The following is a 57,671-nucleotide window of genomic DNA, read 5'->3' on the forward strand; positions in this document are numbered from 1 at the left end:
CTATAAATTACATATATAAGATATTACTACATGTAATTTTAAAAATACCCACACTAATTCTGTTCAATAAATAAAATTACTTAAAACGCTTTATATAGATAAAATATTGACTTTTTTAATATTTTTACGCCATTAATAACTATTTATTTAGCCGTAAGTCTAATTTTTATTAACAATTACAATTAAAAGATCAATTTTTTATGAAACAAAAATTACTCTGTCTTCTTTTTGTGTTTACATGCCTAATTGGGCAAACGTTTGCACAAAATCAAAATCTGAGTGGTACTGTGACCTCAGCGAATGACGGGCAGGCCTTGCCTGGTGTGTCGGTGCGTGTGTCTGGTTCAACGAATGCTACTCAAACAGATGCAAACGGAAAGTACACATTAACCAATGTGGCTTCTGGAAGTAGCATCACATTCTCATTTATCGGTTATTCGTCTCAAACGGTAACTTTTAACAACAATGCAGTTATCAATGTTCAATTAAGCTCAGCAGGTGAAGAACTTGATGAGGTGGTTGTCGTTGCCTATGGTACAGCTAAGAAATCTGAAGTAACAGGTTCCATGGCTACCATGAGTGCTGAAGATTTGGACAAACGTACCGTATCCAACGTTTCCAATGCATTAGCTGGTATGGCTCCAGGTATCTCTGTTTCTTCTGGAAACGGTCAGCCGGGGTCAGGTGCTAGCGTACGTTTGAGAGGTATCGGATCTATGAGTGCTTCAAGTTCTCCATTATATGTTGTAGACGGTGCTGTATTTGACGGTAACATCGGTGATATTAACGCTGATGATATCGAAAGCATCTCCATCTTAAAGGATGCGACTTCAGCTGCTCTTTATGGATCTAGAGCTGGTAACGGTGTGATCATGATCACAACGAAAAAAGGTCGCGGTCCGGCTAAATTAAATGTTGGCTTAACGCAAGGTATTACGGAAAGAGGTATCAAAGAATACGAAACAGTAGGAATCAATGATTATTATCCTGTTGCATTCCAGGCTATCAAAAACTCAAGAATGTTCCCTGCTAGCGGAGCTCAAGGTGCTTCAGAAGCAGATGCGAATAAATATGCATTCGATAATATCAAGAGATTCCTAGCTTACAACCCATTCAACGTTGCGGACAATGAAATCGTTTCAATGGACGGTACCATGAATCCAAATGCAGGTTTGAAATACGATGATTTCAACTGGTTTGATGCCATTCAACGTGTTGGAAAAAGAACTGATGCCAATATGAACATCGGCGGTAGCAACGAAAAAACTGACTACTACGTTTCATTAGGATATTTGAATGATGAAGGTTATATCTTAAACTCAGATTTCCAACGTTTCAATGGAAGGATCAATGTAAACTCTCAGATCAAAGATTGGTTAAAAGCAGGTGTTAACATTTCTGGTGCTATGTCTGAAGGTTCATTAGCTTCTGATGCTTCAACAGGTAATGGTAACTCCTACATCAACCCATTCTCATTCATCAGAGGTTTAGGTTCGATCTACCCAGTTCATGCATTTGATGCAACTACAGGAGCTCCAGTTGTTGACCCAGTTACTGGAGAACAATACTACGACTACGGAATGCATCCAGGCGCTGTAAACAGACCTTCAGGAGCAAGTCCGGGTAGACACGTTATTTACGAGACTATCTTGAATACTCGCCTGAACAAACGTACGATGTTAGGTGGTAGAGCTTTCTTGGATATTAAATTCTTGAAAGATTTCACATTCACACCTTCGGTTAGCATTGACCTTTCAAACAGAAACTTCGATTACTCTTGGAACAACCAAGTAGGTGATGGTGTTTCTTACAATGGTTTAGGTTCAGCTGAAAACTACATTACGAAATCATATACTTTCAACCAAGTATTGCAATATAGAAAATCATTTGATTTACATAACGTATCTGCAATAGCGGCTCACGAAAACTATGATTATCAATTCAGCAGCAGAAATGCGACCAAAACAGGACAGATTATTTCTGGAATCACTGAATTAGATAACTACGTAACTCCACTTTCTTCAGGAGGATACAAAAACGTGAACCGTCTTGAATCTTACTTCGCTAAGGCATCATATAACTACGATGAGAAGTATTATGCAGATGCATCATTCAGAACGGATGGTTCATCGATCTTCGATGATAGCAAAAGATGGGGTAATTTCTTCTCAGTAGGTGCTGCATGGGCTATCAACAAAGAAGACTTTATGTCAAGCGCTACTTGGATCAACGACTTGAGATTAAAAGCTTCATACGGTCAAGTTGGTGTCAACCACCTATTGGATGTAAACGGAAATACAATCTATTACGGATATCAAGCGCTTTACAACCTTGGATGGTCTAATGGTGGATTGCCAGGAACTGTTCTTAGTTCATTACCTAACCCTAACCTGACTTGGGAGTCTTCAAATACATTCAACCTAGGTGTGAACTTCGCTTTATTCAACAACAGATTAAGAGGTGAGGCTGAATACTACAAGAGAGGTTCAGACCAGTTATTACTATCCGTTCCACGTCCTCTTTCTTCTGCAGTTAGTACAGAATTCAGAAACGTTGGTTCGATGTACAATACAGGTTTTGAATTGTCATTATCAGGTGATATCGTAAGAAACGATAATTTCACTTGGACAATGACCAAAAACTTCACCACCTTCAAGAACGAAATCACGAAGATGCCGGTTGAATCTCCAGTTATTACTGCTGGAAACAAAAGAAGAGAAGTTGGAAGAGATTACTACTCTTTCTGGTTGAGACAATACGCTGGTGTTGACCAAGCTGATGGTGCTGCCCTTTACATCCCTGCAGAAGGTACTGCACAAGAGAACATCCGCGTAGTGGATGGTAAAGAATATGTAACCAACCAAAACTATGCGAAATTCGATTATTCAGGTACTTCAATTCCTGATGTAATGGGATCCATCATCAATACCTTCAACTATAAAGCATTCACATTGTCTTTCTTGTTGAACTACCAGATCGGTGGAAAAATCTATGATAGTAACTACGCTGGTTTGATGAGCACAAACTCATATGGTAAATCATACCATGTTGATGCGATGAAAGCATGGACTACATCAAATACTACAAGTGATATCCCTAGATTAGACCAAGCGAACAGCAACAACATCAATGCTGCTTCTACAAGATGGTTGACAAGCGCGTCTTACTTTAGCATTCAAAACGTAAACTTCCAATATAGATTACCAAGCAGCTTGTTGAACAAAATCGACTTGTCTACTGCACGCGTATTCTTAACTGGTGAGAACTTAGCCTTATTCTCAAAACGTAAAGGTATGAATCCTACAGAAAGCTTTGATGGATCTGTATCATCTACTTATTTGCCGACTCGTATTTTCAGCATCGGTGTAAATGTTGGATTTTAATTAGCAGCTGAATTATTATGAAAAAAAGAAATTTAACGATATATGCTTCCGTTTTACTTCTAGCTCTTAGCGGATGTAAAAAGGACTATTTGGAAACCGCTCCAACTGACAAAGTTTCTCAAGATGAAATCTTCAGTTCGATAGCCAATGCTAATACAGCATTGAACGGTATCTATAGATTTATGTTTGAGCGTACAACCGTAGTGGATTGGAATGTTCAAAACAAACCAGGTGTTGGTGGTATCATGCTAGGTCTTGACTTTATGGGCGAAGACTTAGGTATCAGTGATGCAAACTGGTTCGGTTCTACCGGTGAAGGTAACTGGCAAGGTGGTCGTAATGACAACCATAAATTGACTGAATACTATTATAGAACTTTCTACAAAATCATTGGTGACTCTAACTTTATCCTGGATAATGTAGATGGCCTTCCAGGAACTGATGAAGAGAAAAACAACCTGAAATCTCAAGCTTTGACGCTTAGAGCTTATGCTTACTCCAATCTGGTTCAGCTTTACGCTAAGAGATATGATGCAAGCACAGCTAACGATCAATTAGGTGTTCCTTTGGTATTGAAATCTTCAGATGGTGCGTTGCCAAGATCTACCGTGAAAGAAGTGTATGCTTCAATCATCAAGGATTTGGAAGAAGCGATCAGTTTGAATGTTGAATCAAGAGTTAACAAGTCTCATATCAACCTATATGTGACTTACGGTATACGTGCTAGAGTTGCTTTGACCATGCAGGACTACCCGAATGCAATCAAATATGCTCAATTGGTTATCGAGTCAGGAAGTTTCCCATTGATGAACCAAGATACGTACATGAAAGGATTCAATGATGCTCCTTCTATGTCTGAGTTTATGTGGGCTTCTATGCCAACACAGGATCAGATGGATGCATTCGGATCTTACTTTGCACAGATCGCTTACAATGCAAATACCTCTTTTATGCGTGCGAACCCTAAGAGAATCAACTCTGCATTGTATGACAAAATCTCTGAAACTGATATCAGAAAGAAACTATGGGAACCAAAACCAACTGCGGCTAACTTCCCATTGCCATTGGCATCTTTCGCTCGTCAAGAGTATATGACTAGGAAATTCTCTATCAAATCACCAGGTGGTGCTTTAGGAGATGTTCCTTTGATGAGATCGGCAGAAATGCACTTGATCTTGGCAGAAGCTTATGCAAGCTCAAACCAAACGGCTAATGCACAAGAAGCATTGTTCAACTTTGTAAAAGTTCGTGACCTTGAAGCGAAGAAATCAACCAACGGGGGTGCAGCTTTATTGGAAGAGATCTGGACCAACAGAAGAACAGAGCTTTGGGGTGAAGGTTTCAGGTTCTACGATTTGAAACGTTTGAACCAGCCTTTGGACAGAACTGTCGTTCCTAACTATGCTCCTGGAAGTGTAAATGGAATCGTAAAGGTTGCTGCCGGTGCTAAAGATTGGCAATTCTTGTTCCCATTGGCGGAATTGAATGCTAACGCGGAAATCAAACAAAACGATTAATTCGGTTTGTAAATAATAATCTGGAAGAGGTTGTCTGAAGAGACAACCTCTTCTTTTTTGAGGGAAAGGGAGAAGAAGGGGCATCGGCTCTGCTCTGCCAATGGGATGAAAGGTGGATTTGAACCAGGATGGAAGGGATAAGAGGATAGACCAAGATCATGGCATGAACCAGGATTGGGTTCCGCTCCGCTCACCCAACGAGGATGGGAGGATAGACCATGATTATGATCAACATTTCGCTGGAAAGTCCATCATACTGTAGGGACGTATCGAATACGCCCGCCCCCCAATGACTCTATTATCCTTATCCGAAGGTCACGGAAAGTACGCCAATTCTAATAATACTGTTTTTAATTAATCTATTTGATTTTTGATGTTGTTCTGAGATCCTTCTTGCGTACACAATATTGTCTTTTTTGCGACATACTGCCCTAGCAGGGCAGAATTATTTTAGAAAGGGTCTTGAACAAAAGAGGTGGTAACGAAAAACCGATGTTCGATTAATCGAACATCGGTTTTTCGCTAATTCCAGGCTATCATGCCGCGTCGGCTAAAATAATGAAACCCCTATAGGGTTCCATTTCTAAAATTTCAAAAACCAATGCTTTTTGCCAGCCTGCTGCTATCTTTATTTCTTCTGTACATTGTGGGCTGATGCTATTTAGAAATGCTTATAGATGGTCCATTAATAAAAACAATCCTTTTACCCTTTCACTAATGAAATTTCCTGGTAGGTATCAGAAATGGCAAAGATCCTATAGCCATGGTCATACAATAGCTTAAAGAATTTCTGTCCTTTTTCCTTACCATTGGGAAAGAACCTTTCGTGGGTTTCAACGAGGATTTGCTTGATGGGGATGCCAGAGTTTAATATCCCTTCCATGACAGCGTATTCAGAGCCCTCTATGTCCATCTTTAACACATCAATGGATTGGTGCCCCAAATCGTTGGCAATCTCTTTAAACTCCTTTAAAAGCACGTCTACAGAATCGTGTTCATCGACAAGGCTATGGTCGTAAACACTTCCGGAAACATGCTCCTTGTTTTTGGGAAGATGGAAGGTAACCATCTCCGTTTTTTCGCCCAAACCAAAAGGATGGAAATAAAACTGTTCTGGAGTTTCATTATTACGCACGTAATTGATAGACTTTGGGGTAGGATCGAAACCAAAAACCTTGGCTCCATGTTTGGCTATGATGGCTTTATCAAATGAAATATCCTCACCAATGCCAAATGAATATACGATCGCATTATCGGGAACCAAGCTTGGATCGACATAAAAGCCGCCATATCCATTGCCATACCATTCCTTTGCACGTTTTTCCTCTACGTCAATAAAAGCAATCTTTCCAATGCGCGCTTTAACCCAATATTCTAATCTTTTAAGTTTGTCGTTTCTTTCCATTCTTTGTGGTAGATTAATTTAAATATACCCAAAAAATGGAAAAATCCTAAACTTCTGAAATTGCGTTGATGATATCGTATTGGGTGATGATATTGATCCTTCCAAAATCATCTTCCACCAATACCGCTTGGGTATCTTTATTGATCAATCCAGAGATCTTATCAATGGAGGTGTTCAGGTCAACAAATGGAAAAGGTTTGGATGTAATCTCTTCCACTGCAGATGACTTTAACGATGGATTTTCGAGCAATGCCGAAAGAATATCCGATTCTGTGACCTTTCCGATTACCATACCCTGTTGGGTGACAGGTATTTGTGAAATGTTCAGCGATTTCATGATATTGAAGGTTTCCACAACAGTTTGGTTTGCATCTGCCGTGATGATGGCCTGTTCGCCACGTTTTTTGAGAATTGATTTTGCCGTTAGCTTCTCATCTTTTAAGAATCCTCTTTCGCGCAACCAATCCTCATTGTACATTTTTCCCATGTAACGAGATCCATGGTCATGGAAAATCACAACGACTACATCATCTTCTATCAGGTCTTTTCCTAATTGTAACAAACCTGCCAATGCAGCGCCGGCAGAATTTCCGGCAAAGATACCTTCCTTGCGTGCCAGGTCCCTGGTCATCAAGGCTGCATCTTTATCAGTGACCTTTTCAAACAGGTCTATCAGTGAAAAATCAACATTCTTCGGCAAGAAATCCTCACCTATACCTTCGGTGATATAGGGGTAGATTTCATTCTTGTCAAATATGCCAGTTTCCTTATATTTCTTGAATACGGAACCATAGGTGTCAATCCCCCAAACCTTGATGTTCGGGTTCTTCTCCCTCAAATATTTTGCGGTACCCGAGATAGTACCACCGGTTCCGACCCCTACGACCAAATGCGTAACCTTTCCTTCGGTCTGTTCCCAGATTTCCGGACCGGTCTGCTCATAATGGGCTTTAGTATTGGAAAGGTTGTCATATTGATTGGCCTTCCAGGCATTGGGAACCTCTTTCTCCAATCGGCTGGAAACCGAATAATAGGAGCGAGGATCCTCTGGATCTACGTTGGTAGGACAGACGATCACTTCAGCACCAAAGGCACGAAGGGCATCGATCTTCTCTTTCGACTGCTTATCCGTGGTGGTAAAAATACAGCGATAACCTTTTACTACGGCCGCCATTGCCAATCCCATTCCTGTATTTCCCGAAGTCCCTTCGATAATGGTGCCTCCAGGTTTCAGTAAACCGGCTTCTTCAGCATCCTCAATCATCTTCAAGGCCATACGGTCCTTGATGGAGTTTCCAGGATTGCTTGTTTCGATCTTGGCTAAAATAGTTCCCTTTAAATTCTCAGTTATCTTATTTAGTTTGACCAAAGGTGTATTTCCAATGGTTTCTAAAATGTTATTATACCACATAGGTGAAGTTTTGTGTCTGTTTGTTGTCTACCACAAAAGTAGATATTTTTTAGAACTTCAGGTGTTTTACCGTTAAGCCATTGTTGATTAATTGCTTTAAGGCATCAATTCCAATTTTTACATGGGTTTCCACATAAGATTTGGTAACCGTCACATCAGATTTGTCTGTTTTAACGCCTTCCGGTACCATTGGTTGGTCTGAAACCAATAATAGGGCACCAGTAGGGATCTTGTTGGCAAATCCTACCGAAAAGATCGTTGCAGTCTCCATATCTACGGCCATGGCACGGATGCTCTTTAGGTATTTCTTAAACTGCTTGTCATGCTCCCAAACGCGACGGTTGGTGGTATAGACAGTTCCGGTCCAGTAATCACGGGAGTGGTCCCTAATGGTGGTGGAAATGGCTTTCTGCAGAGCGAAGGCCGGTAGTGATGGTACTTCAGGTGGCAGATAATCATTGGAAGTCCCTTCTCCACGGATCGCAGCGATCGGAAGGATCAGTTCACCTACATCTATTTTCTTCTTTAATACCCCTGTTTTACCTAGGAATAGCACTGCTTTCGGGTGGATGGCTGTCAATAGGTCCATCACGGTTGCAGCAACGGGAGAACCCATACCAAAATTGATGATGGTAATGCCGTCTGCGGTACAGGTCTGCATCGGTTTGTCCTCGCCCATGATCGGCGCGTCGCCATGCATCTGCGAAAACAACTTCACATAATTGCTGAAATTTGTCAATAATATATATTCCCCAAATTCTTCCAAGGGTCTACCCGTATAACGAGGCAGCCAATTGTTCACGATATCTTCTTTTGTCTTTAATCCTGCTTTAATAGGGGAGTTTACCTCTTCGATATTTTCTTGTTTTTCGTCTTTTTTCTTAGTCATAATTTCATCCTTTCTTAATAATTTCCTAATACAAAAAACCCTCGCGTGATTGGCGAGGGTTTAGATTTTTATGCGACTTGCAGTTTCTTAAAGTCCGTCTTAGCAAACTTGTTCTTTGCATAATCCAGACTGATCTGCAAGGTCTTGTCTTCTGAATTTTCCTTATTGCTCGGTGTTTCGAACATGGCATCCAGCATGATTGCCTCACAAATGCTCCGTAACCCACGGGCCCCTAATTTGAATTCCCAAGCTTTGTCAACGATGAAGTCATAAACCTCTGGCTCGAATGACAGCTTGATCCCTTCGTACTCAAACAACTTGATGTACTGTTTTACCAAGGCGTTCTTAGGTCGGGTAAGGATATTCAACAAAGTTTCCTTATCCAATGGGTTCAGATGCGTAAGAACTGGCAAACGACCGATCAACTCAGGGATCAATCCGAAGTTCTTAAGATCTTGCGGAGTGATGTATTTATACAAGTTGTTCAGGTCAATTTCCTGATCCTCATCTTTCATTTTATATCCAACAGTTTGAGTTCTCAATCTGTTTGCGATTTTCTTTTGGATACCGTCAAATGCACCACCACAGATAAACAGGATGTTGCTGGTATTTACCGAGATCATTTTCTGATCAGGGTGCTTACGGCCACCTTGAGGAGGAACATTGACATTGGTTCCTTCCAAGATCTTCAATAATGCTTGTTGAACGCCTTCACCTGAAACATCACGGGTGATCGATGGGTTATCGCTTTTTCTAGCGATCTTGTCAATCTCATCGATATAGATGATTCCACGTTCTGCGGCAGCGACGTCATAGTCTGCAGCTTGCAGTAATCTGGTCAAGATGCTTTCCACATCTTCACCGACATATCCTGCTTCTGTCAAAACTGTAGCATCCACGATACAGAATGGCACGTTCAAGATCTTGGCAACGGTCTTTGCCAATAAGGTTTTACCTGTTCCGGTCTCTCCGACGATAATCAAGTTGGATTTTTCAATCTCGGTCTCATCCGACTCAACACGTTGGTTTAAACGTTTGTAATGGTTGTAAACCGCTACAGAGATGACTTTCTTCGCATCATCTTGTCCAATCACGTATTGATCCAAATGTTCCTTGATTTCCTTTGGACGGATTAATTTAAGAGCAGTTTGAATAGATTTATTCTTGCGTTGCTTAAGCTCTTCCGCCAAAATCTCCCCAGCTTGTTGCACACATCTGTCGCAGATATGCGCACCATCACCCGCAATAAGCATTTGCGCTTCATTTTTACTGATTCCGCAAAATGAGCAATGGATATCTCTATTGTTCGATTTACTCATTGTTATTATTTTGTTTCTTTCTTCTTCGGTAGCAATACCTCATCTATCATACCAAATTCTTTGGCTTCAGCGGCACGCATCCAATAATCACGGTCTGATGACTTCTCAACCCAGTCATAAGTCTGGCCAGAGTGATCAGCGATGATCGTGTATAATTCTTCTTTTAATTTCAACATTTCACGCAGGTTGATCTCCATATCTGCAGCTACACCTTGTGCACCTCCAGATGGTTGGTGGATCATCACACGGGAGTGACGCAATGCTGCACGTTTACCTTTAGCACCTGCCACTAATAATACAGCACCCATAGAGGCTGCCATTCCTGTACAGATCGTTGCTACATCAGGAGAGATGTACTGCATGGTATCATAGATGCCTAGCCCTGCATATACACTGCCACCTGGTGAATTGATATAGATCTGTATGTCACGTTGCGCATCGGTCGATTGCAAGAACAATAACTGTGCTTGAACGATATTTGCAACCTGATCATTGATGCCATCTCCTAAAAAGATGATACGGTCCATCATCAAACGTGAAAATACGTCCATCTGAGCTACATTCAGTTGTCTCTCTTCTATGATGTATGGCGTAAGATTGCTCGGAATTTGTTGTTGTAGTCTAGAAATGTAACCATCTACATGTTGGCTTCCAATTCTATGATGCTTGATAGCATACTTTCTAAATTCGTTTTTATCTATATTCATGTGATTCTTTCTGTCTTTATGCTACTAATATAATATTTATTTTAATATCCAAAATTTTCCTGCCCAAAAGATGGCAGTTCCGTTATAAATGTAAATTTCTCCTCCTCGAAATCTATCCTGCAATAATAATGCTCAATTCCATTACTGACCAAAAGAAGGGGGATTTTATAAATACTGTTGTAATTTGCGATCTGTTCGAATGTTTTTTCGGTAATTTTGACAGATGGAGCCTTGAATTCTGCCAAAAGTACGCGCGATCCTTCTCGGTCATAAATCACCAGATCACTCCTTTTCTGCAGGCTGTTCAGGGATAGGCCGCCCTCGATCTTCATTAAGGACATCGGGTACTGATAGTGCCTGTTCAGATGACTGACCCAATGTTGTCGTACCCACTCCTCCGGTGTCAACAAAAGATGCTTTTTCCGCAGCTCGTCGAAAATATAATACTGATCCTGTTTTTTGCTGATTTTTGCCGGAAAGGGCGGTAAGTTCAAAGGAACCGGTCTAAACATTTACAAAATTACGAAATTTTCCAACCTTTTCCAACAAGCAAAAGTCTATGTATTTTCGTACTTTCGTACAGCATGAATGTCCAATCCATTTTATCCGATATCAAGAAAAAAAAACTCGCCCCAGTTTACCTACTGCATGGTGAAGAACCTTACTTTATCGACCTGATTTCTGATGCCATAGAACATACCGTCCTCGACGATGCCCAAAAGGGTTTCGACCAGTCGGTCGTGTACGGTAAGGATGCGGACTTCTCCAGCATTATCAGCATGGCCAAACGCTATCCCATGATGAGTGACCATCAGGTCATTGTGGTCAAGGAAGCGCAGAACCTGAAATGGAAGGATGATGAACTCCTGCAAAAATACCTAGAACAGCCAACTCCTTCAACCGTATTGGTTTTTGCCCATAAATACAGCAAGTTTGATAAGCGGAAAAAATCCTTTAAATTATTGGAAAAGGCAGGAGTGGTGCTGGAATCCAATAAGCTCTATGAAGATAAGGTGGCAGCCTGGATCAATGAGCAGCTGAATGCTTCAGGGAGAAGGGTGCATCCGCAGGCAGCTGCCCTGATGGCCGAATACTTGGGCACCGATCTATCTAAGATTGCCAATGAAATCGAAAAACTGCAACTGAATATTCCTGCAGACAAAGAAATCAGCACTGTGGATGTGGAGCAGAACATCGGTATCAGCAAGGACTTCAATGTGTTTGAATTGAATACCGCACTTTCCAAGCGAAATGCGCTGAAAGCTTTCCAGATCGTGGATTATTTTGCTGCGAATCCAAAGAGTAACCCAATGCCGGTGGTGATCGGCTCGCTGGGTACCTATTTCACCAAGATCCTCAAATACCATTACCTACCCGATAAATCTTCCGCCGTGGCTGCAAAGCAGCTTGGGGTACATCCGTTTTTTGTCAAGGAATACGAATATGCCGCTAGGAACTTCAATAGAAGGAAAACCTTTGAAATCATCCATCTGATCAAGGAATTCGACCTGAAATCAAAAGGAATGAATGTAGGACACCTGACTGAATCCGGTGATCTGTTGACCGAACTGATCTATAAAATATTAAACTAAAAACATGCAAAAGCTATTTTCCCTTCTTATCCTGATGCTGATCAGTAGCTTGGGTTTTGCCCAAAGCTCCTATTATACCTTAATTCAAGGTGGTGGAAATCTTGGCCTCCGTAATCCCGGTTATGAAGGCACCTTCAATGGATATTCCCTGCATTTTATTTTTGGAAAGAACTTTGATGATAAAGCCTATTTAGGGCTAGGGATTGGTAATGAAACCCTGAAAGGAGATTACAGCAAATCTGGGGAAGTAGTAAATACCGATGGGAGGAAATCCAAATATGACCGTAATCTTTTTCCAATATTCATTGATGCAAGATTGCCAGTGAAGGATTTTGGTCAAGCATCCAGAATCGGTTTCTTGGCTAATGCTGGTTATTCTGCGAGTATCGGTCCGGTCTATGATAAAGGCTTTATGGGCAAAGCAGGTGTCTTTTACCTTTTTGACTCCCTGAGCAAAACCAAATTCACCGTTTCAGCAACCTATGCCTACCAACAACTGCATGGTAGTTTTTATACCAGCAATTTCGATCATCAACATCTGAACCTTTCCGTGGGGATTATGCTGAAGTAAGGTGTTTTCATGCTGAGGTCCATTCGAAGAAACTTGGGGAGAATGCACTCCTTTAATATCAATCAATATGGATAATATTGTGTATTTTCTTGTATCGTCAATTTCCCTTTTTTTGTCATGTTGAGGGTTAAAAATTTGAACTAAATTTATTGGAAGGTGATGACAGCATGTTGGCAATGAAAATCTATTAGCTCTTTTATTTTTAAATATAGACCCCCTTTTGGGGTTCCATTATTTTAGCTGGCATAGCACGTTAGCCTGAAAGTCGCGCAAAAACGATGTTCGATTAATCGAACATCGTTTTTGCATTAGCCCTATATTGTTTACCATCCATGCTAAAATAATTCATCCCCTCCAGGGATGTATGGCGGATAAAAAATATTCTCCTGGAAAATTAAGATAGGTCTAAATACCTAGGAACACAGTTCATTGGTAGGAACGAAACATCTCGGAACAGTACATACTTTTACCTGAACAGAAAAAAATGTATTGGCGTACATTTCCTGTACCGAAGGTAGAAGAAAACAGAGTCTTTGGGGCTGGGCGTATTCGATACGCCCCAACAGTATGATGGACTTTCCAGCGAAATGTTGATCATAATCTTGGTCTATCCTCCCATCCTCGTTGGGTGAGCGGAGCGGAACCCCATCCTGGTTCATGCCATGATCTTGGTCTATCCTCTTATCCCTTCCATCCTGGTTCAAAACCAACAACCATACAAACAGCCCCTTCTACGTATTCAAAATTCCTTAACATGGAAAACTCGCTTCTTCCTTAGAAATTGTATAGATTTAAAGCATCGCACTTCACAATAAGTTTTCCGATTCCATTTTTGTTGAAATCAAAAATTAAAAATTTTTAAGATCTATTGGACATCAATCGGACCTTATTCGAGGCATATATTGAAAATTCCGAATATGCCTCGAATGAGAGTAAAAGGAATCCCGAAGGTTCTTGCCAAAAACTTTCATTATTTTTTTAACTTTCTTCCCCTCATCTAGTCTAGTACGTCCTATGTGTCGGATGGCATATGCCTAAAATCTTGGGAAGATATCAAACAAAAAAGGCTCGTTCATTGCTGAACGAGCCTTTAAAAATATGGAGTTAAACTAAATTAGTGCGCACTTAGGCTTTTCTTTTTCTCCTCATCGAAACTAGCTTCCAATTCTGCTAATTTCTTTTTACCGTAAGCCATTCGTGTAATCACGACGAAAAGCACCGGTACGATAAAGATGGCAAGGAAAGTTGCTGCGGTCATACCCCCGAATACGGTCCAGCCGATAGTCTGTCTTGATACAGCACCTGCACCTGTAGACAACATCAATGGGATAATACCTAAGATAAATGCCAATGAGGTCATGATGATCGGACGCAGACGAAGTTTGACAGCGTCTAGCGTTGCTTCAACCAGGTTCATTCCGATATCCACCCGTTCCTTGGCAAATTCCACGATCAAGATCGCGTTCTTGGCCGCCAAACCGATAATGGTAACCAAACCAATCTGTGCATAGATGTTATTGTCCAAGTTAGGTAATAAGGTCAATGCCAAGATCGCTCCGAATATACCTAGAGGTACAGATAACAGGATGGAGAATGGTACCGACCAACTTTCATATAATGAAGCCAATAACAAGAACACGAACAAGATACAGAGTGCAAAGATCTGGATGGTTTTGCTACCCGACTGTTTCTCTTGCAGGGATAGTCCTGAGAATTCATACGAATATCCATCGGAAAGGGTCTGAGCAGCTACTTCCTCCAATGCGCGGATGGCATCACCGGATGAGTAACCTGGACCAGCCTCTCCAGAAATCTGGATCGAACGGAAAATGTTAAAGTGATTGACGATCGAAGGGTTTGTTGTCAGTTCATATCTCACTAAGTTTGAGATAGGCACTGGTTGACCCTGAACGTTTTTCACATATAATTTATTGATGTCTTCGATATGCATACGGTAGCTGGTATCTGCCTGTGTTACTACACGGAAGTTACGGCCGTATTTGGTGAAGTCATTCACATAGCTACTACCTAAGTAAGAAGATATAGTGCTATAGATATTGGAAACGGGAACACCCATACGTTTAGCCATTTCACGGTCTACCTGTAATTTGTAGTTCGGTGAATTACTGTTGAAAAGGGTATAGGCCATTCCAATTTCAGGGCGTTGGTTTGCAGCAGCCAAGAATCGGCCAACCATTGCTTCGAAATCTTTGATATCGACGGTCTGTCTATCCTGGATCTCCATGGTGAAACCACCCGCGGTACCCAAACCAGGGATTGGCGGCGGAGTTGCAGCAATTACAGTAGCCTTCGAATAGCCTCGATATTTACCCATGATGGCACCTGTGATATCAGATACGGTTTTCTGTCTTTCATCCCATGGTTTTAAGGATACGAAAAGGGATGCACCGTTTGGTTTTGCAGAACGGTTCAATAAGTTCATACCGTTGATGGAAGTCACATAGTTGATTTCTGGGAATTCCTTACGAAGATCGTTCGTCAATTCCGTCAAGACTTCTTCGGTTCGTGCACTGGATGCCCCTTCTGGTAAGCTGACTCCCATAAAGAAGATACCACCATCCTCATTAGGGATAAATCCGGCTTTCTTAGCGCTAAACATCCATCCGGTTCCTACGAAGATACAGACCAAGATAATCAATACCAGTGGAGCTGACTTAATCGCTTTTTTAACACCTTTGGAATATCGGTAGGTCACCTTGTCGAACCAAACGTTGAATTTATAGAAGAATTTGTTCAGACCCTTGGAGTCCTTTGTTGTTGCCGAAGGTTTCAACATGATCGAACATAAGGCAGGCGTCAGGGAAAGTGCAATAAATGCCGAAAGCATTACGGATACAGCAATGGTAATCGCAAACTGTTGGTACAGTTTACCAACCATCCCTGGGATAAATCCTACCGGAACGAATACCGCTGCCAAGATCAGGGCAATGGCAATAACGGGCGCTGTAATATCCTTCATGGCACGCATGGTCGCTTCTTTCGCATCCATCTTATAATGGTCGATATAATGCTGGACGGCCTCCACCACTACGATGGCATCATCCACTACGATACCGATGGCGAGTACGAATGCCAACATCGTTAAGTTGTTGATCGAGAAGCCAAATAAGGTAAAGAAGATAAATGTACCCACAATGGATACTGGAATCGCCAATAATGGGATCAAGGTTGCTCTCCAACTTTGTAGGAAGAAGAATACCACTAAGGTTACCAAGATCATGGCTTCGATTAGGGTATGGATTACGGAACTGATGGAAGCGTTTACCACCGATACAGTTTCATAACCTACAACATAATCAACACCTGTAGGGAATGACTTCTTCAATTCCTCCAAGGTTTTATAGATACCATCGGCAGTTTCCACCGCATTACCACCAGGGGTTTGGGAAATCATCATACCCGATGCTGTATTTCCATTTACCTTGTTGGTAATACCGTAGTTAAATTGTCCTAGTTCTACTCTAGCTATATCTTTCAAAAGCACGATGGAACCATCTGCATTTGTCTTTACTACGATGTTTTCAAATTGGTCCACTTCCTCCAAATCGGAGTCCATTACGATTGGGTATTCAAATACCTGCATGTTTTCCTGAGGACGGGCACCTACCGAACCACCCGGCATACGGGAGTTCTGTTCTTGGATAGCTGTATTGACATCTGCTGGAGACATCCCGATGTTAGCAAGTTTATTGGCATCTAACCATACACGCATGGCGAATGGTTGACCGAAAGCTTGCACATCACCCACCCCAGGGACACGCAATAAGGCGTCTTTCAGGTAAAGGTTGATGTAGTTGGATAGGAAGTTGATATCGCGGCTACCATCTGGGGATACCAAGGAAACCATCATCAAGATATCGGTATTAACCTTACGCGTGGTTACCCCTAAACGGCGTACAGCCTCTGGCAATACGGGTTCTGCGATACTCACACGGTTCTGTACGTCCAGGGTTGCGATATCGATATCGGTACCTACTTCAAAAGTTACCGTGATACGGGAACCACCATCGGAGGTTGAGTTGGAACTCATATAGATCATTCCGGGAGTACCGTTGATCTGACTCTCGATAGGTGTCGTTACTGTTTTTTCTACTGTTTGTGCATCCGCACCTGTATAGGTTGCTGAAACCGATACAGTAGGGGGCGCAATATTGGGATATTGACTGATAGGTAAGGTTGTGATCGCGATAACCCCAATGATCGAAATCAAAATGGATACCACCATCGCCGTTACCGGCCTTTTTATAAATACTTCTGAGATCATTCGTTAATTATATTTTGTGGAACAGCACTTATTTTTTCGGTTGAGCTTGAGGTTGTTGAGGAGCCATTGTGGCTTTGTCCACAACCTTTGCGCCTGGTTTCAATGAGGTTACCCCATCAACGACGATTTTCTCTCCTGGGTTGATACCTTTTGTAATCACGACACGGTCGCCTAATTTTTGTCCTAATGTTACTTGTTTCAAGTCCACAGTACTACTGTCGGTTACCGTATAAACAGAGAATGAACCTAACTGCTCAAAGATGGCACGGTAAGGAATTACCACAGCTTCTTCTTTTGAAGTACTTACCACATTCAAGTTCAAGTTCATACCTGCACGTAAAGTATTGTTGGGATTGTCGAAAGTAGCTCTAACCTTTAAAGTACCTGTTTGAGGATCCACTGCACGGTCAATTGTTGAGATTCTACCATGAGAACCATAAGTACTTGCATCTGGCAAAGTCAAGTTGATCTGTGTACTTGATTTACCTGATTGAAGGTTGCTGAACTCCATGATCTCTTTTTCATTGATCTGGAATTCTACAGCAATTGGGTTTGTTGAACTGATGGTGTTCAATAAGGTTGTTCCGGCTGATACTAAAGCGCCATTACGCACTTGGGAGATACCAATGGTACCTGAGAAAGGTGCGACGATGCTAGAACGTTGCAAGTTAACTCTAGCAGTAGTTAAAGCAGCTTCGGCAGCTTGAACCTGTGCTTTTTGATTATTGACATCAGTGAATGCATAATCCAATGTTTGTTTAGCGATCGCATCTTTATCTGCTAGGGTCTGATAGCGTTGCAAGTCTTTTTCCACACGAGCTAGGTTAGCTCTAGCGATTTCCAGATTTGCTTTGGCTTGGTCGACTGCAGCTGCATAACGAACGCGGTCGATATCATATAGTTTCTGTCCTTTGCTGACATGGGCACCATCAGCAACGCTGATATTGGTGATATAGCCAGAGACTTCTGCTCTAATTTCAGTTTCTTGTAATGGAACAACGTTCGCTGGATAGCTATGCTGTCCTGAAACGATTTCATGTTGTACAACAGCCATGGTAACAGGCATGGCCTGCGCTTGCATCTGCCCAGGACCTTGTTGTTTTGATCCCTCTTTGTTGCCACAAGCTGTAAAGAACAGTCCAGAGCCTAAAAGTATTGTTGAAAATAAACGAGTTGTATTCATGTTTTCGTAGTTTCTTATGTGAATTGTATTGTGGATGTTGTTGTATTAATTAGCAAAATTGATTGTTCCCAATGCTTTTTGAATATCTAGTTTGCTTGACAGTACGGCATACAGCGAGTTCAAGTAATTCAATTGGCTTGTTTTCAAGTCTGTTTCCGCAGTCATCAGCTCTAGATAGGTCTTTACCCCTGCATCATATTGTAATTTGATCGTAGCGTATACTTCTTCTGAAAGCTCTACGTTTTCTTTTGCATTTCTCCATTCATTGATATTGGCACGGTAGTTAGCCATGGCAGCGGAATATTGAGCACCGATCTGGTTTTCTAGGTTTTCAATGTCCATATCAATTCTAGATTCCAACAACTCTGATTTTCGGATTTCTTGCACGCGTTTTCCTCCTTGGAAAATAGGGAAGGATAGGCTCAGGCCAAAGCTGGACTGTGGAAAGTTGTCGCCATACAGGTCTGCGAATGAATTGTTTCTATAGTTAAGACCGTAGTTTGCAAAGGCTCCTAACTTAGGAAGGAATTGCCATTTTTGATACTGTGTGTTCAGTTTTTGGATGTCCTTCATGGTCTGCAATTGTCTCAATTCAACGCGGTTGTTATAGTTCATGACATCTGTGGTATCCATCAGGACATTGGATTCCATGTTTTGGTTCTCGAATGATAGCGTCAAACCGTTTGTTGGGTTCATGCCCAACAAGGTCTTTAGATAATCATATTTATATTTTCTAAACTCCAATGCAGATTTTAATTCAGCTTTAGCGTTGTTCAAAGAAATCTGGGCTCTTTTATAATCTGTTTTATCGACCAATCCAGTTTCATAACGTGCATTGGCCTCCGTGTACTGGCGGTTCAGGCGTGCGATGTTTTCCTGGATGATGTTGATCTGTTCTTCGCTTGTTAAGATATCGTAATAAGCTTTGCTGACATCGACTACGGTATTGATTTTAGTGTCTTCAACGCTAAGGTCATTTTGTTGTCTGATGAATTTGGCAGCCTTAGAAGCTTGGAACAAGCCTGGGTTAATTATTGCTTGATCTGCTTGAAAGGTCAATGCGGAGGTATTGCTCTGTCCCATTGCAATGTTCTGGCCGTTGATATTGGCGGTTGGCAATTGCGTAAAGTGGGTGAGGCTACCGTTGGCATTGATTTGCGGGAACCAACCCGAAAGGGCTGAAGCGATTTCGCGTTCGCCGATTTCCTGGTCGATCTGTGCCTGTCTGATTTCGATTTTGTTTTCCAATGCATATTGGATCAATTCGTCCAAGGTGGCATTACTGTTCAGGTTATTTGTCGTTTGGGCAAATACTGATCCTACAGAGATCGCAGTAAAGGAAAGATAAACTAATAAGTCCTTAATTCTAAAATTCATATATATTATTTTTTAACCCCGTTCCAAATGATGTCTACCATGGTTTCAATTTCTTGATCAGTAGGTTTTGATTTTTCGTATAAGCAGCCCCTAACCAGGGAGATAGCTACGCCCAAGTAGGCAGATATTAATAGTCGAACATTTAAATCTTTCAAATGTTTTAAGCGGACCCCTTCATCTAAAAAATGAAGCAAAACGTTTCTTTCGGACTTTTGTTGGAAGATGTTTTTACGGATACCTTCATAGAAAGGGGATCCATAGAATTGTTCCAAAAACCCGAAATGGTCTAGGTTGTCCAGATAGTACAACACGAGGTTTCTCCAGATTTGCTTGAATTTTTTTTCGTACGCCAAGGTAGGATCTATGGCTGAAAAAACCTGATTGTTCAATTTTTCTTTACAATACCAGTATAATTCTAAGATTAAATCCTCTTTGGAAGGGAAATAATGATAGATCGAGCCTACTGCTACGTCTGCATCTTTAGCAATCTTGCTCATTGGAGATCCGTGAAACCCATGAGTATTAATTAGTTTTAGTGTGCTAAAGAAGATCTGCTCTTTCTTTTCTGTCAATTGAATGTTCATTCGGTTGCAAATGTAGGCTTTTTTTTGAGGCAATTGTGTCACGTATTCGTTATAAATGCGATTAAATCGGATGCTATGTTAAGAAATTGTTAAATATTCAATTTCCCCTTGACGTGTGTATTTTTTACACTTACCTTTGTAGTATCATAATTTAGGTTTATAATTGGTTATTAAAGGTTTTCATTCTCCCCGTTTGAAAACCTTTTTCTTTTTTCAGGGGTTTGTGTAAAGTGTTGAGGATGAATGGGTAGGGTTGGTTTTGAACCAGGATGGAAGGGATAAGAGGATAGACCAAGATCTGGGTTTGAACCAGGATGGAAAGGATGAGAGGATAGACCAAGATCTGGGTTTGAACCAGGATTAATTGGATAAGAGGATAGACCAACACCATCTTTACAATATGGCGCTGGAATGTGCCCCCGACAGTAATGCCGACTTTCCAACAATTAGCTTGTTTTTTTTCTTAATGACTTATTTGCTTTCCTTCAGAAAGGTCTAGTGTCTTATGTCTATTGTCTATTGTCTCTCATTCACAATTGCGCAAAAACTCTTCGATTTCTTCTTTTTTGAAATGGGTTTTGCTATCGCCGAAATAGGTGGTGACATAGGTGAGGACATAGGCGATATCGACAGCAGAGAGTTCGGGTACTCCTGGCATCTGTTGATTGTATAAGGTATTGTTGACTTTGATTTCACCGGACATGCCGTTTTTGACGATGCAGGCCAATTTGCTTCTGTTCTCGTTCAGGAACTGGGCGTCGGTAAGGGGAGGGTATAGTTTGCCCAGTCCTTCTCCATTGGCGCCATGGCAATTTTGGCAATGCTTGACATAAATTTTCTGTCCGTTGGTAGCATATTGCATCGTTTCCACACTTAGATCTGTATTGCAGGAAAACAGAAAATAAAGCATGGAAACGAGTGCAACAGAACCTATGAAGTATCGAGCTATCATTATTTGTATTCTGCTAATATGACATCAAGATCTTCCAATAGTTGTTTTACTTGTTCATCGTTGGTGCCATCATAAGCGCCACGGATTCTTTTCTCAGGATCAATGATCACTAGATACCCTTGATGGTCATAGCCTCCTGGAGCATTGGGATCTTCTTTGGTGAAGACCATGTATTTTTCGGATATGCCGTAAATATCAGCTTTGCTTCCGGTCACAAATTGCCATTGATCATTATCGACTCCCAGTTTAGTAGCATAATCCTTCAGAACAGATGGTTGGTCATATTTGAAGTCGATGCTGTGGGAAAGGAAAGCGATCTTGTCATTGCCTTTGTATTTTTCGTATGCCTTCAGCAAGTTACGTTGCATGGTAGGGCAAATACTTGGACAGTGGGTAAAGAAGAAATTGGCCACATAGATCTTGTCCTTGAAAAAATCTTGGGTCAAGTTTGTGCTATCCTGGTTTAGGAAAGAGAAATTAGGGATGGTATGATAAATGGTGTCAACGACCTTTTTGCCATCGACTTCTTTTTCAACTGGACTACGTTCACCATAGATAGGCAGTTTTCTTTCCGTGGGTCCACAGGAGAATAATACAATACTGGCCATACATGCGGCAAACGCTCCGCCTAAGTACTTTTTCATTTTGTTTTTATTAATTGAATGCTGCTAATGAAGTTTTGATTTGTTCTGAAACGCGATCGAATTGATTTTTCATTGCGCTGATTTTGTCAACCTCTTTTTGTTGATAGGCTTCATCTTCGTTCATTGCATCATAATCCTTCATCCAGGTCATCATATGGTCTGTTGCATTCTCGATGCTATCTTTCAGGTTTGTCAGGTCAACACGAGTTTTTGCGGTATCCAAGTCGGCCTTAGTTGCCTTGATCGTTGCCAGGTTGCTGATGATAGAGTCGATCTTAATGGTCGTTTTATCAAACTGTGATATTTGAGGCATGATTTCATCATGGATAGCAATTGCCTGTTCAGAAAGTTTTTGATCCTTGTTTTCAACCTGTTTGTTTTGACAAGAAGCAAATGCAATGGAAAATGCTGCACTTAATAAGATTAATTTTTTCATGATTAATTAAATTATAGTTCTATACTCGATTTCTCAATTTGAGTAGGAGCAGGATTTAAAGATTCGAAGTTAAAGTCCAGGTCACGGATATAGATTTCATTATGAGCGACGGCACATAAGGTTCCGTGTTTGTCAAAGACTTGGGTCTGAAAGGTTCTGACCACTTTTCCTTCCTTTTTAATGGTTTGCAGGGTTTCATCCAAGATTTGCTGATTAAGGCGGATGTTTACCTCCAAGTCAAACCTTCCGGGCTTGATATAGTCGATATGGGCTGTTTTTAACCAAGCCACAGTTCGCATTATTCCCTGATGTTTGAAATATTGGTCCAAAAGGATCGGGTAGAAAGGGTCGATAGCGGAAAAGATAGTCCCTCCAAATATGGTTCTATTGGAATTGATGTTGAGAATGCTTCTGTTGATCTTGACATCTGCCCCTAAGAAATTGTCCAGAATCCTGCGCACCCAGATGCGTTGGAAAAAGAAAGGTGGGTACAATCTAAGTCCCCACTTTAAAGTATTTGGAGATACTTTCATGGCGATAAAAATACAGTTAATTTCTAACAAAAAACATCGTTCTATTGTAATAAAAGAAAGTCTGCCTTATATTCAATAAATATTCCTGGATTATGGACGCTCAAAAACCTAACAAGAACGTATGGATATTGATTTTTGTGGCCGCATTGGGCTACTTTGTTGATATCTACGACCTCATTATTTTCTCTATCGTCCGTATACAATCTTTCAGTGATATCGGGGTGCCAGCAGATCAGATGCGCAGCAAGGGTGAATTTGTTCTCAATATGCAGATGGGAGGTTTACTGATCGGGGGTGTGATATGGGGCGTGTTGGGTGATAAATATGGAAGACTGAAGGTCCTGTTCGGTTCCATCCTGCTATATTCCATTGCCAATATTGCCAACGGTTTTGTCCATGATGTCACGACCTATGGAATAATCAGGTTTGTTGCTGGTATTGGATTAGCGGGTGAATTAGGGGCCGGAATCACCTTGGTTTCTGAAAGCATGCACCGAAAGAAGCGCGGCTATGGTACCATGATCGTGGCTGGAGTAGGGGTCTTAGGGGCGATTTTGGCCTACTTTATCTCCGAATGGTTCAGTTGGAGGACCGCTTATTTTGTTGGTGGCGGCATGGGGATCCTATTGTTATTTATGCGTGTGGGGGTTTTGGAATCGGGCATGTTTTCCTCCTTGGAGAATAAGTCGGTACAGAAGGGCAAGATATCGATGCTGTTTAACAATGGGGATCGATTTAGAAGGTACCTGTATTGTTTGTGCATCGGATTGCCGATTTGGTTTGTGGTGGGAGTCCTGGTCACACAGGCACCTGAAATTGGGCAGGCTTTGAATGCGCAGACGACCCTGAGTGCGGGGAAAGGAGTGATGTTTACTTATCTGGGGATTTCTTTAGGTGATTTTCTTGCAGGCTGGTTAGCCCAGATCTTTAAATCAAGGCGTAAGGTTGTTTTTATCTATCAACTATTGATCCTCCTATTTTCTTGTATCTATTTGACCCGGCAAGGGATTTCAGAACAGGAGTTTATGTGGTTGGCATTCTTGATGGGGCTGGGTGTGGGTTATTGGGCAACCTTTATCACTATTGCAGCAGAGCAGTTTGGAACCAATATACGTTCGACGGTTACTACTACAGCGCCTAACTTTGTGCGAGGTGCATTGATTCCTTCGACATTGATGTATGGGGTATTGGTAAATTGGGTGGGTATTATCGCTGCGGCCATGATCATGATCGTCTTGCTGTCATTGATCGCAATTTTTGCCCTTACGCGATTAAAGGAGAGCTTTGATAAAGATCTTGACTATGTGGAAGAATAGGGAGGAAGAATAGCTTTTTTTATTCAGATCTACCTGGGCATTTTTTGCATCTCTTGCCCTTTTTATATTTCTTACAACATTTTTTAAAAACCTGTTCTCCATTGGAGTTAAAAGGAGAGTGACCCTTCTGGTCTTCAAAAGGGTTGTTTTCTAAAATATGCAGCTTGATCATGGTCTCGTACATGACGCAAAGATAGCTAATTTAGATTAATTAAAAATAATTATCCTATTCTTTTTCTGAGTTCGATTGCAATATCGTTGGTGAAGGTTTGAATGACAAGTGGGTCATCCACATTGTTATGGATAATTAGGTCACATTCTTCACGGTGAGGGAGAAGATATTGGTTGTATGAAGGGACCACATGGTTGATCCATTTATACATAACATCGTCATGGTCGTAGCCACGTTCTACAAGGTCACGTCTCAATCTTCTTTCGAGAGCGATGGGTTCATCGGCATCCAAAAAGATCCTATAGTCCAGCAGTTCATTAATTTCCTCATAATGGAAAATAAACAGGCCTTCAACCACCAGGATAGGGGCAGGTTTGATTTCCAACATCTTGGGCTCTAGATCAGGATTGTTGAAGGTGTATTCTTTTTGGAATACCGTATTTCCTTCAAAGAGTTCCTTGATGTGCTGGTAGAACGACTCGCGGTTGATAGAAGTCGGCAAGTCAAAATTATAGAGCCTATTTTCTTCTTTTGTTTTGGTATTTGCAGGGATATAGTAATCATCTTGAGAGATCAAGGTGACTTCTTCTTGCGAAAAATGATTTAAAAAGCTTTTTAAAAAGAAAGTTTTTCCTGAACCGCTGCTTCCAGCGATTCCAATTACATAGGGTTTGTCCATTTTTTAACTTGCACTAATTTACTGGTGCGCCGTAGGCAATTTCAATAAGGAATCGTTTATCAAGTGCTCCAATATAAGATGCTGCGGATTTGGAAAGAATAACAATAGCATCTCTGCTTTCTGCAGTATCGGAGAATTTTCCTACAACTTTCGCAAAGGTAACACTTTTTGTCAATGGGTTTGTAATTTTTAGAATTGTACCTACTGGCGCTGTACGGTGCAAAGCCAGGTTACTGCGGCCACCGGACTCCAGGTTTTCCATCCAGATGCCTATACCTTTTTCTTTTTTCTCGCGGATTCCGTAGCGATTAGTTTCGAATTCGATCTCTTCCTTGGAAATGTTTTCAGGGATAGGGAGGTTGATGGCCGCTGGTGCGGTTTCTTTCTGGATTACGACCACATTGCCATCTGGAATCTTTAAGGTCTGACCTTCGCGAACGGTGTCTGAATCCAGGCTGTTCAGCTTTTTAATGTTGTCTACTGTGGTTGAAAAACGCTTGGCGATTGAATATAGGGTTTCATTGGATCCAACCTTATATTCGGTTAAGATCTTAGCCTGAATGGTTTCTCCATTGGGATCTCCCAAAGGCTTTGAATCCCTATTGATGGGTTCGTTCTGAACAACCGCCGGTTTATTGTCCTGTTTTTTTTCTTCCTCCTTAAAAGGGATATAGACGGCATCACCTACGCGTAAATTCTTTTTATTGTTGGCATTCATGATATCCTTCACGGGAATGCCGTAAATCCTGCTCAGTTGATAATAGGTATCCTTTGCAGTGACACTATGTTCTATAAAAGTTTTTCCGTTTACTACTGTTTTCTTTTGACTAGGATTGCTGGATTGAGCCTGTGCCAGAGAGATTCCAGCGAATAAAAAAGCAGCAGAAAATATAATAATAGTCTTTTTGTAAGACTTTTTAAATAATCGTTCTTTCATCATTGAATGCAATTATACTAAATATGAAACAATTTCTCTCTTGTTAAAGGACATAAAGAAGACTTGACTTCCTAATTGGAAATAGGGTTGGGGAATCATTTTCTCCATGTCATGAAGTATGACTTGTTGATCTAGTATCTGGTTTAAATTACTTGTTGCCAAACAAAGGTCGAAATGGTCATTTTTCTGCTTGTGGTAACACCAAAGGAAATGGTGTCCGCACTTGCTCAACCAAAGGGGACCGATGTTATGCTCATTTTTTAGAAATCGTGGGGTCTGTTGATACGTGACTGGGTACTGTACTTTGTTGCATGCCATATCAAACTGAATGTCGTTTGCGGAGCTGTATTCTCCATTCTTGATATTGATGGCAATGCTTTCTCCAGAGGAGATGCTACGGTGCCTGGCATGGATGTAATCTTTGAAAACATCGAGTAAGACAAACTCATAGCTGCTGAAGATAATTTCATTGTTATGGATCTGGATGATCTGTATCCCTTCTTGCACCGGTGTCTGTTCACCGATCCGCTTAAGGATCAAATAGCCATTTTGGATGGAATCCAGTGTCCATTCCTTTCCATCTGCTTGGCATGGTGACATGAGGCAATTTCCTTCGAAATCGAACACAAAGAAAGAAGCCAGAGTAGTCTCCACATCCCTAGTTTCTATAGCTACATAGGGCTTTACGGAGTCAATCTCTATTTTCCAGATATTCGTAGGGAATGCTTTCTCGAAAATTTTATTTATCGTATATTTAGTCATCCGATGACAAGCAAATTCGGTAAAAAACACTATTATGAACAAATTTACAAAATACATTTTAGGTATTCTCGTCATTTGCTTTGTGAGTTTCTTTCAATCTAATGCACAGACGGTTTATTCTGTGCCAATCAAGGAAGATATTGGTCCCAATGCATGGCGTACCGTGAAAAATGCGATAAAGCAAGCCAAATTGAACAAATCAGCGTATTTATTGATCGATCTTAATACGTTTGGTGGTGCTTTGAATTTTGCCGATTCTATTCGTTCTAGCCTATTAAACGAAAATCAGTTCAAAACTATTGTATATGTTAACAATAATGCTGCTTCTGCAGGAGCATTGATCTCATTAGCAGCGGATTATATTTACATGCACTCGGGTGCAAGCCTAGGCGCCGCATCGGTGGTGAATCAACAGGGCGAAGTCCTTCCGGAGAAATACCAATCTTATATGCGTGGCCTGATGCGGGCGACCGCTGAAGCAAAAGGGAGGGATCCGAAGGTTGCCGAGGCATTTGTAGATCCCGCTATTTCGGTTCCTGAGCTTAAAGAAGATGGTACATTATTGACCCTGACGGCCTCTGAAGCTGTCAAGATTGGGCTGGCCAAGAAAGAAGTGAAAAGCCAGGTGGATATCTTTTCGGATCTCAATATTGAGAAGCCAGAGGTCACTGAACATAAGCTTACTTGGGTCGACTCTTTGATTGCCCTTTTGATCAATCCCTTGGTTAGTGGTTTGCTGATCATGGGAATTATTGGAGGGATCTATTTTGAGTTACAGGCTCCAGGAATTGGATTTGCCTTAGTGGTTGCCTTGGTCTGTGCTGCTTTGTTCTTTGCTCCGTTGTACCTTCAGGGCCTAGCGGATAACTGGGAGATTGCCATCTTTGTCTTAGGTGTCATACTCCTCGTGCTTGAAATATTTGTAATTCCAGGCTTTGGGGTCGCTGGTATTGCGGGAATTATATTAGTTTTATGCGGATTGGCTTTCTCAATGGTAGCTAATGATTATTTTGATTTTAAACTTACCCAACCAGGATTATTGATGAATTCCTTTATAATAGTAATAGGCGCCATGATCTTGACCATTGTCTTGATGGTTATTTTTGGCAAAAATGTATTGCAATCTCCAACCTTCAAACGACTGGTCTTGCAAGATGAACAAAAAGCGGATGAAGGTTATACCTCTTCAGTTGCTAAACCTAATCTGATCAATAAGGTTGGGGTGACCAAAACGGTCCTGCGCCCAAGTGGAAAAATAGAAATCGACAATGTATGGTACGATGCGGTTTCCCTAGATAGTTTTATCGATGTAGGCGAAGAGATCTATGTCGAGAAACATGAAAACTATAACCTCTTTGTAAGGAAGTTGTCAGAGCGTAAAGCGTAAAAAAGAAGTGAGATTAGAGATTTGAGAAGTGAGATATTAGGTTCATTGAGGGATTCAGTTGAGCTGTCGGACTTGGTCTAAATACTAAATACTTTCTACTAAATACTTTTAAAAAATCAAAGCCCGGAATTATATTCCGGGCTTTGATTTTTTAAAACTTAGCGCCTAAAGTCAGGACTACGTTTGTTCGTGTATTTTTCACTTCTGCTGTTGGAATTGGACTGTTCCAAGAGGAGAATGTATAAGGGCTGTGGTTGTAGTTGAATTGCTTAAATTGCATTGCCGCTAAATCCACATATAAGGATTTGGTAAGGACATAGCCTAAACCTAAGCTTGCAATATAGTCGCTTTGGGTGTCACCTTTGTAAGGGGATCCAATCAGGTTGAAACCAGCGCGGGCAGCTAATTGATCTGTGATCAAGATTTCACCACCTACCTTGAAATTAAAGGTACCTTTGAAGGTATCATTGATATTTTTGTTTACTTCACTTTCAAATGTATAGTCAGGGTCGGTTACAATTTCGCGGTATTTAATGGACGAATAGTTTAGGTATTCCACTTCGGCAGAAAGCAGGCCCCTTCCAAAGAACTTGGTAAGACCAAAAGCAGTCTTCCAAGGAGAAACTACGGCATAGTCATAGGATTGACCATAGTTCTTGGAACCGTAGCCTGGGTGTAAGGAAGTGGTTGTGTTTTCGTCCTTATAGTAATCCACTATAGTTTCAATATTGCTATCTTCTTGGATTTCCGTCCAGGTTGGGGTGGAAATGTTGATACCGATATTCCAATCCCAAGTAGGTTTGAAAATAGCTCCTAATCCGAAATTAACACCCGAACCTTTTAGAGTCAGGTCATTGAAGTCCGTTAAGTCATAGCTGATGTCGGTATATTTATTGGCAGGATCATTCGGGTTCGCAAAATCTGTATCTGGATTATCAGCCTTGATCTCTGCAGCAGTCTTGGTCCATCCTTTTTCTAATAAAGTAGCTTTAGAATCATATTTATAAGATATGAATCCGAACCTTGCACCGATATATAATTTATTGCCATAGTTGGCACCGAAGGAAACATTGGTGTTATATTTATAACCTGTTGTCACTAAATCCATCTGTTGGTTTTTAGGGTCAGCTTCCAAAACGGTAGGAAAGTACCTGCCATTAGCGCCAGGACCTTGTTCCACTAGGTATGAATTCCAGAAATCCTTTGCGAATACATCATCATCCTCCATAATATCCGTGTAGGAATGAACCAAAGAGTTTTGGTTGTTAGTCCCTGCATATTTCAGGTGATCGCTGAAATTATTCTGTTTGTCTATGCTTAAACCGACATTAAAATTTTGCCAGCCATAATCAGGATCATTATGCGTAGGGTAGTGGATGACAATACCTAAATTTTCCAGTCCGAACTTACCTTGACCTTGAGTTGTAGATTGGCCGAAAAAGTTTGATTTATTATTGTTGTTCAAATAGTTTACGGAAAGGGAGACATCGGACTGTCCGAAGAAACCAAGACCGGCAGGGTTTCCAGATACAGAACTGATATCGCCACCTAAGGCCGTATTAACCCCTCCCATAGCCTTAAAACGAGCAGTTCCATTTGTAATGTCTCTAGAGATCAACAAGGAATTGTCTACTAATGATTGGGCTTGTACGTTTGAATAGTTGTATGCGAGGGCAAGACAGGTAAGGGAGAGTAAGATTTTTTTCATTGTGTAATTTTGATCTTTTGTTTTTTTCTTAGGTCACTCAGGAACGGCGGCCAAAGATTGATAGAGGTTATATTAAAAACATTTATCCGAAAAAAAGTATAGCCAATATAAATTTATATTGGCTATACCATATATCTGTAGTAATTAGCGTCTGCTTCCGCTTCTTCCTGAAGAAGAAGAGCCACCGCCGCCACCAGAGCTTCTGCTGCTACCACCAGAGCTTCCTCTGCTGAATCCGCCAGAGCTACCTGAGCTACCGCGGTCAAAGCTTCCGCTTGAACGAGGAGTTGATGATCTGGTGCTTGGAGCTGAAGATCTAGAAGGTGTTCTGTTGATCGTACCTTGAGACCTACTAGAACCTGATCTTGAAGATGGAGTTCTATTGATCGTACCTTGGGATCTGCTAGAACCTGATCTTGAAGATGGAGTTCTATTGATCGTACCTTGAGATCTGCTAGAACCTGATCTTGAAGATGGAGTTCTATTGATTGTACCTTCTGATCTGCTTGAGCCTGATCTAGAAGAAGGAGTTCTACCTACAGTACCGCTTGATCTTGTGCCACTACGTCCTGAAGATACACCTGATCTGCTATTCACAAATCTTCCGCTTGCATCTCTAGTTACGCGGCCACTGTTTGATCGAGGGGCATATCCATTTGAATAACTTCTACCAGATGCTACGCGTCTGTTTCCGTAGTAGTTTCCACCATAGTATGCATTTCCGTAACCACCACCGTAGTAAGGGTGTCCCCAGTAATTATAGTAAGAGTTAGGGCCCCAATAGTTACCCCATCCGTAGCCATAATAAGGTCTTCCCCATCCGTAGCCGTAGTAAGGACTTCCCCAACCCCAGCCCATGCCAAGATATGGAGATCCCCAACCAAAGCCTAAGGACCAGCCAAATCCAGAGTTCCAGCCAAGGCCGAAACCAGAATAGCCATACCATGGGTCAAACCAAGGGTCGTAGTACATCATTCCTGGAGAATTGTAATAGAATCGGTTGATGCGGTTTGCATATTCTAAATCCTCAACACCGCCTTCTACATAATCCTCATCGGAGTATTCATCTGCATAATAATCTGATTGAGCAATGGATTCTTCGTCCGTGCCATCAGTATAGTAGTAATCTGGGCTTTGATAAACCGTACCATTGTCCCTGTTATTATAGACATCGTCACGGTATACTGTCCGGCTTGTTGTCGAACAGGAGCTAATCAGAGCTGCGAAAGCTAAGGCTAACCCTCCCAAAAATATCTTGTTGTTTTTCATGATTCTAAAACAGTTAAAATTCGATATTACAGTCATTAATTATTATCTTAGACCCGATTTTATCGTCAGGGTTTAATCTACCAATCAAAATTACAAATTATTTTTTTGCTTTGGTTATTTATGTGTTAAAGTACACGCAAACCCATGTTTTTGGTTAAAATACTATTTAAATTTTCGAATGAGTAAAGGGATAACAAGCCGTAGCGAAGATTATTCGCAATGGTACAACGATCTGGTAATAAAAGCCGATCTAGCAGAATACTCTGCAGTAAGAGGTTGTATGGTGATCAAACCATACGGGTATGCAATCTGGGAGAGAATGCAAGCCGTTCTTGACAAAAGATTTAAAGAAACGGGCCACTCCAATGCCTATTTCCCCTTGTTTATCCCCAAATCTTTCTTTTCTAAGGAAGCATCCCATGTTGAAGGCTTTGCCACTGAATGTGCAGTTGTTACTCACTATAGGTTGAAGAATGATGGTAATGGCAACATTATCGTTGATGAAGATGCTAAATTAGAGGAGGAATTGATCGTTCGTCCTACTTCAGAAACCATTATTTGGAATACTTACCGTGGATGGATCGAATCTTATCGTGACCTTCCAATCCTGGTGAACCAATGGGCAAACGTGGTTCGTTGGGAAATGCGTACGCGTTTATTCCTTCGTACAGCAGAATTCCTATGGCAAGAAGGCCATACTGCACACGCGACCAGCGAAGAAGCTATTGCTGAGGCAGAGCAAATGTTGGAGGTTTATGCTGAATTTGCGGAAGGAACCTTAGCGGTTCCAGTGGTTCGTGGAAGGAAAACTGAAAACGAGCGTTTTGCCGGAGCAATCGATACGTTATGTATTGAAGCCTTGATGCAGGATGGTAAAGCTTTGCAAGCAGGGACATCACACTTTTTGGGTCAAAATTTTGCAAAAGCTTTTGATGTGAAGTTTACTTCCAAAGAAGGAAAATTAGATTATGTTTGGGCTACATCTTGGGGAGTTTCCACTCGTTTGATGGGTGCTTTGATTATGGCGCATTCTGATGATCAAGGGTTGGTATTGCCTCCGAAATTGGCGCCTACACAGGTAGTCATCGTTCCTATCTATAAGACAGATGAAGAAAAGGCGAACCTAGATGCCTATGTCGATCAATTAACTGCTGCCTTGAAGCAATTGGATATCCGTGTGAAATATGATGATCGCGATACGCAAAGACCAGGGTTTAAATTTGCAGAATGGGAATTGAAAGGAGTGCCTTTGCGCGTAGCTCTAGGTTCTCGTGATATGCAGAATGGTACCGTGGAGCTTGCCCGTCGTGATACACAAACGAAAGAAACCGTTCAGCAAGCTGGTTTGCCGGACCGTATTGCTGCCTTGTTGGGAGAAATCCAAGATAATATCTATAATAAGGCATTGACCTTCCGTGATGAACATATCACTGAAGTAAATTCCTACGAGGAATTCAAACAAGTATTGGAAGAAAAAGGTGGTTTTATTTCTGCGCACTGGGATGGAACGGTAGAGACTGAGAAACGTGTGAAGGAAGAGACCAAAGCAACGATCCGTTGTATTCCTTTGGATGCTAAAGAAGAGGAAGGCGTTTGTATCTTTACAGGTAAACCTTCGAAACAACGAGTTTTATTTGCGAAAGCATATTAATATAATGAAATGAAGAACCTTTTGATATTGGGTTGTGGATGGGTAGGTGAAGAACTTGCTCGTCAGCTCAAAAAGAAAGGTTGGAATCTGTGGGTAACGACCCGTACAGAGGAAAAATACCATCGCTTGCAAGGCGATGGTATTTTTGCGTTTATCCACGACTTTGACAGGGATCTCAACCTGGATCTTCCAGTTGATGTCAGTTTTGATGCGATTGTCAACTCGATTCCAGCCACACAGAAAAATACGGAGGCAGAAATAGAGCATCGCTTTTCGCATGTTTTCAATATTCTATGTTCCTTAAATTACAAAAAGCATATCTTTTTGAGTTCCGTTGGTGTTTATCCTGATCAGGATGGCAACTTTGATGAGAGTTTTGTGGAAGAAGAATTGATGTCCCCAAAGCTTCGCATGGCTGAAAAGAAAATGATGAGCCTCCCTTATTCATCAACTTTTAGGCTAGGAGGCTTATTTGGGAAAGAAAGAATACTGGCTAAATACTTTCAGGATAAGGTGGTGCATATTGGGGATCAACCTTCAAATTTTATCCATTTGGATGATGTTGTTGGGATCATCGAGCAGAGTCTCGAAATCAATCTGCCAACCGTTTATTATAATCTGGTGGCTCCGGAGCATCCCTTGAAAAAGGAGGTGATCCTGAAAAGCGCCCAGAAATATATGTACAGTTATCCAAATGCTTTTGAACCGAAGGACAGTTTCCAAAAAGTGGTAAATTCAGATAAGATCATCAATTTGTTGAATTACGAGTTTAAATACCCTTCTCCATTAGATTTTTAATAACTTAGACCGACTAATACAAAATAATATGAATTACAAATTTGCAACCAAGGCAATTCATGCCGGACAGGAGGCAGATCCTACAACTGGCGCAGTAATGACGCCGATATACCAAACCTCTACTTACCAACAGAAAGCACCAGGTGACCATAAAGGTTATGAATACTCACGTGGTACCAATCCTACCCGTAAGGCACTCGAAGATTGTATCGCAGCGTTGGAAAATGGAAAGTTTGGTTTAGCATTCTCTTCAGGAATGGCCGCAACAGATTGTGTATTGCGCTTATTGCAACCTGGAGATGAGGTGGTAACCGGTGATGATCTATACGGTGGTTCTTACCGTATTTTCACAAAAGTTTATGAGCCCCTTGGAATTACCTTTAAGTTTGTCAATACTTCCGATGTAAAAGCAGTGGAAGATGCTATTTCAGACAAGACAAAATTGATCTGGGTGGAAACTCCAACCAACCCAACCTTGAAATTAGCAGACATCGAAGCTATAGGGAAGATCGCAAAAGCAAAGAAAATCCTTTACGCAGTCGACAATACTTTTGCCTCTCCTTATCTTCAAAACCCATTGGACCTTGGTGCTGACATCGTGATGCACTCAGTAACTAAATATCTTGGTGGTCACTCTGATGTGGTCATGGGAGCTTTGGTGATGAATGATGAAGAGTTGTACAAGAAATTATGGTTTTTCTATAATGCTTGCGGAGGTACTCCAGGACCACAGGATGCATTCTTAGTGCTTCGTGGTATCAAAACTTTGCACCTTCGTATGAAGGCTCATTGTGAGAACGGAAGAAAGGTAGCAGAATACCTAAAGAACCATCCTAAAGTAGAGAAAATCTATTGGCCAGGATTTGAAGACCATCCAGGACATGATGTTGCCAAGAAACAAATGAGAGATTTTGGTGGAATGGTTTCTATCGTAATCAAAGGAGCTGATTTGGCGGAAACATTCCGCGTCGCTTCTGGATTCAAGGTATTCACTTTAGCTGAATCATTAGGTGGTGTGGAATCATTGATCAACCACCCGGCAACAATGACCCATGGCTCGATTCCAAAAGAAACTAGAGAAAAAGTAGGTGTAGTCGATAATCTTTTACGCCTTTCGGTAGGGGTGGAAGATGCTGAAGACCTGATCGCTGATCTGGAACAAGCCTTATCGCGTTAATTTATTGTAATTATTATTTTATTTGCACACAGACTTTTGTACATTTGTGCAGCTTTAATAGGAGATTATCAATTATGGAAAATACAACTGTAGAAAGACCAGCAAAACATACGGACAATAATGCAAACCGTACCGAATATTATGTATCATTAACTATTGCCATCGTTATCGGCTTAGTAGGCGTGTTTATTCGTTTTGTACCGGATGTAATCCCTGCATTAGATCAATTAGGATCTGTATTCTCATGGATTGCTAACATTGCACTTCTCGTTGCTTCTTTCTTAGCATTCAAAGTTGTTTTTGCAATCTTAGGATTCAGCAAAAAGTAATTGCAAGATATACAATACAAAAAGAGAGGGCTAAACATCTGTTTAGCCCTCTCTTTTTGTAGTATTATTAGTGAGTATTTAGTAGTAAGTATTTAGTATTTAGACCTATGGGTATCAGTAGGAAAAGTTAAAGGGGCAATTTTCATTGCCCCTTTATTAATTCTTTTAGTGTCTAAATACTAAATACTTTATACTAAATACTAGTTAAAAATCGACCAAGTAGACCAAGGGATTCTTGAAAGGATCAATACCAATCCTAAGATATAGTAAATAAGCACTGTTTTGTTAGCGGCTTTTTGATCTGCTAATTTCTTAGCTTTAGAGTATCCCATTGTAATCAATACTAGACCTAAGATCATCATAATTGGATGTTCCAAAAAGTACAATCTAGCTCCGCTATTTTTCATGTTTTCTCCTGAAAAGCTGCTTAATCCCAGTGGGGATGTAAAGTATAATACCAAACCAATTACCAATTGAAGGTGTCCACTGATTAATCCGATTAAAGCGATCTTACGGTTGTAAGGCTTGTTTCCAGAGTAATTTACCAATGTAATGATGATTGCAATGACCAACGCTATTAACAATACAATAGCTAGGGTTGAGTGTAGATGTTTCATTCCTGTAAGCATAGTTTCAATTATATAATATTCACAAATATACTATTTTGAAAGGCGTTTGTCGCCTAATTCTTTAAACTCTGATTTTGCTTTAAAGTTAGGGAAAATTGTATCCATACTTAAAGTGTAGCCAATATCAAAAAATAATCGGATGTCGGCAATGATTCCATCGAAGTTCCAGTTGTCATCTAGTTCATCAGTCACGGCATGATAACGGCCTGCTAATGCCTTCTGACGGTTCTTGATTACGGTTGTGTCCGATTCTAAGTAATCCCCTCCACTGCCCATATATAGTCCAGGTACACCCACTTTTACAAAGTTGAAATGGTCAGAACGATAGAAACCACCTCCCGTAGCACTTCCTTCTGGTACCATCTTGCGGTTGAATTTAGCTGCCGAAAGGATGGCATAGTCTTCCAATTCTGTCTGACCTGTTCCAGTAACACGGAAACCGTTCATAGCACCTACCGGATTGAAGGAGTCCATATTAATATTGGCAACAGTTTTGTTCAATGGAAATACAGGGTTTTCTGCATAATATTGAGAGCCTAATAGTCCTTGTTCCTCTGCAGTAACCGCTAAGAACACAACTGAACGCTCAGGTTGAACCTTTGCCGCTTTAAAGGCTTTTGCCAATTCAAATAAGGCAGCCACACCTGTAGCATTGTCCATCGCTCCGTTGAAAATTGAGTCGCCATTGCTAGCTTCACCAATTCCTAGGTGATCCCAGTGAGCGGTATAGATAATGGTTTCATCAGGCCTTTTGGAGCCTTTGATCATCCCTAGGACGTTATTTGATTTAGACTCCCTGAAGCTATTGGCCAATTTAACATTGGTCGTCACATTCAATGGAACGGCCTTAAATCCTGGTTTTTTAGCTTGTTCCATCAAGTCTGCATTCAATCCACCCAATTGGAATAGTTTTTTTGCAGTTTCATTGCTTACCCAACCTTGGAATTTACTTAGGTTAGCACCTTTATTTTCTGGAACCAACGATAGTCTAGGTCCTGTCCAACCACTTCTTACCACATTCCAGCCGTAACTCGCAGCTTCAGTTTCATGAACTAACAAGATACCAGCCGCACCTTGACGAGATGCTTCCTCGAATTTGTAGATCCAACGACCGTAATAGGTCATGGTATCAGCTTTGAATAATGTTTTGTCATAGCGACCTGGGTCAGAGACCATCACCACAACGGTTTTGCCTTTTACATCAAGACCTTCATAGTCATTCCATTTATATTCAGGAGCCACGATTCCAAATCCAGCAAATACCAGTTCGGTGTTTTCTACATCGATGGTTTCCGCCATTTGGGGAGTACCGATTACATAGTCATCTAGGTATTGAGCTGTAAGATCACCGTTTTTACCTTTAAAGGTCAGAGTTGGATTAACAGGTTTAGAACTGATTTCCACCATCGGTACCTCTTGGAAATAGGATTCGCCATTTCCCGGATCTAAGCCAAGGGCTTTATATTGTTCTTGAATGTAATTTACGGTGATGGTATCGCCCTTGCTGAAAGGTAGGCGACCCATGAATTCATCCGAAGATAATTTAGCGACATAAGCTTTGTAGCTGTCTTCGGTGATAGCTGCTATAGCTGTCGAGTCTAAACTGTTTTTGTCATAGGAAGAACTGTCGCTCCCCGATTTACAAGATGCAAGTCCGAGTAATAAGGCTGCACTAATAAATAGTTTGTTGTTCATCATGATTGTTGATTATCAATTTTAGATTATTTGGTTATTGCAATTTAAGGATTTGATTCCATTTCGACCGGTTTTACCTCAGCAATAGGGTGAAATAGATAAATCCGTTGTGTTTTTACCTCCAGACACTTATATCTTTTCCGTAATCTCTCCAGTTTCTGGAAAACCCTTCCGTTTTTGATGCTGAAATAACTGTTGAATTCTATGCTGTCAATCGTTACGGTTTCAAATTCTGATTTATCGTAAGATTTCAAGACCTTATACAGGGTTAGGTCCGTACAACTGGAAGCTGCAGGATTGTTCATGTATTTGATCAAAGCCAAATGGATGTCTTCTGGGAATAGGTTCAGCTTAATGAAAGCATCCATTAAACTCTTGAAGTTGTTTTTCCATTCAGCGCCATGCGGCTTTACCTTGTTCTTATGCTGTTGCCAAGTTTTGAGGTGAGCAAACTCATGGACAGTCGTAATCAAAAAAGAATAGGGGTTCAGATCGTGATTGATGGTGATCTGATGGGGTTCGTTTTTGAAAGGAGAGCGGTAGTCTCCCAGTTTGGATGCTCTAGAACGAGTCACCTTAAACCTACAGGCAGTATCATTGATCCATTCAGAGATGATAGGAGCTGCGGTAGATGGGATGTACTTACTTAACTGTTTGCTAAAATCAGGCATGAAATACAAACATATCAGTTTTTTAGAGATTTCAGAATATTAATGCCTTAATTTTAGCTTGGGATGAGAATTATTTATATTTGATGAGGAACAGCATGTTAGGGATCAAATTGACAATTTCAACATGTTGCTAAAGCACAAAGGAGCGAATGTTAAGCAAACTACAGATAAAAAACTATGCATTGATAGATGCATTGGACATTAATTTCGACGACAAACTCAATATCATAACAGGTGAAACAGGAGCCGGTAAGTCCATTATTATGGGGGCGCTAGGTTTAATCTTGGGCAATAGGGCCGAGAGCAAGCATTTCTTCGATGAATCAAGGAAATGTATCATCGAAGGTCACTTCTATATCAAAGACTATAACCTTCAAGATCTTTTCAATTCTTTGGACCTGGACTATGAGGATACCAGTCTGATCCGTAGAGAGCTGCATGCCGATGGCAAATCAAGAGCTTTTGTCAATGATACACCTGTAACCTTGCAAACACTTAAGGTATTAGGGGAGAAGTTGATCGATATCCATTCCCAGCATGCTACATTGCAGATCAATACGGAATCTTTTCAGCTACTGGTCTTGGATACCGTAGCACAAAACCAATCTGTACTCGCTGACTATAAAAAGAAATACCAAGAATATAAACGTACGGTCGCTGAACTCAAGCAATTAGAAGAAGACTTGGCAAAGGCCCGGTCGGAATCTGATTATCAGCAATTTGTTTTCAACGAATTGGAACAAGCCAATCTACAAGACCAAGAGCAGGAAGGGTTGGAGGCCGAACAATCCCAATTGGAAAATGCCGAAGAAATAAAACGTCATTTTCATGCTGCAAGTTCAGAACTCCAAGACGGTGAAATCAATGTCTTGGACAGCCTTAAGCAAGCTTTGAGCTCTTTACAGAATGGTGCTCGCTATCTACCTTCCTCAGAATCCCTTGTTGATCGCCTGCAAAGCAGTTTGATCGAATTAAAAGATTTGAGTGCTGAAGTGGAGCAGGTAGCAGAGGGCATCAGTATGGACGAGGAACGATTGAGCATTGTGAATGAACGACTGTCTGTTTTGTATGACCTGCAAAAGAAACATCGCGTAGCTACTGTAAAGGAGCTTCTGGAGCTAAAGCAAGACCTCGAAAACAAACTGCAGGCTACCGATTCGCAAGGTGAACAGATTGAAGAATTAAAGGTGAAAATTGACAAGTTGCATCAGGAAATATCCAAATTGGCCGATCAATTGACCAAAAACAGGAGCAAGGCAACTAAGATCGTAGAGAAGGAAGTTCAAGATGTGCTATCCAGAGTTGGTATGCCACATGCTCAATTGAATGTTGAACTCAATCAATTATCGGATTTTAAATCAACTGGTCAAGATGAAGTATCCTTTCTTTTCTCGGCTAACAAAGGTCAAGCATTACAACCTATACACAAGGTAGCCTCAGGCGGTGAACTTTCCAGGGTGATGCTGGCCATTAAATCCTTGGTAGCAAAGACTTCAGCTCTGCCAACTATCATCTTTGATGAAATCGATACAGGTATATCTGGAGAAGTAGCGCTTAGGGTAGGGGAATTGATGGAAGAGCTCGCAGACAATATGCAGGTGATCAGTATTACCCACTTGCCGCAGATTGCATCACAAGGGAATAGCCACTTTAAGGTATATAAAGAAGATAAGGGCAATAAAACGAAATCAAATATTGTATTGATGAATGAGGAGGAGAGGGTCTTGGAGATAGCACAAATGTTGAGCGGTGCCAATCCGGAAGATACGGCAATTCAACATGCCAAAGAAATGTTGAAATAAGGAAAAAGGGGCATGATCAATCATGCCCCTTTTCTATATCTTAGTTACCAACATCTGCATCGGTTAATACAATCTTAACGCGCATAGCTTTTGGAGCTTCATTTAATTTATCCAAATCAACAGCGTTCAAAAAAACCTTTCCTACAGAATATGAGGCGTTATAGCCATGACCAAATAAGCCTTCTGAAGGGATGTTGTGGAATGTTCCAACTTGATCTTCAAACTGAATGGCAACACTAACGTGTCCATCTTCATAATAAACATCATCAAGGTCTGCTACTGGAATTACTGCTTCAAAATTGTTTGCTGAAATTCGTTTCCAGTCACTTGATGCCAATGGGTGATAATAACTTACCCCTGGTAAATAATTTGTCACATATTCCTTTGTACAAGAGCTAAAGCCTACTAAAGAAGCTGTACCAATTGCGAGTGCTAATAAAAGTTTTTTCATGAGTGGTAAAAGTTATTTTGTAAATAATTTCATTCTTCTTTCTTATTCAGACAGATAAACTGTAAGAAAGTTTAAAGAATAAAGCAAAAACATGACCACTTTTTGAAACTTTTCAATAAACAAAGATGTATTTCCTTATTGCTTGATGTTTTTCAGTCGGTTAACCGAAAAGATTTTGATAGCATTTCCTTCCTTGGTCAATAACTTTTCGTCCTTAAAATCGGCCAGCATCCTACTTATGGTCTCGTTTGCCGTACCTGCTAAGGCTGCTAGGTCATCCCTGGAAATCTTGATGGTGACTTCATCCGATTCATTGTCTGATTTCTCTGCCACATTTACCAAAGCATTGGCCACGCGCTTGCGAACAGAATCGTAGGCAAAACCCAACATCTGTTCTTCTTTCTCACGAATGTTCTGTGATAGGACTTTGATCAGTTTGGAGGCAATTCCTGGCTTTTTGTACAAGAGCTCAAAGAAATTATCCTTATGGATCAAGGCAATTTCTGCATCTTCCAACGTGGCTGAATTATCACCATACTTATCGTTCAATAACACAGATTCCAATCCGAAGAATTGATTTTCTACATAGATGTTGGTAGATAGTTCCCTGCCGTCCTTATAGTTCAAGAAGCTGCGGACTTTTCCCTTTTTAATATAATATACATAAACTGGAGTGTCTCCAGCTTCGTAAATGGTTTGTTTCTTTTTGATATTCTTGATCCGTCCATGATCTGCAAGATCCTGTAATAGATAAGCCTGTTCCTGTTCATCAAGCCTTAGGCTTTCCATATTAGGCGCAGTCTTAGATTGTAATTGAGCCCTTTTTTTGAAACGACTTTCTATGGCATTGAGCAATTCCATGTCATCAAATGGTTTGGTCAGGTAATCATCTGCCCCCATTTCCATGGCCTTGCGCAAGTCTGCTTTCTCAGTTTTGGCAGTAAGGAAAATAAATGGGATCTGTTGTGTGTTTTCATGTTTGCTCAACATATACAAAACCCCATATCCATCCAGTTCAGGCATCATGATATCACAAAGAATGAGATCTGGCTTATGTTTAATGGCCATATCTACTCCAGTTTTACCTTCTTCAGCTACCAATACGGAATACTCCCCGGTTAATTCCAATATTTCCGCTGTGCTTTCGCGAATGTCACTATTGTCTTCGATTATTAATATTTTCCTCTTTTCCATTATTCTTGGATAAAAAACATCTTAAAAATTGCTCCTTGATTTACTTCCGACCAATATTCCAAACGTCCTCCCATCAATTCAACATATCGCTTCACAATATTCAAACCCAATCCAGTTCCTGGAATGCTGCCCGTGTTATTGGCACGGAAGAAAGGCTCAAATAGACTCTTCTGTTCTTCCAGCGGGATACCGATCCCATTATCTTTCACCGTGACCAACAGCTGGTTTCTGCCGATCTGGGTGTTGAACTCAATAAAAGTATCTTCACCTGAATATTTAATGGCATTAGAAACCAAGTTGATGATACTGTTCTTCAAAAGATTGGGGTCGATGACAAAGTCAGATTCCTCACCGGTATGCTGATATAAAATATGTTGGTTTTTCTTACAGATCAACTGCATCTCCTCGGCAATCTCCTCACCAAGGTGTACTATGTTGGTATGCGATTTATTTACCATGACAACTCCCGCCTCAAGTTTTTCAAGGTTAAGGAAGTCATTTAATATCGTGTTCAATAATTGTACAGAACCTTTGATTCGGTTTGTATGCTTCTCAATTGGGCCATATTCCTGCTTCTCTACATAGCGATCGATCAACGATGCTGAAAGTTGGACCGAACTCAGGGGAGTCCTGAACTCATGCGAGGCCATGGATACAAACCTAGATTTCAACTGACTCAATTCTTTTTCCTTTTCCAAGGAAACACTGACATCAGCTTTTGCTCTCTCAAGCTCTGAAACCAGTTTGATCAGATCCTTAGTCCTTTCCCTCACTTTTAGCTCCAGCTCTTGGGTATGTTTCTTCAACTCATTTTGAGCCTGTTTCTCCTTGGTCAGATCGTGGATAAAGCCCGTAAATATTTTACGGTCTTTATAGAACACTTCGCTGACAGCTAAGCGAAAAGGAAAGGTGGAACCATCTTTTTTCAGACCTCTTACTTCGCGCCCAATTCCGATAATTCGTTTTTTACCAGTTTCTTCATAATTGGCAATGTAACGGTCATGGTTAGAACGGTCAGGTTCAGGCATCAATACCGAAATATTTCTGCCCACAACCTCCTCAGCTCTATACCCAAACAGCTCTAGGGCCGCAGGGTTGATGCTCTCTACAATTCCGTGATTATCGATCGTAATGATGCCATCAATAGCATTTTCGATGATCGCTTCTAATAGCCTAGCTGATTCCAACACGTTTTTATTTTACTAATTTTTTGTATTTGATTCGTTTCGGACCAATATCGCCTAAACGTTTCTTACGGTTCTCCTCGTATTCTGTATAGTTACCTTCAAAGAAATAAACCTGTGAATCTCCTTCAAAAGCTAAGATATGGGTACAGATCCTGTTCAGGAACCAACGGTCGTGGGAAATAATTACCGCACATCCTCCAAAGTTCTCAAGACCTTCTTCCAAAGCACGTAAGGTATTTACGTCGATATCGTTGGTAGGCTCATCCAGTAACAATACGTTAGAACCTTTTTTCAAAGTAATGGCTAAATGTACGCGATTTCGCTCTCCACCTGATAAAACACCAACTTTCTTCTGTTGGTCAGCACCATTGAAATTGAATTTGGATACATAAGCCCTAGAATTCATCGATTTGTTACCCAACATGATGTTCTCATTGCCGCCTGTGATATTTTCCCATACGGTTTTATTAGGGTCAAGGTCATCGTGCATCTGGTCAACATATCCCAACGAAACGGTTTCACCAACCTTAAATGTTCCGGTATCTGCCTGTTCTTGACCAGTGATCAAACGGAATAAAGTAGTCTTACCCGCACCGTTTGGACCAATGATTCCCACGATCCCTGCAGGAGGTAAGGAGAAGCTTAAGTCTTCGAATAAAATTCTATCCCCGTAAGACTTGCTAATCTTGTCTGCTTCAATGACCACATTACCCAAACGAGGTCCTGGTGGAATGAATAACTCTAGTTTTTCTTCGCGTTCCTTCGTTTCCTCTGATGCTAATTTCTCATAGTTATGCAAACGGGCTTTTGATTTGGCATGTCTCGCTTTCGGAGCCATCCTTACCCATTCTAACTCACGCTCTAATGTTTTCTGACGCTTGCTTTCGGTTTTCTCCTCTTGAGCTAAACGTTTAGCCTTTTGATCCAACCAAGAAGAATAGTTTCCTTTCCATGGAATACCTTCTCCACGGTCCAGTTCCAAGATCCAGCCCGCAACGTTATCCAAGAAATAACGGTCGTGGGTTACGGCGATAACCGTCCCTTTATATTGTTGCAAGTGTTGTTCCAACCAATCGATGGACTCAGCATCCAAGTGGTTGGTAGGCTCATCTAATAATAAAACGTCAGGTTCTTGTAATAATAGTCTGCACATGGCCACCCTTCTTCGCTCTCCTCCTGACAAATTGGCAATTAAAGCGTCAGGCTCTGGACAGCGCAAAGCATCCATGGCCCGCTCCAATTTGCTGTCCAATTCCCATGCATTTGTGGCGTCTATAATATCTTGTAACTCACCTTGTCTAGCCAAAAGTTTATCCATCTCATCAGGATTTTCATAAACTTCAGGAAGACCGAATTTCTCATTGATTTCCTCGTATTCTTTTAAGATCGAAGCAGTCTCGGCAACTCCCTCTTCTACAATCTCTTTAACGGTCTTTGTAGGGTCCAATTCAGGCTCCTGAGCCAAATAACCCACAGAATAACCTGGTGAGAATACCACCTCACCTTGGTAGGATTTATCCAGTCCCGCAATGATCTTCAATAAGGAAGATTTACCGGAACCATTTAAACCAATTACACCGATTTTCGCTCCATAGAAGAAAGAAAGGTAAATGTTCTTAAGTACTTGTTTGGATGGGGGATAAATTTTGTTTACCCCAGCCATTGAGAAGATAATTTTTTCGTCAGACATAGGTGCTTTGAAATTTTCTTTTATGTTTTTACACAAAGATAATGTAATTACTGACAAATTGATAGTTTTCGCTTGGTGGCGCAATTGTTGATAAAAAATATTTATAACAAATGGGTGTGATTTGTATTTTTAGTACATTTATACTGTTGATCACCCGAATTTAATTGAGAAAGGAATTTAATGGAAGCAAAATTTTCACCCCGAGTTAAAGATGTTATATCATATAGTCGTGAGGAGGCTCTTCGCTTACGTCACGATTATATCGGTACCGAACATCTATTGCTAGGATTAATACGTGAGGGCGATGGAGTGGCAATTAAGATATTGAAGAATATCGGAGTTGACATGGGCGCAGTCCGCCAATCAGTGGAGGATGCTGTGAAAGGTTCTTCCGTTTCACGCTCTCCAATTAGTAATATGCCGCTAACTAAACAAGCCGAAAAGGTCTTGAAGATTACTTATTTGGAAGCTAAAATTTTTAAGAGTGATATCATCGGGACTGAACATCTCCTGTTAGCTATATTACGTGATGAAGAAAACATCGCATCACAGATCTTACAGCAATTCAATGTTTCATATAACGTATTCAAAACCGAAGTCGAACAGAATGCCACCGGCATCACTGATGAAGCTTCCAGTACGCCTCCAGGAGGCGACGAAGAATACGCTGATGAAGATTCACAGTTCTCTTCACCTAAAAAAGTATCTGATATCAAGTCTAAAACCCCTGTTCTAGACAACTTCGGACGCGACCTGACGAAAGCCGCAGAAGAAGGTAAATTGGATCCTATTGTAGGTCGTGAGAAAGAAATTGAAAGGGTTTCGCAGATTCTTTCCCGTAGGAAGAAAAACAACCCTATCCTAATCGGTGAACCTGGTGTCGGTAAATCAGCTATCGCTGAAGGCCTAGCACTGCGTATCATCCAAAGGAAAGTATCTAGAGTACTCTTCAACAAACGTGTAGTTACCTTAGACTTAGCATCGCTAGTAGCTGGTACCAAGTACAGAGGTCAGTTTGAAGAACGTATGAAAGCGGTCATGAATGAGTTGGAAAAATCGCCTGATGTAATCTTGTTTATCGACGAGATCCACACCATAGTTGGTGCAGGTGGTGCTTCTGGTTCTTTGGATGCCTCAAATATGTTCAAACCTGCCTTGGCACGTGGAGAGATCCAATGTATCGGTGCTACTACACTGGATGAGTACCGCCAGTACATTGAGAAAGATGGTGCTTTGGACCGTCGTTTCCAAAAAGTAACCGTAGAACCTACTTCTATCGACGATACGATCGAAATCTTGAACCGTATCAAAGATAAATATGAGGAACACCACAATGTTACTTATACCCCAGAAGCTATTGATGCCTGTGTGTCATTGACCACAAGATATATCACGGATAGATTCTTGCCAGATAAAGCTATCGATGCTTTAGACGAGTCGGGATCACGTGTACACTTGAACAATATCCATGTTCCTCAATCCATCATCGATATCGAAGAGAAAATCGAGGAAGTTAAAGTGGAGAAAAACAAGGTTGTCCGCAGTCAGAAATATGAAGAAGCTGCCAAACTTCGTGATACTGAAAAGAAATTGATCGAAGAATTGGAGAAAGAAAAAGCCGCTTGGGAAGCAGAAACCAAAACAAAACGCTATACAGTTACGGAAGATAATGTAGCTGAAGTTGTGTCGATGATGACTGGTATCCCAGTGCAACGTGTTAGCCAATCGGATAGCCAGAAACTATTGAACATGGGTGAATCCATGAAAGGTAGGATCATTGGTCAGGACGATGCCGTACAGAAATTGGTGAAAGCCATCCAACGTACTCGTGCAGGATTGAAAGATCCTAAGAAACCTATCGGTTCCTTTATCTTCTTAGGTCCTACAGGTGTTGGTAAAACTGAATTGGCAAAAGAGTTAGCTCGCTTCATGTTTGATTCTGAAGATGCTTTGATCCAGATCGATATGAGTGAGTACATGGAGAAATTCGCCGTGTCTCGCTTAGTCGGAGCGCCTCCAGGATACGTAGGTTATGAAGAAGGTGGTCAGTTGACCGAAAAGGTTCGCCGTAAACCATATGCTGTTGTCTTATTGGATGAGATTGAAAAAGCTCACCCTGATGTATTCAATTTGTTGTTGCAAGTATTGGATGAAGGTCAGTTGACAGATAGCCTTGGTCGTAAGGTAGACTTTAGAAACACCATCATCATTATGACTTCAAACATCGGTGCCCGTCAATTGAAAGAGTTTGGTCAAGGGGTAGGATTTACTACAGCTGCCAAAGAAAATCAAGCAGACTCGCATTCAAGAGGGGTTATCGAAACTGCATTAAAACGTGCATTCGCCCCTGAGTTCTTGAACCGTATCGATGATGTAATCGTGTTTAACTCATTGACAAAAGACCATATCTTCAAGATCATTGATATCGAATTGAGATCTTTATTTGCTCGTATCGAAGGTTTAGGTCATAAAATTAACTTGACTGAAGCTGCCAAAAACTACATTGCTGAAAAAGGATATGACAGCAACTTTGGCGCTAGACCATTGAAACGTGCAATCCAAAAGTATCTTGAAGATCCAATCGCCGAAGAGATCCTGAAAGGTGAACTTAAGACCGGTGAGACTATCTTGGTAGATTATGATGATGAAAAGAAAGATATCGTAGTTTCTTCTGCAAAGAATGAAAAGGACGATGACTCTTCTCTTGCTTCTGATGTCAAAAACAACAAGAAAAAAGATTAATAGAAAATATATCCAATATGGCGGCCTGAAAGCAATTTTAGGCCGCTTTTTTATATAATTATCTGCTGATTTTACTCCTTTTTACAACCAAAATTAAAATTAGAGGTCAAAATTCCTAGCTCATGGACCTCCCTCATGCCAAAATCCTTCCGGCGAATTCCTGTGCAAACATGATTTATATCACTTTCTGTCATGATGCAGTGCATTCGTTTCTGCAGGCCTAAACGCTAATTTTGGAACAATAACTACTTTACTTAAGGGATGAGAGTGATTGCATATAACATTTTGGGACCTGAGAAGGAGCACCTCGCCAAGGCAAATGGTAAGGTACATGATTTGACTTTGATATCAAACGAGTTGAATTTTAGTACCATGCACTATGCCATAGGAAAAGAGGCTGTCATCATCTCCGATCGTGATGTGTTGGATAGAGTAATGTTATTTGAACTCTATAAAATTGGGATTAGAAATATTATCACCCGTTCAAGATCCACTGACCATATTGACCTAGATTATGCCGGAGAATTGAAAATACACGTTGCAAACGTCCCATTCGATAACTCCCTTGAAGGAATTGCCAAGCAGACCATCATGAACCTTACCCAATGGATGGTAGGAGGTTGTACGGGAGAGGCTTGTCAATGTAGAATGGAATGCAATAAAAAGGTTAAATATAGACGATATGGAAACGGAGATTCTAAACAAACTGATCAACAAATATAACGTAGCGGCACCTCGCTATACCAGTTATCCAACAGTACCTTTCTGGGAAAACGAACGTTTTAATGAAGCCGATTGGCGCCAAAGAGTGGCTTTGAACTTTAACAAGTCCAAAGATCAGGGAATCAGCATTTATGTGCACCTGCCATTCTGCGAAAGCCTTTGTACCTACTGCGGATGTAATACCCGTATTACCAAGAACCACCAAGTCGAAGATCCTTATATTACCTCCCTTCTCAAAGAATGGCAGATGTACAAAGATATCTTGAAGGAAGATAACCTTAAGATCGCAGAAATTCACCTAGGTGGTGGAACTCCGACCTTCTTTACGGCAGAAAACCTGCACCGCTTGATCGCAGGTCTCTTGGAAGGGAACGAAAAAACGCAAGATGCCTCTTTCTCATTCGAGGCCCATCCTGCAAATACTACTTACGATCATTTAAAGACCCTTTATGATTTGGGATTTAAGAGATTGAGCTTGGGTATCCAAGATTTCGATGAAAAAGTCCAATTTATTATCAATAGACATCAAACGGTGGAAGATGTAGACCGTGTCATGAAAGATGCTAGAGGTCTTGGTTACGAATCCATCAACTTTGATTTGATTTATGGCTTGCCTTTACAGACGGCAGAATCCGTGCGCATGACCATAGAGCATTCCATGAAATTAAATCCTGACCGGATTTCCTTCTATAGTTATGCCCATGTGCCTTGGATCAAACCTGGTCAACGCCGATTTACTGAGCATGACCTTCCCGTGGGAGAAGAAAAATTAAATCTATATAAACTGGGAAAACAGATGATCCAGGAAAGTGGTTATAAAGATGTAGGTATGGACCACTTCGCCAAAACGGATGATGCCCTTTATATCGCTTCCCTTGATGGGACCCTGCACCGTAACTTCATGGGATATGCAGATCGCTATACACCATTGTTGATCGGTCTGGGTGTGTCTTCCATAAGTGATGCCTGGACAGCATTCGCCCAAAACGTCAAAACCGTTGAGGAATACCATAAACTCATAGGCGAAGGCATTTTGCCGGTCGTGAAAGGTCATATCCTAAATGATGAAGATCTGATCATCAGAGAATATATCCTGGATATGATGTGCCGTGGTAAAGTTCAGCTGAAAGAAGGTTTTGCCCTAAATGAAAAAATCATCGAACGCCTACAACCTTTGGTCGCAGATGAATTGGTGAGTGTAGATCAGGATATCGTTCAGATCAGTGAACTAGGGAAATCATTCCTGCGCAATGTCTGCATGGCATTTGATGAACGCCTGCAAAAAACAAAAGAAAGAGACAATTTATTCAGTCAAGCTATTTAACCTTATATTTATATTATGTCAACAAAAGGGGAACTGCAATTAAGTACAATTTGCTATCACTGTGGTGATCCGGTGGAGGATTCTGCCTATATCTTGGAAGACCATCGCTTTTGTTGCCTAGGCTGCCAAACTGTTTATCAGATCTTGAATGATAACAACATGGCATCCTATTATAAGTACAATACCCATCCAGGGAAATCCCAAAAAGCACAAAAGGAGGACCTTTCCTATCTGGATGAACCCAATATCATTGCCAAACTGGTAGACTATCAGGATAATGAACAGGCCATCATTACATTTTATGTACCTGCTATCCATTGTAGCTCTTGTATCTGGCTGCTTGAACACCTATATAAATTGAATCCAGGCGTGAAGACCTCTCAGGTAGACTTCATGAAAAAACAAGCTAGCATCACCTTCAAAAAGGACGAAATTTCCCTTCGTGAACTGGTCGATCTATTGCACAAGATCGGATACGACCCAAAGATCACCCTTCAGGATGTCGTCAAAGAAGGTAAGAAAATAAACCAAAGTGGACTTATTGCAAAGATTACCGTGGCAGGTTTCTGTTTCGGTAACTCCATGATGATCTCTTTTCCGGAATACTTCGGTATGGGCGAGTTTGAAAGACAGTATTCCAATTTCTTCAACTACATGAACTTGGCATTCGGTCTCCCAGTCCTATTATATAGTGCCTCCGATTATTTCAAATCGGCCTGGTTGAGCCTCAAGCAAAAACGCCTGAACCTTGATGTGCCTTTGGCCCTCGGGATCTTTGTGCTCTTCTTCCGCTCGGCCTTTGAGATCATTTCCCAGACAGGTCCTGGATTTATGGATACCTTATGCAGTTTGGTATTCTTTATCCTGATCGGAAAATATGTACAACAGAGAACATACTACCATATTTCCTTTGAACGCGATTACCGTTCATACTTTCCTGTTGCGGTAACTGTATTGGATGAAGGTGTTGCAAAGCCCACACAGATCGCTGACCTGCAGGTTGGCGACAGGATCTTGGTCCGCAATAATGAAATTATTCCTGCTGATGCCATTTTGCTGAATGGCAATGCATCCGTGGACTTCAGCTTCGTGACAGGGGAGAGTAAACCTGTTGAAAAGGTGTTGGGGGAAGTGGTTTACGCTGGAGGTAGACAAATGGGAGAGGCTATCGAATTGGAAGTGGTCAAAGCGGTATCCCAAAGTTATTTGACCAAGCTCTGGAACAATGATAGCTTAAAGCAGTATGAAAAGAAATTTGAAACCTTTGTAGGTTTTATCAGTAAATATTTCACCATTGGTCTTCTCATGATTGCCATTGCAGCCTGTGTGTTCTGGATTGTTGGTGGAAATGCAGATAAAGCTTGGGGAGCTTTTACGGCCGTTCTGATCATCGCCTGTCCATGTGCATTGGCCTTGAGCTCGCCTTTTACGCTTTCAGCTGCATTGAGCATCTTTGATAAAAACAAGTTGTACATCAAGAATACAGCCGCTATTGAACAGATGGCAGCTATTGAGACCGTCGTGTTTGATAAAACTGGAACCATTTCTTCGCCTACTGCATCCAGTATGTATTTCGAAGGAACCCTGAATCCAATGGAGCGAAATCTCTTGGCTTCCCTATGTCGTAATTCTAACCACCCATTGAGTAGAGAGATTATCAAATGGTTGGGCGATGTTCAGATGTTGAACATAGAAGAGTACGAAGAGGTAGTCGGAAGAGGACAATCTGGAAAATATCAAGATTACAGTATACAGATCGGTAGTGCCAGTTATGTGAACACCGCCAAAGTCGATTTAGAAGGGTCGGTTGTATATGTCAAGATCAATGATACCTTGAAAGGATATTTCACCCTGGAGCAATCTTGGCGTACTGGACTTACCGAAGTCATCAATAAGTTAAAGGCAGAGCATTATGACCTGCATTTAATTTCTGGTGACAACGAACGTAGGGCTGATGCATTGCGCATGATATTTCCCGCAAATGCTAAACTCCTATTCAACCAAACTCCTGCAGCTAAATTGGAAAAAATTACCGAATGGCAGCATCAAGGAAAAAAAGTCTGCATGTTGGGCGATGGATTGAATGATGCCGGAGCATTGAGGAAAGCGGACCTAGGTATTGCCGTATCAGACGATATCAATAATTTCTCGCCAGGTTGTGATGCCATCTTGGATGGTGAGGCATTCCATAAACTGCCGAAATTCTTTGATTTCAGTAAAGATGCCGTCAAGGTCATCAAGATGTCATTTATCATTTCCTTATTGTATAATGTAATCGGTATTAGTTTCGCCGTTCAGGGAACAATGTCACCTTTATTCGCAGCGATCTTAATGCCTATCAGTACCGTTACTATTATTTCATTCACCAGTTTGATGACTAGAGGATATGCAAAACGGAGAAAATTAATTTAACTTTGTACTATGAACATCATATTTTTCTTAATCGGTTGTAGTGTATTGATTGCACTGTTCTTTTTGGGAGCTTTCTTTTGGGCCAGCAAAAACGGACAGCATGAAGATACATATACCCCTTCCGTAAGAATCTTGTTTGACGATGAACCCAATAATCCGGAAACAGAAACTGAACAAGCCGCTCCAAAAAAATAAAATCACAGTTTTTTTACATTCCTAATACCTTTTTGCTTAACACCTTGCTTATCTTTGTGGCGTATGTTTCGACTATTGCATTTCTTGGCGCTATTCGGATACCTCAATGTGCTATGCTTGGAGGTAAAGTCTATCGACCTTTTTGGTTCCGCGAATGTGGTAGCCAACGAAACCTTAGTTGAAGTCGTATTGGAAGAGGTGCTCAACCTGACACATCCTGTGAATTCCGAGACCCTTCCTGAAATCATCTTCGATGATTATCGCATTCTTTCCCTGTTCCTAGGGTTAATACCATTGGTATTCATCTTTAACTGGTTAATTTCCAGACTTTACAGGATCAAATCAACCTTAAAACATCCGTTTTATCTGTCCAAGACACTATGCCTCCCTGGCTATTACCAGTTCTTGTATAGATACCGTCCTTTCTAATTTCCATTTTTTATATGCTTTCCATTTTGAAAGTATAGGGATTGTTATGCCATCTGCGTAACAACCAACATCTATTGTATTCTATTTTATTTTAATACCCATATTTTATATTGCTATGAAAAAACAACGCATGCTACTACCCGTAGTAGGTTGCGCATTATTAGTTGCATCCTGTACTGCTACCAGTAACGAAAAGACAACTGCTAATGCACCTAAAGTCGTTCCCGTATCTAATTTAGTTCAACTGGATACTGTTGTGTACAAAGAGTATATCGCAGATATCCAATCTCAACGTAATGTGGAATTACGCTCCCGTTTGGTAGGGTTCCTGGATAGGATCTTTGTTGATGAGGGAGCATTCGTGAAAAAAGGACAGGTCCTGTTCTCTTTGGTAGCGGATGAATACAAAGCTGACTTGGCACAAGCTCAGGCAGCAGTCAGCAGTGCTGAAGCTGAAGTGAAAAAAGTAGAACTGGAGATGGAAAGGACCCAGAAGTTGGTTCAGAAAAACATTGTCAGCTCAACCGAATATGATCTATTGAAAGTTCAATTACGTGCCGCTAATGCTAAAGTTGGGGAAGCAGAAGCCGTTTTGAACCAAGCAAGGACAAAATTGTCCAATACGCAGATCCGCGCACCTTTTGATGGCCGTATCGATCGGATCCAATTAAAAGAGGGTTCCTTGTTGGAAGAAGGATCCCTATTGACCACTATCTCAGATATGGCTAATATGAACGTGTACTTCGATATCTCTGAACAGGAATACCTAGGGATTGCATCTGACTCGACCTTTAATAGAAATAATTTCAAAAAAGAAGTTCAGTTGATCTTAGCAAATGGTGCTACCTATCCTAATACAGGAACTGCTGAGATCGTTGAAAGTGAATTCGAGGCCAGTACGGGATCTATTTCCCTGCGTGCGAAATTCAATAATCCCGATGGACTATTGAAACATGGTGCTACCGGTAGGATCGGTGTGCCAGTGCAAACTGGTGACCTGCTTTTGGTTCATCAGAAATCTGTTTTCGAAATCCAGGACAAAGCTTACGTGTATACCTTAAAAGGGGATACCGTTAAGATGACCCCTTTCCAGAACGGACGTCGTGTTGGACATTACTATGTCGTAGAAAATGGTTTGCCAGCTGATGCTAAAGTTGTGTATGAAGGCGTTCAATCCCTTCGTGATGGAATGGTAATTCAACCAAAAATGGTTAAAAACTAAGAAGGGAGCGAGATTTAATGTTTGAAAAATTTATTAAGAGGCCGGTGCTATCGCTGGTCATCTCGATCTTTATTACCCTTTTGGGTCTATTGGCATTGTTTACCTTGCCCATTACCCAATTCCCTGATATCGTTCCGCCATCAGTAGTTGTAACGGCTAACTATACCGGTGCAAATGCCGAAGTAAGTACCAATGCGGTAGCCATTCCGCTCGAAAAGGCAATCAATGGGGTAGCAGGAATGACCTATATGTCTTCGGTATCCACAAACAATGGTAATACCTTGATCCAAGTTTTCTTTGAAGTAGGTACTGACCCAGATATCGCTGCCGTAAACGTCCAGAACAGGGTGACCACAGTGCTCGATGAATTGCCTGAAGAGGTAATCAAGGCCGGGGTGACCACCGAAAAGGAAGTGAACAGTATGCTGATGTACCTGAACCTGTATACTGATGATGAAACTGCTGACGAACGCTTTATCTATAACTTTACCGATATCAATATCCTGAAGGAATTGAAACGTATCGAAGGTGTGGGCTTTGCGCAGATCATGGGTATGAAGGATTACGCTATGCGTATTTGGGTAAAACCCGACCGTCTTTCCGCGTATTCCATTTCAACAGAAGAATTAGTGGCGGCATTGCGTAGGCAGAATATTGAAGCTGCTCCGGGTCAGACCGGTATCAGTTCGGATAAAACCGTCAATATGCAACAATACGTATTGCGCTATCCCGGTAAGTTCACCGAAATCAGCGAATATGAAAATATTCCGATCCGTGCCAATGTAGATGGTTCGATTATCCGTATCAAGGATATCGCCGATGTGGAATTTGGTTCCCTGGATTATGAAATGGTATCCAAAACGGATGGTAGGCCATCGGCATCCATCATGATCAAGCAGTTGCCGGGCTCGAATGCCCAAGAGGTTATCCAAAGGGTTAAGGATCGTATGGCGGAATTAAAAGATGCCACTTTCCCGCCGGGAATGACCTATACCATGGGGTATGATGTATCTCGTTTCTTGAATGCCTCGATTTCCAGTGTATTGATCACCTTAGTGGAGGCCTTTATACTCGTTTTCTTGGTGGTATTCATTTTCCTTCAAGATTTCCGGGCTACCATTATCCCGATCTTGGCGGTTCCTGTATGTTTGATCGGGTCCTTGTTCTTCATGCAGATGATGGGATTCTCCATCAACTTATTGACCTTGTTCGCACTCGTGCTCGCCATTGGAATTGTCGTCGACAACGGTATTGTCGTCGTCGAGGCCGTCTATGCCAAGATGGAGGAGGAACACCTTTCTCCAATGGAAGCAACATTGGCGGCAATGGACGAGGTGGGTTCTGCAGTTATCGCTATTACTTTGGTGATGTCAGCGGTATTTGTTCCCGTCGCCTTCCTGTCCGGTCCTGTTGGGATCTTCTATAGGCAGTTCTCCCTGACCTTGGCAGCAGCGATTGTCATTTCTGGTATCAATGCCTTGACGCTTACCCCCGCACTTTGTGCCATTATCCTGCGTTCACCGCATGATAAAAAACCAAGCAATAACTGGTTGGATCGTTTCTTTAAAGGATTCAACAATGTATATAACAGAATTTCCGGAGGGTACAAAGGTTTGCTTTCCAAGATTGCAGGTCGTCGCATAATCACTTTATTAGGGTTAGTTATTATGTTCATCGCAACTTGGGGTTCCGCAGCAATCCTCCCTTCCGGATTTATTCCTACCGAAGATCAAGGTATGATCTATGTGGCAGTAACTACGCCTCCCGGAGCAACGGTTGACCGTACTGAAGCGGTATTGAATGAAGTTGACAAGATTTCCAGAGAATTGGAAATGGTAGAAACGGTTTCCATCCTCGCTGGATATAGTATAGTCACTGAAGTTTCCGGTGCTTCCTATGGTATGGGGATGATCAACTTGAAGGCTTGGGATGAAAGAAATGAATCGGTAGATGATGTAATGAAAATCCTTCGTGAGAAAACTGCGCATATCGCCGATGCAGAAATCGAATTCTTCCCGCCACCGACCGTACCAGGGTTCGGTAACTCCTCGGGTTTCGAGCTGAGGTTATTGGATAGGTCCGGTAATGAAGACCTGAATCAGACCAATGAAGTCGTAAATGAGTTCATCACTAAATTGGAGCAAGATGAGGTAATCGAAAGTGCTTCAACCACATTTGATGTTAACTTCCCACAATATATGCTGAAGATCGATTATGATCAGGCTGCCAAAAAGGGAATATCTGTAGAAAATTCAATGAACACCTTGCAAACCCTGTTAGGTAGTTTATATGCGACCAACTTTATCCGCTATGGACAGATGTATAAGGTAATGGTGCAATCCGATGCCTTTGCTAGACAACGTCCAGAGGATGTATTGAACCTATATGTAAAGACCGAAGAAGGTGAAATGGTTCCTTACTCATCCTTTATGACGATGGAAAGGGTTTATGGTCCGGAGCAGATTACACGTTATAATATGTTTACCTCAGCCATGATCACCGGTCAAGCAGCCCCGGGCTTCAGTTCCGGTCAAGCTATCGAAGCCGTAGAACGCATTTCTGCTGAACTTCCGCAGGGTTATGCCATCGAATGGTCAGGGATGACGCGTGAACAGAAAATTTCAGGTAACCAAGCGGCCTACATCTTCTTGTTATGTTTGGTGTTTGTGTACCTGTTGTTGGCGGCTCAATATGAAAGCTTCTTATTGCCTTTGCCTGTATTGTTATGTCTGCCTGCCGGATTGTTCGGAGCATTCCTGTTCCTTAAGGTCTTTGGTCTGGAAAACAATATCTACGCGCAGGTGTCACTGGTCATGTTGATCGGTCTATTGGGTAAGAATGCGATCCTGATCGTGGAATATGCCAACCTGAAACGTAAGCAAGGTATGGATGTGCTGACAGCTTCCATTGAAGGTGCGGTTGCACGTTTGCGCCCAATCTTAATGACATCTTTTGCATTTGCTGCAGGTTTGATCCCGTTGATGCTGGCCAATGGTGCCGGTGCTATCGGTAACAGAACCATTGGTTCTGCTGCAGTAGGAGGTATGGTTATCGGTACTATTATCGGGGTAATCGTAATTCCTGGTTTGGTCGTTCTTTTCTCAAAACGTGAAAAGAAAAAGAAAATCAAGCAAGCTGCGGTTGCTGTAGCGGTACTGCTGTTCATTACCTCTTGTTCAGTGCCTAAAGCAACGGTACAAAAGGATATTTCTCCGACCTTGACCGGACAGGCCGATCAGGTCATGAAAGATTCCAGCTCCGTAGGAAGCTTAGCATGGCGCAATGTGTTTACGGATGCCCAATTGATCTCTTTAATTGATTCGGCATTGATAAATAACATGGATGTCCGTCAGGCCATCCACAGGATCGAAATGGCACAAGCTAATTTCAAGTTCCGAAAATCTGCGCTGTATCCTAGTTTGGATGCTGCAGTGGAAGGGGGCTTGAGAAAGTATGGCCATTATACGGAATCGGGAATCGGAAATTATGATTCCAACTTTTCGGATAACCTCAATGATGATGAGAAAATCCCGGAACCTTTCATCCCTGATTATTTTGTGGGTGTCCGTTCTTCCTGGGAATTGGATCTGTGGGGGAAACTGAGAAATAGGAGAGAAGCTGCTTTCTTGAACCTCATGTCCGAAAATGAATTGAAACGCCTGATCGAAACGGAATTGATTTCATCGATCGCCTCTTCTTATTATGAATTGATGAGCTTGGACGAAAAGATTCAGGTCTATGAAGAGAACATTAAGCTCCATGAACGTGCCCTGGAGATAATCGAAGCACAGAAGGAGGCTGGCCGTGCCGATGAGTTGGCCGTGCAGCAGTTCAAATCACTGTTGTCCCAATCTAAAGCTAATCGTGCGCATGCAGCCCAGGAAATCCTTGCCTATGAACATCAGATCAATTCCCTTTTGGGAAGGGTCTACCAACCTATCGATAGGAATAGCAATGGAATTGGCAGCAATCTCCTGTTCCAAGACCTGACCGTCGGTAATCTGGACGAGCTATTGAATAACCGTCTTGATATCCGCAAAGCGGGCATGGATCTTCAGGCAGGATTCCATGAAATGGAATCTACCCGCTTGGCATTCTTGCCGACCGTGGCGATCTCTCCGTATTTGGGATTGCAGTCTTTCAGCTTTGACAAGCTTTTCAGTTTGGACAAATCTGTGACCTACGGTCTTTTTGGTGGAATTACCATGCCGATCTTCAGACAGCGCGAATTGAAGTCGGAATATGAAAAAATGAAAGCCTCCTATGGGATAAGCTTTCTGGAATATGAAAAAACCGTCCTGAATGCAGTCAATGAAGTATCCCTGGCCTTGA

General features: G+C 41.4%; 47 protein-coding genes (1 of these 47 running past the window's edge). 20 read left to right on the plus strand and 27 right to left on the minus strand.

Annotated features, from left to right (window positions below):
- The first annotated feature begins 200 nt into the window (after window positions 1-200).
- From ACWIB3_RS16370 to ACWIB3_RS16380, 3 genes are all read left to right on the plus strand, one after another.
- On the plus strand, window positions 201-3,383 hold the full coding sequence (locus ACWIB3_RS16370) for a SusC/RagA family TonB-linked outer membrane protein (RefSeq protein WP_185218183.1): 3,183 nt from the start codon (window positions 201-203) through the stop codon (window positions 3,381-3,383).
- A gap of 17 nt (window positions 3,384-3,400) precedes the next feature.
- Window positions 3,401-4,900, plus strand: coding sequence for a RagB/SusD family nutrient uptake outer membrane protein (locus ACWIB3_RS16375; protein ID WP_454292156.1), 1,500 nt, complete (start codon window positions 3,401-3,403; stop codon window positions 4,898-4,900).
- Window positions 4,901-5,012: 112 nt separating this feature from the next.
- Window positions 5,013-5,162: a hypothetical protein gene (locus ACWIB3_RS16380; RefSeq protein WP_185210427.1), complete on the plus strand. Its 150-nt coding sequence runs from the start codon at window positions 5,013-5,015 to the stop codon at window positions 5,160-5,162.
- A 441-nt stretch (window positions 5,163-5,603) separates the two neighbouring features.
- On the opposite strand, the gene ACWIB3_RS16385 is transcribed toward ACWIB3_RS16380, so the two are convergent.
- From ACWIB3_RS16385 to ACWIB3_RS16410, 6 genes are all read right to left on the minus strand, one after another.
- Window positions 5,604-6,305, minus strand: a complete 702-nt coding sequence (locus ACWIB3_RS16385; RefSeq protein WP_185210426.1) for an FkbM family methyltransferase — start codon at window positions 6,303-6,305, stop codon at window positions 5,604-5,606.
- A 46-nt stretch (window positions 6,306-6,351) separates the two neighbouring features.
- Window positions 6,352-7,716 carry a pyridoxal-phosphate dependent enzyme gene (locus tag ACWIB3_RS16390; protein ID WP_454292157.1) on the minus strand — a complete coding sequence of 455 codons (1,365 nt, stop codon included), beginning with the start codon at window positions 7,714-7,716 and terminating at the stop codon, window positions 6,352-6,354.
- Between the two features lie 49 nt (window positions 7,717-7,765).
- The gene (locus ACWIB3_RS16395; RefSeq protein ID WP_185210424.1) at window positions 7,766-8,605 is read right to left on the minus strand and encodes an AMP nucleosidase; all 840 of its coding nucleotides are present in this window, start codon (window positions 8,603-8,605) and stop codon (window positions 7,766-7,768) included.
- Window positions 8,606-8,673: 68 nt separating this feature from the next.
- The gene (clpX, locus tag ACWIB3_RS16400; RefSeq protein WP_185210423.1) at window positions 8,674-9,924 is read right to left on the minus strand and encodes an ATP-dependent Clp protease ATP-binding subunit ClpX; all 1,251 of its coding nucleotides are present in this window, start codon (window positions 9,922-9,924) and stop codon (window positions 8,674-8,676) included.
- A gap of 5 nt (window positions 9,925-9,929) precedes the next feature.
- Window positions 9,930-10,631 carry an ATP-dependent Clp endopeptidase proteolytic subunit ClpP gene (gene clpP / locus ACWIB3_RS16405; protein ID WP_093098991.1) on the minus strand — a complete coding sequence of 234 codons (702 nt, stop codon included), beginning with the start codon at window positions 10,629-10,631 and terminating at the stop codon, window positions 9,930-9,932.
- 41 nt (window positions 10,632-10,672) lie between these two features.
- Window positions 10,673-11,143 carry a type I restriction enzyme HsdR N-terminal domain-containing protein gene (locus tag ACWIB3_RS16410; RefSeq protein ID WP_185210422.1) on the minus strand — a complete coding sequence of 157 codons (471 nt, stop codon included), beginning with the start codon at window positions 11,141-11,143 and terminating at the stop codon, window positions 10,673-10,675.
- 72 nt (window positions 11,144-11,215) lie between these two features.
- Here ACWIB3_RS16410 and holA point away from each other — a divergent pair, with 72 nt between their 5' ends.
- Both holA and ACWIB3_RS16420 read left to right on the plus strand, forming a co-directional pair.
- Entirely contained in the window at window positions 11,216-12,223 is a 1,008-nt protein-coding gene (holA, locus tag ACWIB3_RS16415) for a DNA polymerase III subunit delta (protein WP_185210421.1), read from the plus strand.
- 4 nt (window positions 12,224-12,227) lie between these two features.
- On the plus strand, window positions 12,228-12,794 hold the full coding sequence (locus ACWIB3_RS16420; protein WP_454292158.1) for a hypothetical protein: 567 nt from the start codon (window positions 12,228-12,230) through the stop codon (window positions 12,792-12,794).
- A 413-nt stretch (window positions 12,795-13,207) separates the two neighbouring features.
- Here ACWIB3_RS16420 and ACWIB3_RS16425 read toward each other — a convergent pair whose 3' ends face one another.
- The 9 genes from ACWIB3_RS16425 to ACWIB3_RS16465 all read right to left on the minus strand — a co-directional run bounded on the left by ACWIB3_RS16425 (window position 13,208) and on the right by ACWIB3_RS16465 (window position 22,788).
- Window positions 13,208-13,498 carry a hypothetical protein gene (locus ACWIB3_RS16425; protein ID WP_454292159.1) on the minus strand — a complete coding sequence of 97 codons (291 nt, stop codon included), beginning with the start codon at window positions 13,496-13,498 and terminating at the stop codon, window positions 13,208-13,210.
- A 410-nt stretch (window positions 13,499-13,908) separates the two neighbouring features.
- A complete protein-coding gene (locus ACWIB3_RS16430; protein WP_454292160.1) occupies window positions 13,909-17,079 on the minus strand; it encodes an efflux RND transporter permease subunit in 3,171 nt (1,056 codons plus the stop codon).
- A gap of 28 nt (window positions 17,080-17,107) precedes the next feature.
- Window positions 17,108-18,262 carry an efflux RND transporter periplasmic adaptor subunit gene (locus ACWIB3_RS16435; RefSeq protein WP_185210418.1) on the minus strand — a complete coding sequence of 385 codons (1,155 nt, stop codon included), beginning with the start codon at window positions 18,260-18,262 and terminating at the stop codon, window positions 17,108-17,110.
- Between the two features lie 45 nt (window positions 18,263-18,307).
- Entirely contained in the window at window positions 18,308-19,639 is a 1,332-nt protein-coding gene (locus ACWIB3_RS16440; protein WP_454292161.1) for a TolC family protein, read from the minus strand.
- Window positions 19,640-19,644: 5 nt separating this feature from the next.
- A complete protein-coding gene (locus ACWIB3_RS16445) occupies window positions 19,645-20,223 on the minus strand; it encodes a TetR/AcrR family transcriptional regulator (RefSeq protein WP_185210416.1) in 579 nt (192 codons plus the stop codon).
- 526 nt (window positions 20,224-20,749) lie between these two features.
- Window positions 20,750-21,175, minus strand: coding sequence for a c-type cytochrome (locus tag ACWIB3_RS16450; RefSeq protein WP_185210414.1), 426 nt, complete (start codon window positions 21,173-21,175; stop codon window positions 20,750-20,752).
- Window positions 21,175-21,819, minus strand: a complete 645-nt coding sequence (locus tag ACWIB3_RS16455) for an SCO family protein (RefSeq protein ID WP_185210413.1) — start codon at window positions 21,817-21,819, stop codon at window positions 21,175-21,177. Before ACWIB3_RS16455 ends, ACWIB3_RS16450 begins: the two co-directional genes overlap by 1 nt.
- A 10-nt stretch (window positions 21,820-21,829) precedes the next feature.
- Window positions 21,830-22,255: a transposase gene (locus ACWIB3_RS16460; protein WP_185218178.1), complete on the minus strand. Its 426-nt coding sequence runs from the start codon at window positions 22,253-22,255 to the stop codon at window positions 21,830-21,832.
- Between the two features lie 11 nt (window positions 22,256-22,266).
- Window positions 22,267-22,788 (minus strand): DUF4442 domain-containing protein, encoded by a 522-nt coding sequence (locus ACWIB3_RS16465; RefSeq protein ID WP_254529879.1) that lies wholly within the window; start codon window positions 22,786-22,788, stop codon window positions 22,267-22,269.
- Window positions 22,789-22,880: 92 nt separating this feature from the next.
- Here ACWIB3_RS16465 and ACWIB3_RS16470 point away from each other — a divergent pair, with 92 nt between their 5' ends.
- Window positions 22,881-24,104: an MFS transporter gene (locus tag ACWIB3_RS16470; RefSeq protein WP_454292162.1), complete on the plus strand. Its 1,224-nt coding sequence runs from the start codon at window positions 22,881-22,883 to the stop codon at window positions 24,102-24,104.
- Window positions 24,105-24,325: 221 nt separating this feature from the next.
- On the opposite strand, the gene ACWIB3_RS16475 is transcribed toward ACWIB3_RS16470, so the two are convergent.
- Genes ACWIB3_RS16475 through ACWIB3_RS16485 form a run of 3 tightly spaced genes read right to left on the minus strand, consistent with a single transcriptional unit; the run spans window position 24,326 to window position 26,654 of the window.
- The gene (locus tag ACWIB3_RS16475; RefSeq protein ID WP_185210410.1) at window positions 24,326-24,955 is read right to left on the minus strand and encodes a uridine kinase family protein; all 630 of its coding nucleotides are present in this window, start codon (window positions 24,953-24,955) and stop codon (window positions 24,326-24,328) included.
- A 13-nt stretch (window positions 24,956-24,968) separates the two neighbouring features.
- Window positions 24,969-25,895 (minus strand): DPBB and LysM peptidoglycan-binding domain-containing protein, encoded by a 927-nt coding sequence (locus tag ACWIB3_RS16480; RefSeq protein WP_237219544.1) that lies wholly within the window; start codon window positions 25,893-25,895, stop codon window positions 24,969-24,971.
- A gap of 9 nt (window positions 25,896-25,904) precedes the next feature.
- Complete coding sequence (locus ACWIB3_RS16485; protein ID WP_185210409.1) at window positions 25,905-26,654, minus strand: hypothetical protein; 750 nt, start codon at window positions 26,652-26,654, stop codon at window positions 25,905-25,907.
- Between the two features lie 34 nt (window positions 26,655-26,688).
- Between ACWIB3_RS16485 and ACWIB3_RS16490 the strand changes: the two genes are divergently transcribed.
- Window positions 26,689-28,041, plus strand: coding sequence for an NfeD family protein (locus tag ACWIB3_RS16490; RefSeq protein ID WP_185218176.1), 1,353 nt, complete (start codon window positions 26,689-26,691; stop codon window positions 28,039-28,041).
- Between the two features lie 151 nt (window positions 28,042-28,192).
- On the opposite strand, the gene ACWIB3_RS16495 is transcribed toward ACWIB3_RS16490, so the two are convergent.
- Window positions 28,193-29,749 (minus strand): hypothetical protein, encoded by a 1,557-nt coding sequence (locus tag ACWIB3_RS16495; protein WP_454292163.1) that lies wholly within the window; start codon window positions 29,747-29,749, stop codon window positions 28,193-28,195.
- 144 nt (window positions 29,750-29,893) lie between these two features.
- Complete coding sequence (locus tag ACWIB3_RS16500; RefSeq protein ID WP_313259880.1) at window positions 29,894-31,018, minus strand: hypothetical protein; 1,125 nt, start codon at window positions 31,016-31,018, stop codon at window positions 29,894-29,896.
- 178 nt (window positions 31,019-31,196) lie between these two features.
- On the opposite strand from ACWIB3_RS16500, the gene proS reads away from it, so the two are divergent.
- From proS to ACWIB3_RS16520, 4 genes are all read left to right on the plus strand, one after another.
- On the plus strand, window positions 31,197-32,669 hold the full coding sequence (gene proS, locus ACWIB3_RS16505) for a proline--tRNA ligase (protein WP_454292164.1): 1,473 nt from the start codon (window positions 31,197-31,199) through the stop codon (window positions 32,667-32,669).
- 9 nt (window positions 32,670-32,678) lie between these two features.
- A complete protein-coding gene (locus ACWIB3_RS16510) occupies window positions 32,679-33,467 on the plus strand; it encodes an NAD-dependent epimerase/dehydratase family protein (protein WP_454292165.1) in 789 nt (262 codons plus the stop codon).
- Between the two features lie 28 nt (window positions 33,468-33,495).
- On the plus strand, window positions 33,496-34,644 hold the full coding sequence (locus ACWIB3_RS16515) for a cystathionine gamma-synthase (RefSeq protein WP_454292166.1): 1,149 nt from the start codon (window positions 33,496-33,498) through the stop codon (window positions 34,642-34,644).
- A 74-nt stretch (window positions 34,645-34,718) separates the two neighbouring features.
- The gene (locus ACWIB3_RS16520; RefSeq protein ID WP_313190184.1) at window positions 34,719-34,973 is read left to right on the plus strand and encodes a hypothetical protein; all 255 of its coding nucleotides are present in this window, start codon (window positions 34,719-34,721) and stop codon (window positions 34,971-34,973) included.
- Window positions 34,974-35,173: 200 nt separating this feature from the next.
- Here ACWIB3_RS16520 and ACWIB3_RS16525 read toward each other — a convergent pair whose 3' ends face one another.
- Genes ACWIB3_RS16525 through ACWIB3_RS16535 form a run of 3 tightly spaced genes read right to left on the minus strand, consistent with a single transcriptional unit; the run spans window position 35,174 to window position 37,968 of the window.
- Window positions 35,174-35,590, minus strand: coding sequence for a hypothetical protein (locus ACWIB3_RS16525; RefSeq protein ID WP_214648495.1), 417 nt, complete (start codon window positions 35,588-35,590; stop codon window positions 35,174-35,176).
- A gap of 42 nt (window positions 35,591-35,632) precedes the next feature.
- Window positions 35,633-37,300 carry a M28 family metallopeptidase gene (locus ACWIB3_RS16530; RefSeq protein ID WP_454292167.1) on the minus strand — a complete coding sequence of 556 codons (1,668 nt, stop codon included), beginning with the start codon at window positions 37,298-37,300 and terminating at the stop codon, window positions 35,633-35,635.
- A gap of 41 nt (window positions 37,301-37,341) precedes the next feature.
- A complete protein-coding gene (locus tag ACWIB3_RS16535) occupies window positions 37,342-37,968 on the minus strand; it encodes a SprT-like domain-containing protein (RefSeq protein ID WP_185218171.1) in 627 nt (208 codons plus the stop codon).
- Between the two features lie 149 nt (window positions 37,969-38,117).
- Here ACWIB3_RS16535 and recN point away from each other — a divergent pair, with 149 nt between their 5' ends.
- Entirely contained in the window at window positions 38,118-39,770 is a 1,653-nt protein-coding gene (gene recN, locus ACWIB3_RS16540) for a DNA repair protein RecN (RefSeq protein WP_454292168.1), read from the plus strand.
- 40 nt (window positions 39,771-39,810) lie between these two features.
- Here recN and ACWIB3_RS16545 read toward each other — a convergent pair whose 3' ends face one another.
- From ACWIB3_RS16545 to ettA, 4 genes are all read right to left on the minus strand, one after another.
- On the minus strand, window positions 39,811-40,221 hold the full coding sequence (locus ACWIB3_RS16545; protein WP_185210399.1) for a hypothetical protein: 411 nt from the start codon (window positions 40,219-40,221) through the stop codon (window positions 39,811-39,813).
- A gap of 135 nt (window positions 40,222-40,356) precedes the next feature.
- A complete protein-coding gene (locus tag ACWIB3_RS16550) occupies window positions 40,357-41,415 on the minus strand; it encodes a response regulator (RefSeq protein WP_185210398.1) in 1,059 nt (352 codons plus the stop codon).
- Window positions 41,415-42,602, minus strand: a complete 1,188-nt coding sequence (locus ACWIB3_RS16555) for a PAS domain-containing sensor histidine kinase (RefSeq protein WP_185211424.1) — start codon at window positions 42,600-42,602, stop codon at window positions 41,415-41,417. The genes ACWIB3_RS16550 and ACWIB3_RS16555 overlap by 1 nt, the downstream gene beginning before the upstream one ends.
- Window positions 42,603-42,609: 7 nt before the next feature.
- On the minus strand, window positions 42,610-44,292 hold the full coding sequence (gene ettA / locus ACWIB3_RS16560) for an energy-dependent translational throttle protein EttA (protein WP_254529897.1): 1,683 nt from the start codon (window positions 44,290-44,292) through the stop codon (window positions 42,610-42,612).
- Window positions 44,293-44,472: 180 nt separating this feature from the next.
- On the opposite strand from ettA, the gene ACWIB3_RS16565 reads away from it, so the two are divergent.
- From ACWIB3_RS16565 to ACWIB3_RS16600, 8 genes are all read left to right on the plus strand, one after another.
- Window positions 44,473-47,034: an ATP-dependent Clp protease ATP-binding subunit gene (locus ACWIB3_RS16565; RefSeq protein ID WP_185210396.1), complete on the plus strand. Its 2,562-nt coding sequence runs from the start codon at window positions 44,473-44,475 to the stop codon at window positions 47,032-47,034.
- Between the two features lie 261 nt (window positions 47,035-47,295).
- Entirely contained in the window at window positions 47,296-47,757 is a 462-nt protein-coding gene (locus tag ACWIB3_RS16570) for a Rossmann-fold NAD(P)-binding domain-containing protein (protein WP_185210395.1), read from the plus strand.
- Window positions 47,717-49,081, plus strand: coding sequence for an oxygen-independent coproporphyrinogen III oxidase (gene hemN / locus ACWIB3_RS16575; protein ID WP_185210394.1), 1,365 nt, complete (start codon window positions 47,717-47,719; stop codon window positions 49,079-49,081). The genes ACWIB3_RS16570 and hemN overlap by 41 nt, the downstream gene beginning before the upstream one ends.
- A gap of 15 nt (window positions 49,082-49,096) precedes the next feature.
- Window positions 49,097-51,493, plus strand: coding sequence for a heavy metal translocating P-type ATPase (locus ACWIB3_RS16580; RefSeq protein WP_185218167.1), 2,397 nt, complete (start codon window positions 49,097-49,099; stop codon window positions 51,491-51,493).
- Between the two features lie 9 nt (window positions 51,494-51,502).
- Window positions 51,503-51,688, plus strand: a complete 186-nt coding sequence (gene ccoS / locus ACWIB3_RS16585) for a cbb3-type cytochrome oxidase assembly protein CcoS (RefSeq protein WP_185210392.1) — start codon at window positions 51,503-51,505, stop codon at window positions 51,686-51,688.
- A gap of 63 nt (window positions 51,689-51,751) precedes the next feature.
- Entirely contained in the window at window positions 51,752-52,117 is a 366-nt protein-coding gene (locus tag ACWIB3_RS16590; protein ID WP_454292169.1) for a hypothetical protein, read from the plus strand.
- Between the two features lie 115 nt (window positions 52,118-52,232).
- Window positions 52,233-53,339: an efflux RND transporter periplasmic adaptor subunit gene (locus ACWIB3_RS16595; RefSeq protein WP_185210390.1), complete on the plus strand. Its 1,107-nt coding sequence runs from the start codon at window positions 52,233-52,235 to the stop codon at window positions 53,337-53,339.
- Between the two features lie 17 nt (window positions 53,340-53,356).
- Window positions 53,357-57,671, plus strand: partial view of an efflux RND transporter permease subunit gene (locus ACWIB3_RS16600; protein ID WP_454292170.1) — the 5' portion only. 236 nt of this gene lie beyond the right edge of the window; only the first 4,315 of its 4,551 coding nucleotides appear in the window; it begins with the start codon at window positions 53,357-53,359; the stop codon falls past the right edge of the window.

Source organism: Sphingobacterium sp. NPDC055431 (assembly GCF_053644255.1).

Coding starts and splice junctions, on each gene's coding strand:
- ACWIB3_RS16370 (WP_185218183.1), top strand. CDS start 201: ATGAAACAAAAATTACTCTGTCTTCTTTTTGTGTTTACATGCCTAATT.
- ACWIB3_RS16375 (WP_454292156.1), top strand. CDS start 3,401: ATGAAAAAAAGAAATTTAACGATATATGCTTCCGTTTTACTTCTAGCT.
- ACWIB3_RS16385 (WP_185210426.1), bottom strand. CDS start 6,305: ATGGAAAGAAACGACAAACTTAAAAGATTAGAATATTGGGTTAAAGCG.
- ACWIB3_RS16390 (WP_454292157.1), bottom strand. CDS start 7,716: ATGTGGTATAATAACATTTTAGAAACCATTGGAAATACACCTTTGGTC.
- ACWIB3_RS16395 (WP_185210424.1), bottom strand. CDS start 8,605: ATGACTAAGAAAAAAGACGAAAAACAAGAAAATATCGAAGAGGTAAAC.
- clpX (WP_185210423.1), bottom strand. CDS start 9,924: ATGAGTAAATCGAACAATAGAGATATCCATTGCTCATTTTGCGGAATC.
- clpP (WP_093098991.1), bottom strand. CDS start 10,631: ATGAATATAGATAAAAACGAATTTAGAAAGTATGCTATCAAGCATCAT.
- ACWIB3_RS16410 (WP_185210422.1), bottom strand. CDS start 11,143: ATGTTTAGACCGGTTCCTTTGAACTTACCGCCCTTTCCGGCAAAAATC.
- holA (WP_185210421.1), top strand. CDS start 11,216: ATGAATGTCCAATCCATTTTATCCGATATCAAGAAAAAAAAACTCGCC.
- ACWIB3_RS16420 (WP_454292158.1), top strand. CDS start 12,228: ATGCAAAAGCTATTTTCCCTTCTTATCCTGATGCTGATCAGTAGCTTG.
- ACWIB3_RS16430 (WP_454292160.1), bottom strand. CDS start 17,079: ATGATCTCAGAAGTATTTATAAAAAGGCCGGTAACGGCGATGGTGGTA.
- ACWIB3_RS16435 (WP_185210418.1), bottom strand. CDS start 18,262: ATGAATACAACTCGTTTATTTTCAACAATACTTTTAGGCTCTGGACTG.
- ACWIB3_RS16440 (WP_454292161.1), bottom strand. CDS start 19,639: ATGAATTTTAGAATTAAGGACTTATTAGTTTATCTTTCCTTTACTGCG.
- ACWIB3_RS16445 (WP_185210416.1), bottom strand. CDS start 20,223: ATGAACATTCAATTGACAGAAAAGAAAGAGCAGATCTTCTTTAGCACA.
- ACWIB3_RS16450 (WP_185210414.1), bottom strand. CDS start 21,175: ATGATAGCTCGATACTTCATAGGTTCTGTTGCACTCGTTTCCATGCTT.
- ACWIB3_RS16455 (WP_185210413.1), bottom strand. CDS start 21,819: ATGAAAAAGTACTTAGGCGGAGCGTTTGCCGCATGTATGGCCAGTATT.
- ACWIB3_RS16460 (WP_185218178.1), bottom strand. CDS start 22,255: ATGAAAAAATTAATCTTATTAAGTGCAGCATTTTCCATTGCATTTGCT.
- ACWIB3_RS16465 (WP_254529879.1), bottom strand. CDS start 22,788: ATGAAAGTATCTCCAAATACTTTAAAGTGGGGACTTAGATTGTACCCA.
- ACWIB3_RS16470 (WP_454292162.1), top strand. CDS start 22,881: ATGGACGCTCAAAAACCTAACAAGAACGTATGGATATTGATTTTTGTG.
- ACWIB3_RS16475 (WP_185210410.1), bottom strand. CDS start 24,955: ATGGACAAACCCTATGTAATTGGAATCGCTGGAAGCAGCGGTTCAGGA.
- ACWIB3_RS16480 (WP_237219544.1), bottom strand. CDS start 25,895: ATGATGAAAGAACGATTATTTAAAAAGTCTTACAAAAAGACTATTATT.
- ACWIB3_RS16485 (WP_185210409.1), bottom strand. CDS start 26,654: ATGACTAAATATACGATAAATAAAATTTTCGAGAAAGCATTCCCTACG.
- ACWIB3_RS16490 (WP_185218176.1), top strand. CDS start 26,689: ATGAACAAATTTACAAAATACATTTTAGGTATTCTCGTCATTTGCTTT.
- ACWIB3_RS16495 (WP_454292163.1), bottom strand. CDS start 29,749: ATGAAAAAAATCTTACTCTCCCTTACCTGTCTTGCCCTCGCATACAAC.
- ACWIB3_RS16500 (WP_313259880.1), bottom strand. CDS start 31,018: ATGAAAAACAACAAGATATTTTTGGGAGGGTTAGCCTTAGCTTTCGCA.
- proS (WP_454292164.1), top strand. CDS start 31,197: ATGAGTAAAGGGATAACAAGCCGTAGCGAAGATTATTCGCAATGGTAC.
- ACWIB3_RS16510 (WP_454292165.1), top strand. CDS start 32,679: ATGAAGAACCTTTTGATATTGGGTTGTGGATGGGTAGGTGAAGAACTT.
- ACWIB3_RS16515 (WP_454292166.1), top strand. CDS start 33,496: ATGAATTACAAATTTGCAACCAAGGCAATTCATGCCGGACAGGAGGCA.
- ACWIB3_RS16520 (WP_313190184.1), top strand. CDS start 34,719: ATGGAAAATACAACTGTAGAAAGACCAGCAAAACATACGGACAATAAT.
- ACWIB3_RS16525 (WP_214648495.1), bottom strand. CDS start 35,590: ATGAAACATCTACACTCAACCCTAGCTATTGTATTGTTAATAGCGTTG.
- ACWIB3_RS16530 (WP_454292167.1), bottom strand. CDS start 37,300: ATGATGAACAACAAACTATTTATTAGTGCAGCCTTATTACTCGGACTT.
- ACWIB3_RS16535 (WP_185218171.1), bottom strand. CDS start 37,968: ATGCCTGATTTTAGCAAACAGTTAAGTAAGTACATCCCATCTACCGCA.
- recN (WP_454292168.1), top strand. CDS start 38,118: ATGTTAAGCAAACTACAGATAAAAAACTATGCATTGATAGATGCATTG.
- ACWIB3_RS16545 (WP_185210399.1), bottom strand. CDS start 40,221: ATGAAAAAACTTTTATTAGCACTCGCAATTGGTACAGCTTCTTTAGTA.
- ACWIB3_RS16550 (WP_185210398.1), bottom strand. CDS start 41,415: ATGGAAAAGAGGAAAATATTAATAATCGAAGACAATAGTGACATTCGC.
- ettA (WP_254529897.1), bottom strand. CDS start 44,292: ATGTCTGACGAAAAAATTATCTTCTCAATGGCTGGGGTAAACAAAATT.
- ACWIB3_RS16565 (WP_185210396.1), top strand. CDS start 44,473: ATGGAAGCAAAATTTTCACCCCGAGTTAAAGATGTTATATCATATAGT.
- ACWIB3_RS16570 (WP_185210395.1), top strand. CDS start 47,296: ATGAGAGTGATTGCATATAACATTTTGGGACCTGAGAAGGAGCACCTC.
- hemN (WP_185210394.1), top strand. CDS start 47,717: ATGGAAACGGAGATTCTAAACAAACTGATCAACAAATATAACGTAGCG.
- ACWIB3_RS16580 (WP_185218167.1), top strand. CDS start 49,097: ATGTCAACAAAAGGGGAACTGCAATTAAGTACAATTTGCTATCACTGT.
- ccoS (WP_185210392.1), top strand. CDS start 51,503: ATGAACATCATATTTTTCTTAATCGGTTGTAGTGTATTGATTGCACTG.
- ACWIB3_RS16590 (WP_454292169.1), top strand. CDS start 51,752: ATGTTTCGACTATTGCATTTCTTGGCGCTATTCGGATACCTCAATGTG.
- ACWIB3_RS16595 (WP_185210390.1), top strand. CDS start 52,233: ATGAAAAAACAACGCATGCTACTACCCGTAGTAGGTTGCGCATTATTA.